Origin of the sequence: Halorubrum wangae (assembly GCF_051194135.1) — an archaeon.
In the GTDB taxonomy this organism is placed as follows: Archaea; Halobacteriota; Halobacteria; order Halobacteriales; family Haloferacaceae; genus Halorubrum.
In genome coordinates, this window is record NZ_JBLZNH010000008.1 from 1 (window position 1) to 46,007 (window position 46,007).

Annotated in this window: 40 protein-coding genes; 17 read left to right on the forward strand and 23 right to left on the reverse strand. The window is 67.6% G+C overall.

Features of this window, described 5'->3' with window-relative positions:
- Positions 1-244 precede the first annotated feature (244 nt).
- Positions 245-1,135: a hypothetical protein gene (locus ACNS84_RS15850; RefSeq protein WP_435075836.1), complete on the forward strand. Its 891-nt coding sequence runs from the start codon at positions 245-247 to the stop codon at positions 1,133-1,135.
- Positions 1,136-1,170: 35 nt separating this feature from the next.
- On the opposite strand, the gene ACNS84_RS15855 is transcribed toward ACNS84_RS15850, so the two are convergent.
- On the reverse strand, positions 1,171-1,458 hold the full coding sequence (locus ACNS84_RS15855; RefSeq protein ID WP_435075837.1) for a DUF8124 family protein: 288 nt from the start codon (positions 1,456-1,458) through the stop codon (positions 1,171-1,173).
- A 108-nt stretch (positions 1,459-1,566) separates the two neighbouring features.
- On the opposite strand from ACNS84_RS15855, the gene ACNS84_RS15860 reads away from it, so the two are divergent.
- A complete protein-coding gene (locus ACNS84_RS15860) occupies positions 1,567-2,454 on the forward strand; it encodes a DMT family transporter (RefSeq protein ID WP_435075838.1) in 888 nt (295 codons plus the stop codon).
- A 216-nt stretch (positions 2,455-2,670) separates the two neighbouring features.
- On the opposite strand, the gene ACNS84_RS15865 is transcribed toward ACNS84_RS15860, so the two are convergent.
- Entirely contained in the window at positions 2,671-3,165 is a 495-nt protein-coding gene (locus ACNS84_RS15865; protein WP_435075839.1) for an SRPBCC family protein, read from the reverse strand.
- Positions 3,166-3,351: 186 nt separating this feature from the next.
- On the opposite strand from ACNS84_RS15865, the gene ACNS84_RS15870 reads away from it, so the two are divergent.
- Together ACNS84_RS15870 and ACNS84_RS15875 are read left to right on the forward strand one after the other, a co-directional pair.
- Entirely contained in the window at positions 3,352-4,278 is a 927-nt protein-coding gene (locus tag ACNS84_RS15870) for a DNA-3-methyladenine glycosylase family protein (RefSeq protein WP_435075840.1), read from the forward strand.
- Between the two features lie 139 nt (positions 4,279-4,417).
- Positions 4,418-4,810: a DUF555 domain-containing protein gene (locus tag ACNS84_RS15875; protein ID WP_435075841.1), complete on the forward strand. Its 393-nt coding sequence runs from the start codon at positions 4,418-4,420 to the stop codon at positions 4,808-4,810.
- Positions 4,811-4,949: 139 nt separating this feature from the next.
- Here ACNS84_RS15875 and ACNS84_RS15880 read toward each other — a convergent pair whose 3' ends face one another.
- The 5 genes from ACNS84_RS15880 to ACNS84_RS15900 all read right to left on the reverse strand — a co-directional run bounded on the left by ACNS84_RS15880 (position 4,950) and on the right by ACNS84_RS15900 (position 9,373).
- On the reverse strand, positions 4,950-5,183 hold the full coding sequence (locus tag ACNS84_RS15880; protein WP_435075842.1) for a UPF0058 family protein: 234 nt from the start codon (positions 5,181-5,183) through the stop codon (positions 4,950-4,952).
- Positions 5,184-5,514: 331 nt separating this feature from the next.
- Complete coding sequence (locus ACNS84_RS15885; protein ID WP_435075843.1) at positions 5,515-5,694, reverse strand: DUF7836 family putative zinc-binding protein; 180 nt, start codon at positions 5,692-5,694, stop codon at positions 5,515-5,517.
- 93 nt (positions 5,695-5,787) lie between these two features.
- Positions 5,788-6,783 carry a transcription initiation factor IIB gene (locus ACNS84_RS15890; RefSeq protein WP_435075844.1) on the reverse strand — a complete coding sequence of 332 codons (996 nt, stop codon included), beginning with the start codon at positions 6,781-6,783 and terminating at the stop codon, positions 5,788-5,790.
- A 275-nt stretch (positions 6,784-7,058) separates the two neighbouring features.
- Positions 7,059-8,015 carry a mechanosensitive ion channel family protein gene (locus ACNS84_RS15895; protein WP_435075845.1) on the reverse strand — a complete coding sequence of 319 codons (957 nt, stop codon included), beginning with the start codon at positions 8,013-8,015 and terminating at the stop codon, positions 7,059-7,061.
- Between the two features lie 89 nt (positions 8,016-8,104).
- Positions 8,105-9,373, reverse strand: a complete 1,269-nt coding sequence (locus ACNS84_RS15900; RefSeq protein WP_435075846.1) for a Zn-dependent hydrolase — start codon at positions 9,371-9,373, stop codon at positions 8,105-8,107.
- A 126-nt stretch (positions 9,374-9,499) separates the two neighbouring features.
- On the opposite strand from ACNS84_RS15900, the gene ACNS84_RS15905 reads away from it, so the two are divergent.
- Positions 9,500-9,709 carry a PLDc N-terminal domain-containing protein gene (locus ACNS84_RS15905; RefSeq protein WP_435075847.1) on the forward strand — a complete coding sequence of 70 codons (210 nt, stop codon included), beginning with the start codon at positions 9,500-9,502 and terminating at the stop codon, positions 9,707-9,709.
- A gap of 8 nt (positions 9,710-9,717) precedes the next feature.
- On the opposite strand, the gene ACNS84_RS15910 is transcribed toward ACNS84_RS15905, so the two are convergent.
- The 4 genes from ACNS84_RS15910 to malA all read right to left on the reverse strand — a co-directional run bounded on the left by ACNS84_RS15910 (position 9,718) and on the right by malA (position 17,075).
- Entirely contained in the window at positions 9,718-10,749 is a 1,032-nt protein-coding gene (locus ACNS84_RS15910; protein ID WP_435075848.1) for a sodium:calcium antiporter, read from the reverse strand.
- A gap of 4 nt (positions 10,750-10,753) precedes the next feature.
- Positions 10,754-12,244, reverse strand: a complete 1,491-nt coding sequence (malQ, locus tag ACNS84_RS15915) for a 4-alpha-glucanotransferase (protein WP_435075849.1) — start codon at positions 12,242-12,244, stop codon at positions 10,754-10,756.
- 77 nt (positions 12,245-12,321) lie between these two features.
- Complete coding sequence (gene gghA / locus ACNS84_RS15920) at positions 12,322-14,970, reverse strand: glucosylglycerol hydrolase (protein WP_435075850.1); 2,649 nt, start codon at positions 14,968-14,970, stop codon at positions 12,322-12,324.
- Positions 14,967-17,075: an alpha-amylase MalA gene (malA, locus tag ACNS84_RS15925; RefSeq protein WP_435075851.1), complete on the reverse strand. Its 2,109-nt coding sequence runs from the start codon at positions 17,073-17,075 to the stop codon at positions 14,967-14,969. The genes gghA and malA overlap by 4 nt, the downstream gene beginning before the upstream one ends.
- Before the next feature lie 111 nt (positions 17,076-17,186).
- Here malA and ACNS84_RS15930 point away from each other — a divergent pair, with 111 nt between their 5' ends.
- Entirely contained in the window at positions 17,187-21,902 is a 4,716-nt protein-coding gene (locus tag ACNS84_RS15930) for a DUF7997 domain-containing protein (protein WP_435075852.1), read from the forward strand.
- A gap of 36 nt (positions 21,903-21,938) precedes the next feature.
- On the opposite strand, the gene ACNS84_RS15935 is transcribed toward ACNS84_RS15930, so the two are convergent.
- Both ACNS84_RS15935 and ACNS84_RS15940 read right to left on the reverse strand, forming a co-directional pair.
- On the reverse strand, positions 21,939-22,406 hold the full coding sequence (locus ACNS84_RS15935) for a DUF8009 family protein (protein ID WP_435075853.1): 468 nt from the start codon (positions 22,404-22,406) through the stop codon (positions 21,939-21,941).
- A complete protein-coding gene (locus ACNS84_RS15940) occupies positions 22,399-24,285 on the reverse strand; it encodes a MutS-related protein (protein WP_435075854.1) in 1,887 nt (628 codons plus the stop codon). The genes ACNS84_RS15935 and ACNS84_RS15940 overlap by 8 nt, the downstream gene beginning before the upstream one ends.
- Positions 24,286-24,389: 104 nt before the next feature.
- Here ACNS84_RS15940 and ACNS84_RS15945 point away from each other — a divergent pair, with 104 nt between their 5' ends.
- A complete protein-coding gene (locus tag ACNS84_RS15945; protein ID WP_435075855.1) occupies positions 24,390-25,064 on the forward strand; it encodes an MBL fold metallo-hydrolase in 675 nt (224 codons plus the stop codon).
- A 25-nt stretch (positions 25,065-25,089) separates the two neighbouring features.
- Here the strand turns inward: ACNS84_RS15945 and ACNS84_RS15950 are convergent, their stop codons facing one another.
- The 4 genes from ACNS84_RS15950 to ACNS84_RS15965 all read right to left on the reverse strand — a co-directional run bounded on the left by ACNS84_RS15950 (position 25,090) and on the right by ACNS84_RS15965 (position 29,743).
- Complete coding sequence (locus tag ACNS84_RS15950) at positions 25,090-26,238, reverse strand: acyl-CoA dehydrogenase family protein (RefSeq protein WP_435075856.1); 1,149 nt, start codon at positions 26,236-26,238, stop codon at positions 25,090-25,092.
- 61 nt (positions 26,239-26,299) lie between these two features.
- Entirely contained in the window at positions 26,300-28,222 is a 1,923-nt protein-coding gene (gene menE, locus ACNS84_RS15955) for an o-succinylbenzoate--CoA ligase (RefSeq protein ID WP_435075857.1), read from the reverse strand.
- Between the two features lie 27 nt (positions 28,223-28,249).
- Positions 28,250-28,684 carry a universal stress protein gene (locus ACNS84_RS15960; RefSeq protein ID WP_435075858.1) on the reverse strand — a complete coding sequence of 145 codons (435 nt, stop codon included), beginning with the start codon at positions 28,682-28,684 and terminating at the stop codon, positions 28,250-28,252.
- Between the two features lie 102 nt (positions 28,685-28,786).
- Positions 28,787-29,743 carry a transcription initiation factor IIB gene (locus tag ACNS84_RS15965; RefSeq protein ID WP_435075859.1) on the reverse strand — a complete coding sequence of 319 codons (957 nt, stop codon included), beginning with the start codon at positions 29,741-29,743 and terminating at the stop codon, positions 28,787-28,789.
- A gap of 378 nt (positions 29,744-30,121) precedes the next feature.
- Between ACNS84_RS15965 and ACNS84_RS15970 the strand changes: the two genes are divergently transcribed.
- On the forward strand, positions 30,122-30,523 hold the full coding sequence (locus tag ACNS84_RS15970) for a DUF7961 family protein (RefSeq protein WP_435075860.1): 402 nt from the start codon (positions 30,122-30,124) through the stop codon (positions 30,521-30,523).
- A 3-nt stretch (positions 30,524-30,526) separates the two neighbouring features.
- Entirely contained in the window at positions 30,527-31,150 is a 624-nt protein-coding gene (locus ACNS84_RS15975; protein ID WP_435075861.1) for an METTL5 family protein, read from the forward strand.
- A gap of 63 nt (positions 31,151-31,213) precedes the next feature.
- Here the strand turns inward: ACNS84_RS15975 and ACNS84_RS15980 are convergent, their stop codons facing one another.
- The 3 genes from ACNS84_RS15980 to ACNS84_RS15990 form a co-directional block, all read right to left on the reverse strand.
- A complete protein-coding gene (locus ACNS84_RS15980; protein WP_435075862.1) occupies positions 31,214-33,043 on the reverse strand; it encodes a rhomboid family protein in 1,830 nt (609 codons plus the stop codon).
- 85 nt (positions 33,044-33,128) lie between these two features.
- The gene (locus ACNS84_RS15985) at positions 33,129-33,407 is read right to left on the reverse strand and encodes a UPF0058 family protein (RefSeq protein WP_435075863.1); all 279 of its coding nucleotides are present in this window, start codon (positions 33,405-33,407) and stop codon (positions 33,129-33,131) included.
- Between the two features lie 112 nt (positions 33,408-33,519).
- A complete protein-coding gene (locus tag ACNS84_RS15990; RefSeq protein WP_094522403.1) occupies positions 33,520-33,735 on the reverse strand; it encodes a DUF7120 family protein in 216 nt (71 codons plus the stop codon).
- 316 nt (positions 33,736-34,051) lie between these two features.
- On the opposite strand from ACNS84_RS15990, the gene ACNS84_RS15995 reads away from it, so the two are divergent.
- Together ACNS84_RS15995 and ACNS84_RS16000 are read left to right on the forward strand one after the other, a co-directional pair.
- Positions 34,052-34,690: a molybdopterin-dependent oxidoreductase gene (locus tag ACNS84_RS15995; RefSeq protein WP_435075864.1), complete on the forward strand. Its 639-nt coding sequence runs from the start codon at positions 34,052-34,054 to the stop codon at positions 34,688-34,690.
- A 170-nt stretch (positions 34,691-34,860) separates the two neighbouring features.
- Positions 34,861-36,222 carry an isochorismate synthase gene (locus ACNS84_RS16000; RefSeq protein ID WP_435075865.1) on the forward strand — a complete coding sequence of 454 codons (1,362 nt, stop codon included), beginning with the start codon at positions 34,861-34,863 and terminating at the stop codon, positions 36,220-36,222.
- Between the two features lie 47 nt (positions 36,223-36,269).
- Here the strand turns inward: ACNS84_RS16000 and ACNS84_RS16005 are convergent, their stop codons facing one another.
- Positions 36,270-37,010: a proteasome assembly chaperone family protein gene (locus tag ACNS84_RS16005; RefSeq protein WP_435075866.1), complete on the reverse strand. Its 741-nt coding sequence runs from the start codon at positions 37,008-37,010 to the stop codon at positions 36,270-36,272.
- 114 nt (positions 37,011-37,124) lie between these two features.
- Between ACNS84_RS16005 and ACNS84_RS16010 the strand changes: the two genes are divergently transcribed.
- Together ACNS84_RS16010 and ACNS84_RS16015 are read left to right on the forward strand one after the other, a co-directional pair.
- Positions 37,125-38,048, forward strand: a complete 924-nt coding sequence (locus ACNS84_RS16010) for an RsmB/NOP family class I SAM-dependent RNA methyltransferase (protein WP_435075867.1) — start codon at positions 37,125-37,127, stop codon at positions 38,046-38,048.
- Positions 38,045-38,578, forward strand: coding sequence for a DUF7122 family protein (locus tag ACNS84_RS16015; RefSeq protein WP_435075868.1), 534 nt, complete (start codon positions 38,045-38,047; stop codon positions 38,576-38,578). The genes ACNS84_RS16010 and ACNS84_RS16015 overlap by 4 nt, the downstream gene beginning before the upstream one ends.
- A gap of 37 nt (positions 38,579-38,615) precedes the next feature.
- Here the strand turns inward: ACNS84_RS16015 and ACNS84_RS16020 are convergent, their stop codons facing one another.
- A complete protein-coding gene (locus ACNS84_RS16020; protein WP_435075869.1) occupies positions 38,616-40,133 on the reverse strand; it encodes a DUF790 family protein in 1,518 nt (505 codons plus the stop codon).
- A gap of 87 nt (positions 40,134-40,220) precedes the next feature.
- Here ACNS84_RS16020 and ACNS84_RS16025 point away from each other — a divergent pair, with 87 nt between their 5' ends.
- The 4 genes from ACNS84_RS16025 (at position 40,221) to ACNS84_RS16040 (ending at position 45,325) form a co-directional block, all read left to right on the forward strand.
- Complete coding sequence (locus ACNS84_RS16025) at positions 40,221-41,942, forward strand: tRNA uridine(34) 5-carboxymethylaminomethyl modification radical SAM/GNAT enzyme Elp3 (RefSeq protein ID WP_435075870.1); 1,722 nt, start codon at positions 40,221-40,223, stop codon at positions 41,940-41,942.
- 84 nt (positions 41,943-42,026) lie between these two features.
- Positions 42,027-44,222 (forward strand): ribosome rescue protein RqcH, encoded by a 2,196-nt coding sequence (gene rqcH, locus ACNS84_RS16030; protein ID WP_435075871.1) that lies wholly within the window; start codon positions 42,027-42,029, stop codon positions 44,220-44,222.
- A 66-nt stretch (positions 44,223-44,288) separates the two neighbouring features.
- Positions 44,289-44,672 carry a DUF5820 family protein gene (locus ACNS84_RS16035; protein ID WP_435075872.1) on the forward strand — a complete coding sequence of 128 codons (384 nt, stop codon included), beginning with the start codon at positions 44,289-44,291 and terminating at the stop codon, positions 44,670-44,672.
- Positions 44,673-44,926: 254 nt separating this feature from the next.
- Complete coding sequence (locus ACNS84_RS16040) at positions 44,927-45,325, forward strand: DUF7383 domain-containing protein (RefSeq protein WP_435075873.1); 399 nt, start codon at positions 44,927-44,929, stop codon at positions 45,323-45,325.
- A 94-nt stretch (positions 45,326-45,419) separates the two neighbouring features.
- On the opposite strand, the gene ACNS84_RS16045 is transcribed toward ACNS84_RS16040, so the two are convergent.
- Complete coding sequence (locus ACNS84_RS16045; protein WP_435075874.1) at positions 45,420-45,782, reverse strand: Ig-like domain-containing protein; 363 nt, start codon at positions 45,780-45,782, stop codon at positions 45,420-45,422.
- Between the last annotated feature and the right edge of the window lie 225 nt (positions 45,783-46,007).

Here is a 46,007-nt window from a genome sequence, read left to right on the forward strand (position 1 = left end):
ACTGGAGTGAGCGATCCTCTGGGAACCGCGGTTCGCCGCCTCGCCATTCATCTGGGGCAATTGCCCCACTTCGTTTATGTTCGTCTAGCGACTGCTTGGTCGTTGGGCGGCACATCACTACACGAGTTACCGCACCGTGAGACGGCGGTACCAGCTACACCGCACGATTGACCGCGTCCAAATTTCAATATTGAGACGCCTACCCATAAGTTTATCAAATTTGTCGGTGAAGCTAATTGTATAGATGGCTGTTCCGACGGAAGGCGATCGTGATGTCTCCGTACGACTGTCCGCAGGCGGACAGCCGTCGGTTCGTGACGGCGTGCCGCCGGAGCAGGTGGTGTCTGTGCTGTTCGAAACCGGAATCGAGGAGTGGCGACGCGGGTGGCGCAGTTCGGCTGGTTCGGAACCGTCCAGGGAAGCGATCGTTTCCGTGAGCGACACCACCCGCGGAGCGGCGGCGACGACGCAGGTCGTTCCTGGGCGACGCCTCGCGTACACGATGCTTGATGCGTCCGCGCCGCTCGACCGCGTGGTCGACGCCGTTTCGGCGCACGTCGACGACGCAGAGGGACGAGTGCCAACGATTGTTGTCGACGACATTGCGCCGATGCTGGCCGAACGGGGGATCACTGCGACCAGATCGCTCGTCGCTGCGCTCCGTGATCTGAGCGGCGGTACCACGCTCGTCGTGGGCTGTTCGTACCTCCCGGAGCTCGCCGCCGATGTCGGAGCCCTGTTTGATCCGACAACCGACGTTGAACGGGTTGATCACCCTCTCGTCGAAGCCGTCATTCGGCTGCGACGAGAGGACCCGACGACGTTTGGGTACGTGCGCCGACACTGGGCGGAGGCGCGTGAGGGGGTAGAACGGTGTACGCGAAACTATCCGCAGTCGCGGCAGATCCACACTGCGCTCCCTGCTCCGGAGACGACACCCCGGACACTCGGTGCGGCACTGTCCGGGCTCGTACGACTCGGCGTACTCGACACGTGGGGTGAGACCGTTGGCCCGACGCGGTACGACCTTACTGCCTACGATCCCGAGCGAATGTGGATGGTTGCCGCGGTTCTCTCAACGTCCGTCACTGAAGCCGATTCAGATGAGGAGTCGACGCCAGACGGTGACGACTGAGGGATCGATCGATTTGGGCCGTCGAAAGACTGCGTCTACTCGGCGGACGCTCCGCTCGGGGCGTCGAGGTCGTGTGACACCACCGTGCCGTCCGGCGTGAGAGTGACCGTCCCGAGCGTGACCGTCTCTCCCGTGTCAAACTGGTCGGCGACGACGCCGAGAACGGTCTGCTGATCGAGTAGGTCCCACACGGTCTCCGCGACCAGCGACTGAAACGCCTCGGGGTCGGTCCACCCGGAGTCGACGTCCGACGGGACGTGGACGACGAACTGGAGTTCGTCTTCGGTGAGGTGGATCCCGACGCCGAACGTGTCTGCGCACATGCGGGACGGTTCGATCCGACGCCGCAAATCACCGTCGGGACGGAGCCGAGCAGGTCTCCCCGTCTCGAAACCGGTAAGCGACGGGCCCCGAAACGAGGCGTCGAAGGCATGTCGACCGAACCACGAGTACCGCCGGCGGCCGCCCTCGCGACCGCGGTCGTCGCCGTGAGCGCCGGTGCGATTCTGGTCAGGCTGAGCGAGGCCCCGAGCTCGGTGGCCGCGTTCTATCGCGTCTTGTTTACGACGCTGCCGCTGCTCCCGGTCGCGCTTTGGCGAAATCGGGAAGAGTTCGGTCAGATACGTCGTCGCGATCTGGCGTTCGCAGCGCTGGCGGGCGTCGCGCTCGCGCTCCACTTCGCCGCGTGGTTCGAAAGTTTAGAGTGGACGAGCGTCGCGGCGAGTGTCACGCTCGTCCAGGCTCAGCCGGTGTTCGTCGCGCTTGGGGCCTGGGTCCTGCTTCGAGAGCGCGTGACTCGGCGAATGGTCGCCGGCATTGCGGTCGCCGTTGGGGGGATGATCGCAATGTCCGTGGGAGACCTCCTGGGCGGCGTCCTCGTCGGCCCGCGACCGCTCTACGGGAACGGACTGGCGCTGTTCGGCGCCGTGACGGCAGCCGGGTACGTGCTCGCGGGGCGGTCGCTCAGGCAACGGATTTCCATCATTCCGTACGCGGTCGTCGTGTACGGAGTTTGTACTGCCACCCTCCTTCTGATCGTCGTCGCGGAAGGCCACTCCCTCTCCGGCTACCCGGCGCGCGAGTGGGCGCTTTTCGCGGGGCTCGCGCTTGGACCCGGGCTGTTCGGACACACCGTGCTAAACTGGGCGCTCGCACACGTGGAGTCGAGCGTGGCGTCCGTGTCGCTGCTTGGAGAACCGGTCGGCGCGACGGCGCTCGCGTTCCTCCTGCTCGCCGAAGTGCCGACTCCCGCCACGCTCGCTGGCGGCGTCGTCGTCCTCGCCGGAATCGCGCTGACCTCGACCGGCACGGCGGGCTGACGATCTCACGCCCGACACTCGGGAGTACACGTTGAAAGGCGTCCGCTGGCACGTCTCCGGATTCTCGACCGTCGAAAGCTCCGATATCGGACTCGCGATCGTCGATCGGATCGCGGACGCTCAGAGGTGAGAGATCGACGTTCGCAACGACGACGGAACGGTGTTCGAGTTCTCGTTCGGATCGGAGATAGCGGTCGCGTCCCCCTGTCGGTCCTCCTACTCGAACCGGGCGACCGTCCGGCGGTGTCGATCGCGGAACATCCCCTCGAACCCGACCTTCGCGAACGGGCCGGCGAGGTCGCCGAGCGGACCCAGCGGGAGCCGGTACGAGACCGTGTCGACGAGAAGCGTTTCGTCACCGTCGGCGTAGAAGGCGTGCGTATGCTCCCAGCGCCGGAACGGCCCGCCGACCATCTCGTCGACGAACTGCGCGCTCCCCGCCACCGGCGCGTCGCCGTCGGGCTCACGCTCCACGATCCGAGAGACCCATCGCTGTCTGGGGCTGACCCCGAACGGTCGCATCGACATACGGATCCGTGACCCCTCGGCGAGCACTGCCGGGTCCGGCTCCCCGTCGGGCCCCTCGACGCCGTCGATGCGAAGGTTCATCCAGTCCGGCGTGAGCGCACGGAGGCCGTCGATCGTGGAGTGAAACTCCCACACTTCATCGATGGGGGCGGGCACGCGGGTTGTCCGGCGGTACGTCGGCATACTGTCGCTACGAGACGACCGGGCAAAAACCCCTCTTCGGCCACCGGCGTTGCCGGCGTTTCGTTCCCGCGACGGCTCCGAAAACCGGCGCTGTCGATGACACGATATCGTTCCCTCGTCGCACGCGGACGCGCCGAACCACCGATACCGAAATCCGGATACGACCACGACGCGATGAGATTAGTAATGGAACGAGGCGCGATCGATGTCGCGGATCTGGACGGCCCGTTCGACCTTCAGGCGACCGTCGAGAGCGGACAGAGCTACCTCTGGAACCGCGACGACGGCGAGACCTACGCGGACCTCCACGCCCACGGCGGCGACGAGTGGTACGAGACGGTCGTCGCCCCCATTCACGGCGTCGTCGACGAGCGCGTGCCGGTCCGAGTCCGGCAGGAAGGCGGCGTTCACGACGGCACCCTCCACTGGGAGTCGACGACCGACGCCGTCCCGCTCCTCGAACACCTGTTCAGACTCGACGACGACCTCGACGCGATTCTCGATTCGACTCCCGATCTTCCGCTGCTCGAACGAGCGTACGACGCGTATGAAGGAATGCGACTCACCCGTGACCCGGTGTTCCCGTGTCTGATCTCGTTCATCTGTTCGGCGCAGATGCGCGTCGCGCGGATCCACGGAATGCAGCGACGCCTCAGGGAAACGTACGGTGACGTCGTCGAACTCGACGGAGCGGAGTACCACGCGTTCCCCACGCCCGAACAGCTCGCCGCCCGGACCGAAGACGAACTCCGCGACCTCTCGTTGGGGTATCGCGCGCCCTACGTCCAACGGACGGCGGAGATGGTCGCGTCGGGCGAGGCCGACCCGTTAGCCGCTGCGGATCTCCCGTACGAGGAGGCCCGCGAGTCGCTGACGCGGTTCGTCGGCGTGGGAGACAAGGTCGCAGACTGCGTGCTGCTGTTCTCGCTGGGCTTCCTCGAGGCCGTGCCGCTCGACACCTGGATCCGGACGACGATAGCGGACTATTACCCCGACTGCGAACGGGGCAACTACACCGAGACGTCCCGAGCGATCCGCGAGCGCTTCGGGGGTGAGTACGCCGGTTACGCTCAGACGTACGTGTTTTACTACCTCCGGGCGGGCGGCGAGTGAGCAGGGGCAGTGCCTGAGCAGGGTCAGCGCGTGAGCCGGGCCGATCCGTTCGTCCCCCGGATCGCGCACGCGGCCATCCGTCGAGACTGCGCTCCTCGGCCGAAGCTTGATACTCGCTCGCGTGGTACGTGTCATCGTGATGGACTGTCGAGTCGCTGTGGAGGCCGCCGTCCCGGTGTACGACGTCGGGACTGAAGACGAAGCCGTCCGGATCGCGATCTCGAAGACGGGCGAGATGCTGAATCCGGACCTCAGCTACGTCGAAATCGACACCGGGAGTCGCACGTCTCCCGCGGGCGAGGAGCTACCGCCGGCCTTCGTGGCCGCCGACGAGGCGCTCGTCGCGCTCGAACTCACCATGGACGTGTTTAACGTCGAGCGCGCCGAACACGCCAGGCGAATCGCTCGAAAGGAGATCGGACAGCGGCTCCGAAACATTCCGTTGAAAGTGCTTGACGTCGAGCAAATCGAGACGGACGACGAACAGGAGGACGCCGACGATTCCGACTCGCAGTCCGACGAGGAGTCGTAGGGCGCCGGCGAGATCCGGCGCGTAGGTGGAGCGAGGAGCGTCGCTGAAGCGGCGCGCTCAGGTCAGTGGGACTGCGACGGTGACTGACACGTGGTCGTGACTGGGAGGCTGAGGAACGGTCGGCAGCGGGAACGAAGATTCAGTCTGCGGTCGGGGCCAGCGGCTCCGAGTCGGACTCATCCATCGGCTCGGTGATTCCTTCAGTCAGCTTAAAAACGGCCGCTTTGTGATCGGTTTTCGACTTGTGAATCGATGTCGGTTTGACGCCCAGTTCTTCGTAGGCTTCGAGGTCGACGTCCTCGTTCCAGAATTCGCACTGTTTTCGTACCTCTGCGAGAAGGCCGTGAAGGTGGATGAGCTCTTGCTTCTTCATGAGTAACAGTCCTTTACTACCGGAGGGTTATATTATTATCTTGAGACACGTTACCACGGGTGATCCGCAAATTCGCCGCTTTCGGGCCATAGACGCGTATATTCGGGTTATCGATCGGGAAGAATTGACTGCCCCGTCGATCGCTTTTGCTGACATAACGCTTCGCGAGGCGGCCGTCCGTCGCGAGATGATTTTGAGGCGAGACGACTTGATCGCGTGAGGTGATCCCACTCGCGGACGTGTGCGGACCCGATTCGAAACGGTTCGATTGCGACGCGTCAAAAAATGGGTTTGCAGGCACGGCGCCCCGTTCGCCAATCGGAACCGCGACTTATTGGAACTGTTTGACCGCTTCGAGGTCGCGTTCGGTCCGCATGAACTCCGTCAACCGTCGGGTCGCGTGACAGTCGGGACAACTGAAGTTCGAGCGAAGGGCTTGGAGGTCCGCGGGGTTGTCCTGCCACTCTTTGCTGCACTCTGGGCAGACGAGTCTGACGAACGCATCAACCATGGGCAGTTGTACAGTCGGCTGGGTTAAAAACATACGTGGCGCCCACGACTGCGAAAATTTCGACGAGAAGACTCCGGATGTGGAGCGCTGCGCTCAGGCCGCCAGCTTCTCGCTCGCCTCTAAGAGCTCTTTGTAGCGGTTCCGGATGGTGACTTCGCTGATGTCAGCCACTTCGGACACTTGGCTCTGCGTCACTTTCTCGTTCGACAGGAGGGCGGCCGCGTACACCGCGGACGCCGCGAGCCCGACCGGGGACTTCCCGCTGGTGATACCGGTCTCCTTCGCGCCGTCGAGGAGCTCACGGGCCACCCGTTGGGTCTCCTCGGAGAGTTCCAGCCGGGAGACGAACCGCGGGACGTAGCTCTCGGGGTCGGCCGGCTGGACGCGCAGCCCGAGTTCGCGGATGACGTAGCGGTACGTCCGGGTGAGTTCCATCTTGTCGACCCGGGAGACGGCAGTGAACTCATCCAGGCTCCGCGGGTTCCCGACCTGCCGGGCGGCCGCGTACAGGGACGCGGTCGCGACGCCCTCGATGGAGCGGCCCGGCAGTAGGTTCTCGCTGAGCGCGCGGCGGTAGATGACCGAGGCGGTCTCGCGGACGTTGTCCGGGAGCCCGAGCGCCGAGGACATCCGGTCGATTTCGCCGAGCGCCTGCTTCAGATTGCGCTCCTTGGAGTCGCGGGTGCGGAACCGCTCGTTCCAGGTGCGGAGTCGCTGCATCTTCTGGCGCTGACTGCTCGACAGCGACTTGCCGTAGGCGTCCTTGTCCTGCCAGCCGATGTTGGTCGAGAGCCCCTTGTCGTGCATCATGTTGGTCGTCGGGGCACCGACGCGCGACTTGCTGTCCCGCTCGCCGGAGTTGAACGCGCGCCACTCCGGCCCGCGGTCGACGGAGTCCTGTTCGACGACGAGTCCGCAGTCGTCACACACCGTCTCGCCGTGTTCCGTGTCGGTGATGAGGCTCCCGCTACACTCGGGGCACGTCGTGGTCCGCTCCGCCGTCGTCGATTCGGTCTCGCCGGATTCGGTCTCCGTCGTTCGTTCTCGCTGTGTTTCCCCGCCGTAATCTCGTGTATGTGTTTCTGTCATGGGTCCCCTTCGATCGAGCTCCCGACAGAAATACTGGTGCCGGGCTCGCCGATTCGTTAACCAATAGTAAGTATCCAGAGTATATAAATGTATCGTGTGGTGAGACACCGTGTAACTCGGTCTATGTCCTCAAAACACCCGATAAACCCCGTTTTCGAAGTGACGGGGAAAACGAACAACCGTCCGAAGCCACCGTGTCGAAATAGTCGTAGTATATAAATCATGGAGGAAAACAGCTCCAGATCAGGCCGGCCTCGACCCCGGGTCTTCCCGCGTTACCGGCTTCGGCTCACCGGGAACGCCACCCGGTCCGGAGCGTCGTTGAATCGCTCGAGGATCCGCTCGTACAGCCGGTTCTTCACGCGCTGTCCCCGTCGGGGGTGCGTGAGATACCGGACGCGGAGCTCCACCCACGACTCGTCCTGCGTCACGTTCACCGTCGGACCATCGTTCACTTCCAGTTCCACCGGCGTCTCGGCGAGCGCGTCCCGGTACGCCGCGATGCCTTCGGCCATCTCGTCGCCGAGGAGGTCGCTCGCCTCCTCGGCCATAACCTCGCGCGCGAAGTCGAGATCAGTCTCGTAGGCGACCTGAATCCCGATCTCGTTCCACACGTACGGCGAGCCGCCTCCGCCGAAGTTGACGACGTTCGAGGAGAGCACGACGCTGTTCGGCACCGTCACCACCCGCCCCGACGGCTGATTCGTCGTGACCAGTTCGCCGTTGATCTCCCACAGCGTCGTCACGAGGAAATCGACTCCGATTACGTCGCCTTTCGCGTCGTCGATTCTGACGCGGTCACCGACGCCGTACGGCTGCTTGACGGTGATGTACACCCACGCGATGAGCGAGAGCAGCGGCTGTTGCAGCGCGAAGGTTATCGCGAAACCGATCACCCCGAGCGAGAACAGGAGCCCCAGCCAGTTCTCGGTCAGCACCGCCAGCGTCGCGACCGTTCCCACGAAGCCGAAGATGAGCCGGAGGAGGTTGCGCGTGTTGTACGCACGCCGCTTGTTCGGCGACTGCATCAGCACCCCGACCGCGAGACGGTACGATCCGTACAACAGCGCCCCTACCGCGACGACGAGCAACACTCGCCCCACGACGAGGGTCGCGGGATAGCCGACAAAGTCGGGCCACGTCGCGAGGACGCCGGTCGACGACACGAGGGTTCCGGCGACGGCGGCGACAACTCCGAGTGCAACGACGCCGGGCGCGAATGAACGTCTCACGCTCCGAACTAATCGGCGACCGGCAAAACCGTTGTGACGTTCGTCGCACGCGACGTTCGAGCGTTCGCTCGGGGTATCCCCGTTAGCCGTTACTCCCCGTCGACCGCGACCCGCACGATGGCGCCGGCCAGCACCTCTGTCGCGGCCGCGCAGTCCTCCCAGTCGGTCCACTCTCGGGGGTTGTGCGAGATTCCGTCCCGCGACGGCGCGAACAACAGCGAGGCGTCGGTGACCCGAGCGACGCGCATCGCGTCGTGTGCCGCGCCGGAGTGGAGATCGATCGCGGTTCGTCCGGCATCGGTCGCTGCGGCGTGGGCGGCCCCTCGAAGCCGCTCGCTCATCGGGGTCGGCGCCACGTCGAAGGGACGCTCCAGTTCGGTGTCGACCCCTCGCTCTCGCTCGAGTCGGGTGAGCGACTCGCGCGCGGCCGCGATGATCGTCTCCATCGACTCGGTCTCGACGTCGCGCACGTCCACGCCCGCCTCGACCCGCCCCGGAACGACGTTCGTCGCGTTCGGCGAGACGGACAGCGAGCCGACGGTCCCGACCGCCGAGGCGCTCGACTCCTCGACGATGGCGTTCGCGGCCGCCTCCACGTCGAGGACGAACTCGCTCGCGGCCGCGAGCGCGTCGGTCCGGTCGCCCATCGCGGTCGCGCCGGCGTGGTTGGCTTCCCCCTCGATCAGCGCCTCGCAGTGGGTGATCCCCGTGATTGTCGTCACCACGCCGGCGTCCGCGCCCGCGTCCTCCAAGACGGTGTCCTGCTCCACGTGGAGCTCGTAAAAGGCCACCCACGTCGACGGATCGATCGCGTCGTCGCCGCGATAGCCGATCCGGTCGAGTGCCTCGCCGAGCGTCTCTCCGGCGTCGTCTTCGAGAGCGAGTGCGTCCTCGACGGTCGTCACGCCCGTCGCGACCGACGAGCCCAGCAGACCGTCACCGAACGCCCCGCCCTCCTCCTCGGTGAAACTGACGACGCCGACCGGGCGCGCCGGCTCCGCGCCGGAATCTTGTATCGCCCGGACCGCCTCCAACGCGGCGTACACACCGAGCGGGCCGTCGAAGATTCCCCCTTCGGGAACGCTGTCGAGGTGGCTCCCGCTCACGACGGGGGCGGCCGCGGGGTCCGCGGAGTCGGGAGTCCACGTTCCGAGGATGTTCCCCACCTCGTCGACGGCGACGTCGAGGTCGGCCGCCTCCAGCCGATCGATCAGGCGGTCGCGGGCGGCCTCGTTCGCCGCGCTCCCGGTCCGGTTTGTCCGCCCGCGCTTCTCCGAATCGTCGTACTCCACTCGACCGAACGCCGCGTTCGCCTCCAGGTCCGCACGGAGGCGCTCGGCGTCGACTGGCAAGTCCATACCTGAGTCAGCGCGCCACCGGACCAAAACGATGCGTGGTCGCGGCCGGCGACGCGAGAGCGGATCCGCATACACCGCCTGACAGAGACCAAAGACACTTAGCACGCCCTCGAGTCAACGATAGCGATGTCCCCGATACTGCTTCAGCCGGGGGTGGCCGGCGCGGTCTCCCTGCTCATCGGTCTGGTAGTGCTGCTCGCACAGATCGGTATCGTCGTCTGGATATACTTCGACGCGCAGAAGCGCAGCGACCACCCCGCGATCCTGTGGGCTCTCGTCGCGTTCCTCGCGCCGTTGCTCGGTCTCGTGCTCTACTTCATCATCGGCCGAAGGTAGAACGGCGCTCAGACGCCCCGTAACAGTTCAGTCACGCCCGCCGTTTCTGCGACCACCCACGCGACGAACAGCGCGTACGCCGCGAGCAAGGTGTACGATTCGCGGCTCGTGAGCGACAGGTCCGTCCGGAGCGCCGCGAACAGCAGCACCGTCGCCGCCGTGAGCACGCCGAACATCGGGACGGCCGTCGAGAAGTTGACCTCGACGCGACCGACGAGGAGCACCCCGAGCGGGATAGCGACGAGGAGGTCAAACGTGTTCGACCCGAGCACGTTCCCGAGGCTCGTCGCGCCACGGCCCGCCTCGGCCGTCCGGAGGCTCACCAGCGTGTCGGGGAGGCTGGTGGCCGCCGCGACAATCGTGACGCCCGCGAGAAACTCCGGGATGCCGAACGTCGTCCCGAGCGACTCGACGGACGCGACGAGGCGCTCGACGGTCACCACGATGACGAGCAGTCCGGCGGCGAGCTTCCCCCACTCCCGGCGGATATCGACGCCGTCCCGGACCGTCTCCATGTCGGCGTCGCCGACGTCTTGGTACTGAATGAACAGATAGAGCCCGTACAGCGCCAGCGGGATGAGCGCCAGCGGTCGGGTCAGTTCGCCCGCGATCGCCTCCGAGGGGACCGGTACGTAGATGACGGCGAGAGAGAACGTCACGACGAGGGCCGCGACGGAGATCATGTAAAACTGCGCCTCCTTGTACACGATAGTCCGGCTGGACTCCAGCGGACCCTCCGCGTTGAGCCCCGACAACGCGGGGATGACGAGGATGTTGAAGATGGCGGAGCCGACGAGCGCGCCGACGCCCATATCGAACACTCCGACGAGGGCGGTGACGAGTACGCTCACCAGTTCCGGGAAGCTCGATCCGACGGCGACGACGACCGAGCCTTGGACCACCGCCGGCAGTCCGTAGTACCCGGAAAGCGTCTCGGCCGCCTCTTCGAGCCACCCGCTGCCGACCCAGATGGCGGCGGTCGCACCGACTATCACCGCGACGTGGACGAGCGGGGATTGCGGGAGGAGGTCGCCGAGCACCGACTTACCTCACGTGTCGCCCAGCGAACTCCCACAGCTCGTCCGCGATGGCGTCGTCGAACTGGTCCCGCGTCACGCGCCATTCCCAGTTGCCCTCGACGGTCCCCGGCTCGTTGAACCGCGCCTCGCTGCCGAGCCCGAGCAGGTCCTGCATCGTCGTCATCGCGAGGATCGCCTCCGAGCGCCACACGTCCTCGATGGCCTCCCACTCGGAGCCGCGGTCGCCGTCGGCACCGACGTTGTATCGGAAGCAGTCGCGCTGGCGCTCGGGGAGGTCCTCGAAGTAGCCCACCCAGGTGTCCGTGTCGTGAGTGGAGGTGTAGCCGACGACACCTTCGGGGTAGTGCATCGGCTGATACTGATTCCCCTCCTGACACCAGTCGGCGTACTGCGGGACGCGCATACCGGGAAAGCCGAACTCGGCCATCAGGTCGTCCATCGCGGGTTCCTCGAAGCCGAGGTCCTCGGCGATAAAGGGCGCCTGTCCGAGTTCGCGCTCCACCGTCTCGAACAGGTCGCGCCCCGGTCCCTCCCGCCACTCGCCGGCGGCCGGATCGTCGCGGTCGGCCGGGATCGCCCAGTACTTCACGAACCCGAGGAAGTGGTCGAGTCGCGCCACGTCGGCGAGGTCGAACAGCCGTCGGAACCGGGCAATCCACCAGTCGTAGTCGCGCTCGGCGAGCCGCTCCCAGTCGTAGACGGGGTTCCCCCAGCGCTGTCCGTCATCGCCCGGGTTCGGCGGCACGCCCGCGACCTCGGTCGGTCGATTTGCCTCGTCGAGCCGGAACGCCTCGGGATTCGCCCACACGTCGGCCGAGTCGAGCGCGACGTAGATCGGCACGTCGCCGACGATTGAGACGTCCTCCTCGGCCGCGACGCTTCGGAGTTCGCGCCACTGCCGGTCGAAGGTCCACTGGACGAACTCCCGGAACCGGATCTCGGTCGCGTGATCCTCGCGCACCTCGGCGAGCGCCTCTGGGTCGCGAGTCCGGAGCGGCTCCGGCCACTCTACCCACGTATCCTCCTGACGGGCCTCCGAGAGCGCCCGGAACACCGCGTAATCGTCGAGCCACGGCTCGCGCTCACGGAACGCGTCGAGTTCGGTCTCCGCCTCGGGGTCGTCCGCGGCGTCGAAGCGATCGAACGCGGCGCGCAACAGCGGAAGCTTGTACTCTCGGACCGCGCGGTAATCGGCCCGGTCATCTGGGAAGTCGGGAACCGGTTCGAGGTCCGTCTCGTCGAGCCAGCCGTCGGCGACCAGTCCGTCGAGGTCGATGAGGAGGGGATTCCCGGCGAACGCCGACGGCGACTGGTACGGCGACTCCCCGGCGCCGTTCACCGTCGGACCGATCGGGCAGATCTGCCAGTGATCGACGTCGGCGTCGCCGAGGAACGAGAGGAACGCCGCGGCGCCGTCCCCGAGATCACCGATCCCGTGTCGTCCCGGCAGCGAGGTCACGTGGCAGAACACGCCGTCGGAGCGATCGAATCGCATGGGTTCCCCTGCGACCCCCACCGACTCAAACGTTGCGTCCGAACAGCGATCTGAAATGTCTCGCCAGCGCGGTCGGATCAGTCCTCGTCGCCTCCCGCCCGCCACGCGACCGCGTCGGCGGTTTCGAGTCTGATCGGCTCCGCGTCGTCCCCCAACGCGGCGTTCAGATCCGGCGCCGCGAGCGCGACGGTCCAGTCGCTCCCCACGGCGCTGTCGTCCCCGTCGTCACTCGTGTCGTCGATGTCGAGGTCCTCCAGAACGCTCGTCGGCGACACCGTTACCGGGGTTCCTTCGACGTTGCAGGCGACGAGTAGCGCCTCCCCGCCTTCCGGAGCGCGTCTGAGCGCCTGGTACACCACGGTGCCCTCGGTGGGGTGGCGGTAGCCGAACGCCTCGCCGCGGCCCGGGTCGACGTCGTCTCGGAGCCACGGCCGCGACTGGCGAAACTCGCGGACGCGGCGGTCGAACGCGGTCCGTTCGTCGCCCTGCTCGCTCTCCCACCGGTCCAACACGAGATAGTCGGCCACGTCCGCGCTCCACGCGAACGAGAACGCTTGGAGGTCGGCCGCGGTGAGTTCGGCGGCGTCGCCTCTCTCAGCGCTCGCGACGTCGGCTCCCGACAACGGTGTCCCCTGCACGGTCAGCAGTTCCGCGACGAGGTCCACGTCGTAATCGGTCGCGTCGATAAGGGCCGCGAGCGTCGTCACGAACTCCTTCAGATCCGCGCGGGCCTCGAAGCCGAGCGCCTTCAGTCGCGGGAAGGCGTCCGCGTCGTCGAACGACCCCTCCGGAACGTGCCAGTCGATCCACGGTGCCTCTTCGGCGACGACCTTCACGTTCCACGTCGGGTCGGTGTCCCGGACGAACCCCCACGGCGCGCGGTAGTTCGCGTGGAGAAAGTCCATCGGAACGCCCGGCATCGCGACGTGGAACCAGAGGAGCGCGGCGGGGCTGTCGTACGCCTCGCGGATCGTCTCCGGCGGCGAGTCTGCGAGATAGGGATTGATCAGCGCGCCGCCCCAGTCGTCGGTCACCTCGACCTGCGAGCCGCGCCGCAACGTGTCGTGGTTGGCGACGCCGGTGATCCACTGACTCCCCATCTCGCCGACCTCCCGCATGCGCCACCACTTCGTCGCCCAGAACGTCAGGAGCGCCGGCTTGTTGTGCGCGAACGTCACGGGCGACCACTGGAACGCGTGCGGGTGTTGGTCGATCAGCGTTCGATACGTCGACGCGAGCTCCCAGTCCTCCCGCGGCCACGGTCGGCCGTCCTCGTAGATCATCCACGGACGGAACTCGGTCCCGGCGACCTCGTGCGTCACCCGGTCCATCTCGGCGAGGAACGCGTCGTCGTGGACTTGCTCGCCCGTCTCCTCGTCGTGGTACGTGAAGTCCTGCGCGCCGTCGATCCTGATGCCGTCCGCGCCGAAGTTCGCCTTCCGACGCTGCAACTCGAGGAGAACCGCCCGAACGACCGGCTGGCGGTAATCGAGATGGAGGCCGTACATCCCGGGCCCCTCGAAGAACGGCTCGGGGAGCAGTTCGGCCGCCGCCTCGTCCGCGTGTCCGAGCGCGAGGTCGAAGACGACGCGGATCGGGTCCGGCATCGCGTGACAGGCGGCGATGAACTCGACGAGTTCGTCCGGGCGTCCCGTCTCCAGTATCGCGGGGTTCGCGGCCGAGAATCCGCTCACGACGACGTCGTACCCCCAGTTCGTCTGGTCGGGGCGCTCGAGGCCGACCGTCACCCGCTCCGCGCCGCGCTCTCGGTCGAACGCCGACGCGGGGTCGGCGGGGCCGTCGCCGTCTCCGTCCTCGTGCGTTCCTCCCGGGCGCCAGTACCACTGCCGCCCGTACGCCTGCGTCAGCGGCTCGACCGGCATGAGCTGGACCGCGTCGTACCCCGCGTAATTGCGCTCGTGAGGCGCGAGCGACTCCTCGGCGCGGAGCTTCTCGCCGACGGACTCGAACCGCTCTGCGAGGGCCGCGAGCGACCCCGCCTCGGTGGAGGTGCCGGGATGTATCTCCAGCATACTCGTCGCGGGGTCGACCCGCGGGAGCCCGTCGTCCTCGGTCGTCGGGAGCGCCTCGTCGTCGGTTCCGAGCGAGTCGAAGTGGTCGCGGTCCGGTCGGGTCGCGTCCAGCCGGGGCCAGTCGTACGCCTCGGCCGGCGCGAACGCGCCGAACGGAACCGAGTACGCGAGGGGGTCCCGGACGGTGTCCCACCCGCCGTCGGGCGTCCGGTACGCGAGCTGGTAGAGCGCGCCGAGCTCCTCGCGAGTCCCCACCGGAATCCCCTCGACGGCGACCCAGTGGAACTCGCCGTCGCGCTTCGTCGGCAGGCGGTCGACGCGAAACGCGGCCTCGCGGAGGTCGTCGCGGCCGAGATCGATTGCCGGCGTCTCGCCGTCCTCTCCGTCCCCGCGCTCGTCGCCCTCGACGGGCGTGAACAGCTCCAGCCGCACGTCGTCGACGGGGACGCCGGCGTCGACGAGGTCGGGCGTCCAGAAGCCGAAGGCGACGCCCTCGGGCGGGTCCGTCGACGGGTCGGCCCCGTCCGGACGGATCGGGTGCGCCCCGAGCCGCTCTGCGACCGATCGGGCCGCCTCGAACCGGTCGGCCGCGGCCTCGCGGTCGTCTCGCGAACGCTCGACGAGCGCGGCGGTTCGCTCCGGGAGGACCACGGGCGGAGCGTCTTCGGGGGCGCCCCCGCTTTCCCCGCTCATTTCGTCGTCTCTCGCACGACAGCGACCGCCTCGACGCGGATCCGCTCGGTGCCGTCGCCGTCGACCACGACGCAGTCCGTCCCGTCGACGAGGTTGCGGTCGGCGTGGTCGGTCTCGACCGCGACGCTCGCCGCCTCGGGCGCGAAGTTGAGGGCGACGATCAGCGACTCGTCGCCGTCGCTCCGGCGGAACGCCACCACGTCGTCGGGGTGGACGTCGCCGCTGGCGACGATCGGTCGCTCGTCGAGGTCGCCGCTGGCGACGTGGTACTCGACGCGGTCCAAGTCACCGTTGGGGCCCAGCGCCGGGTGGTCGGCACGGGTCGCGAGCAGGCGCTTGTAGCGCTCCCGCACTTCATCGCGCGCGTGGTCCCACGCAATCGCGTCACGGCGACCGCGCTGGCCGATCTCCTGGCCGGCGTACACCATCGGAACGCCGGGGAGGGTGAACGTCGCGGCGCCGGCGGCGGCCGCGGCCGCGTCTCCACACTCGACGCGATAGCGCGTCTCGTCGTGGTTCTCGATGTATTGGAGGAACCCCGCGTGATCGGGAAACCCGATCTGCGCGCGCTGGTTGATCGCGTCCAAGAGCGACGTAGCGGGCTCGGCGCCGCGACCAACTTGGCGGAGCTGGAAGTACAGCGTCGCGTCGAAGTGGATGTCGAACATCCCCTCGTGGAAGCCGGGGATGTACGGAATCGTCTCGTCCATCAGCAGGAACTCGGGGTCCTCGTCTTTCACCCGGTCGCGCAACTCGCGCCAGAACGAGTCGGGGACGGCCCACGCCATGTCACAGCGGAACCCGTCGACGAGGGGGGCCCACTCGTCGACTACGTCGAGCAGGAAGCGTCGCACGTCCAGGTTCGCGTGATTCAGATTCGCGATCAGTTCCCAGTCGAAGTACGTCCCCGGCTCGCCCGACTCCTGCCACTCGTAGCGGTCGCGGAACGGGGAGTCCGGATTCTGGTAGGCGTCTCGGAACCACTCGTGATCCCGCGCGGTGTGGTTGGCGACGAAGTCGAACAGCACTCGCATTCCGTGGTCGTGGGCCGTCTCGATGAGCGCCTCGTAGTCGTCGCGGTCGCCGAGGTCCTCGGCCACCTCGAAGAAGTCGACGATGTTGTACCCGTGGGGCTTCCCGTCGTGCTGGAGGACCGGGGTGAGCCACAGCGTGTCGACGCCGAGCGAAGCGATATCGGGAATCCGGTCCGCGATCGCGGAGAACGCTTCGCCGTCGTCGGCGTCAGCGAACGTCCGGACAAACACCTCGTAGACGGTCGCGTCCGTCGTCCACTCTGGCGGCTGGTTGAGGCGAACGGTCTCGAACGTCGGGGCGTCTGCGTCGACCGGGGTCGTTAGCTCCGGATCGGTAGGGTCGGTCCCCGTCGCGCCCGCCAGTTCGGTGCGGTCGGTGCGTTCGACCGCGACAGCGTCGGCGACGCTCACCCGCGGCTCGCGGTCAGGCTCCCGAGCGACCGCGACCCCGTGGACGCGCAGTCGATCGGGCACAGTGTCGGCCGGAATCCGGAGCGTTCGCTCGTCGTCGCTCGTCCGAAGCGCGTCTCGGGGGTTTCGGCGCCCCTCCGCGACCGCCTGCTCAACGTCTCGGTCGTCGACGACGAAGGTGACCGCGAGGTCCGATGCGTCGAGGGCAGAATCAGGATTCGTTGCGGGCGTCGCGCTGACGACGATTTCGGTCGACTCGTCTCCCTCGGATCCCGATTCGACCGTCGCGTCGAGTCGGACTCGCGGACGTCCGACTCCCTCGTGACTTTGCTCGGCGGCGTACTCGATGGCGGCGTGGTCTGTGTCCCGGTCGCGGATCGCCGTGCCGCTCCCCCCGGCGACGTCGACGCCCTCGTAGCTCGCCGGAAACGCGCGAATCGTCAGCAGGTGGTCGCCGTCGGGTGCGGTGAGGCCGATTCGGTATCGGCCGGGAACGTCCGGCGTGAACGTCGTCACGGCTCGTTCGCCGACAGTCGCCTCGCTGTCCGGCGGGGCGTCGGCGACCCGCCACTCGTACTCGGCGGCGGGGTCTGGGTCCCGCGGCGCCAACTGGGTCGACTCCCCGGTCGAGAGGAACCTGGGGGGTCCAGGATGATGCATGAACAAGCCATCAACACCCGGGGTCTTTGTTATTGCTCTTCCTATTCCCAATTGGATCGAGCGGTGGCCGACGTTCGTCAAGGCTTTTACCCCAGGAATCACAGAGCGACTATGCGACTGCGAACCGCTCTCACGGAGCACGAACGTCGACGCGGCGAGCGCTATCCGGCGGAGCGTCCCACGACCGCCGGCGCGTTCACGGGCGACGACGGCCGTCTGGTCCACGTGGGGCCGGACGGCACCGTCCACGACTGTTCGTACTCCCTTTCGGGAGTCGGCGGAGCCGACCGGCTCCGAATGGGGATCACGGCCGGTCGCGGGGTCCGCTGGTTCGACGAACTCACAACAACCCGCCAGCACTACGACGACGACACGCCCCTCGTCGAGACGGAGTACGACGCGGGTCGATACACGATTCACCAGTTCGACCTGGTCGTGAGCGACACGCACCTCACGCACGTCGAACTTCGCGGGGCGCCGCCGGCGGACGCCGAACTCGTGGCTGCCTGCGCGTTCTCACCGGACATGGTCGAGGGACGCGTCGGCAACCTGGTCCACGAGGCAGCCGGCCCGGACGACGGCAGCGTCGTCGAGGTGTACCACCGGAACGAACACGACTTTTTGACGGCTTCGACGGGCCTCTCGGCGGCTCACGGCCAGCGGCTCCGCACGATCACGGAACTGCTCGGAGAGGACGAGGCGGGCTTCCCCCACCGCGGGGAGATTGACCAGCGCGAGGACTCTCGGCTCACGCCCGACGTCGTCGTCCGCGCTCCGTTCGAGCGCGACGGCCGGACCGAACGGGTCACGCTGGCGAGCCGTGCCGTCCTCGATCGGCGCGAAACGCGCGAGACCGGCGACGACGCCATGGATGCGATCTCCGACGGCCCCAACCGACAGCGGCGGATCGAGGAGCTCTCTCGGATCGCGACGGCCTACCCCGACGCGGACGACCTCCGCGAGGCCGCTGCGGGTCGCGGACCGACTGTCCCCGCGGACGTCCCGCGACGGGGCGTAATCACGAGCGACCTCCGCGCGCTCGACCTGTTGACCGCCGAATCTGGCGCCCGGATCGCCGCCCCCGAGTTCGACCCCTTCTACTCGACGTCGGGCGGGTACGGCTACACGTGGTTCCGGGACGAGGCGGAGACCGCGACCGCGTTGTTACATGCGAGTGAGGAACTCGACCTCGAAGCGGACGAGGAACTGCTCGCGACCGCCTCGTTCTTCTGCCGCACGCAGGACGCGGACGGCTCGTGGCCGCACCGCGTCTGGGCCGACTCGGGCAAGGTCGCCCCGGGCTGGGCGAACGCCCGGATCGAAGGCGCAAGCGGGACTGCCGGACCGAACGACCAGCTAGACCAGCCGGCCGCCGTGGTCACCTTCCTCGCCCGGCTCCGCCGAACGACGGACCTCCCCGAGGAGTGGCGAGTGCGGATAGACGCGACGATCGCCGACGCGCTCGTCTTCCTCCGCGAGACGACCGAAGAGGACGGGCTTCCGCGCCGTTGTCAGAACTGCTGGGAGAACGCCCTCGGCCGGTTCACGCACACCGGCGCGGCCTACCTCCGCGCGTTCGCGGCGGTCGCTCGCGCGCCGGTCGACGACGAAACGCGCGTCGCGGCGGCTGCGGCGGCCGACGAGGCCCTCGACGGGCTCGACAACCGCTGGAATCCCGACACCGGACGGTTCCCGCAGCGCGCCAGCGCAGAGAGCAGCGACTCGCGCGCCGACGCCAGCACGTTCGCACTCGCGAGCGCCGTCGTCGAGTACGCCGGGCTGCGCGAGGAGCGCACCAGCGTCGACGGCACGGTCACGGACGGCTCCGGTGCCGCGGTCACCGCGGCGGGCTTCGAGTTGTTCTTCGATCACGTGCGGGAGCACGTCCTGAACTCGGTCGATACCCTCCGCCGCGAGACGGCAGACGTCGAGGGACTCGTCAGATTCACCGGCGACGACTGGCGCACGGCGGAGCAGGGCGCTGCGAAGGTGTGGTCGATCGCGACCCTGTGGGGCGCGACGGCGGCCGCTTCGCTCGCCGGACTCGTGAGCGAGCGCGACGAGGACGCGACGAAACTGTTCGACGCGGCCCGCGAGCTGTACACGCTTTGTGAACCCGACGGCCCCTTCGTCAACGACGCCGGGCTCTTCGCGGAGCAGGTGTTCGACAACGGTGACCTCGACAGCGCGACACCGATCGGCTGGTCACACGCACTCCGTATCGACGCCACCGTGACGCTCGCGAAGCACGGTGCGCTCCCAATCCCGCACGACACGCCGACAGGCCCGGACGAGGCGCCTCACTGGACGACCGGCCGGAAGTTCGGCGTCGGCACCCCGGCCGACCACGGAAGCGACGACCCGGTCCCGGTCTGGTTCACCCTGAGCGAGGGGGCGTTCACCGAGGCCCGGTTCCCCCGGATCGACGTGATGAACATCCGCACGTTCGACTTCCTCATCGCGGACCCGGACGCGGGATACACCGTTCGAACCTTCGACGAGACGAGCCACGTGACGACCACGGAGACCGTCGAGCGCCGGACCGACCCCACCGTCGACGACGCGCTCGCGTACACGCAGACGATCCGAGAAACCGGCGACAGCCACGGGCACGAGTGGACGCTGACGGTCGAGTACGCGGTCGACACCGACGGTGACGCGGTCCTCGCGGACGTCGAGTTCGAGGGCGGCCGCGAGTACGACGTGTACGCCCTTGTCGACACGACGATCACGAACGTCGGGACGAACGACCGCGGCGACCGCATCGGCGACGACGACGGGTACCATCTGATCGCGCGAAACGACGACGCGAGCGAGCGGCACACGGGAAAACTCGTCGACGATGAGGGCGATTCCTTCGAGGTTGCGCTGGCGCTCGCCAGCGACGACCGCTTCGAGTGGGCCAGCGTCCTCGAGGCCGGCGGCGAGGAGTCGACCGCTCTCTTCGGCGACGGCGAACGCGGCGAGGGCTCCACGGAGGCGGCGGGGAACGTCGTGCTCGCCGGCCTCGTCGGGAGCGGGACGAACGTCTCGGACACCGTCGCGCTCGGATTCGCCGAAGAGGCCGACACCGCGGCCGCGCTCGGTGAGGCTCGCGGCGCCATCTCGCGCGGGTTTACGAACGTCGCCGACGCGTACGTCGAGACGTGGCGCGAGTGGCTCGCGGGCCGCGAGTTCCCGGACTCGGTGACCGGCGACGCGGAGTTGGAGACGCAGTACCGGTTCGCGCTGATGACGCTCGCGGCCGTCGAGGACAAGCGCCACGACGGCGCCGGGATCGCCAGCCCGTCGGTGCCGTGGGGCGAGACGGAGTACGCCGCGGAGGACCGCGGCTACGGCTACAACTTCGTGTGGTCGCGCGACCTCTATCAGGTGTTCACCGCGCTGATCGAGGTCGGCGAGGTCGAGCGCGGTGCGGACGCGCTCGCGTACCTCTACAACACCCAGCAGGACGAGGACGGCTTCCTCCCGCAGAACACGTACATCAACGGCCGCACGCGGTGGGGCGGCGAGCAGATGGACAACATCGCGTTCCCGTCGGTGATGGCGTGGCAGCTGTACGAACACGGGGTCTCACCGACGGACGCGAACTACACGTACGACCAGGTTCGGCGCTCGCTCGGCTACATCGCGGTCAACGGTCCCGAGACGGCTCAGGAGCGCTGGGAGGAGGAGGCGGGCTTCTCGCCGTCGAGCATCGCCGCCGAAATCGCCGGACTCGTCTGCGGCGCCGCGCTCGCGCTCTCGGAGGCCGAGCGGATCGAGGACGGCGGCGCGGCCGGCGATGCCGGTCCGAGCGACCCCGACGCACTCCGCGCCGACGCGCTCGCGTGGCTGGGCCTCGCTGACGACTGGGCCGAGCGGGTCGAATCGTGGTGTGCCACGTCCACCGGCACGGAGCGACACGCGGAGACCCCGTACTACCTCCGAGTCACGGCCGCCGGCGACCCCGAGTCCGGGCGGCCCCGAACGATCGCTAACGACGGTCCGACCTACGACGAGCGGGAAATCGTCGACGGCGGGTTCCTCGAACTCGTCCGGCTTGGGGTGAAGCCCGCGGACGATGAGACGATCCAGAACTCGGTTGCCGTCGTCGACGACTCGATCCGTGTCGACACACCGCACGGCCCCGCGTGGTACCGCTACGTGGGCGACGCCTACGGCGAGATAGCCGCCGGCGACCCGGGTGCGCCGTGGGCCGGCACCGGCGACGGCCGGGGACGGCTCTGGCCGATCTTTACCGGTGAGCGGGGCGAGTACGAACTCCGCGCCCGCGCCGACGGCCCCGACTCCTTCGGCGGCACCGACGAGGACGCGCTCGAGCCCGACGCCCTCCTCGAGACGATGGCCGGCTTCGGCAACTCCGGACGGATGCTGCCAGAGCAAGTGTGGGACCGCGAGCACCCGACCGACTACGGGTGGGAGTTCGGCGAGGGAACTGGGGGGGCGACGCCGCTCGCGTGGACGATGGCCGGCTACATCCGCCTCGCGCACGGCGTCGACGCGGGGGAACCGGTTGAGACGCCAACCGTCGTCCGAGAGCGGTACGTCGAGCGCGACCGAACCGCGGCGCCCGACCTCACCGCGAGCGCCGAGTACGCGGCCGAGGATCTGATCGTCTCGGGCGAGACGACCGGCAACGCGGTCGCGGTGTACGCCGCCGACGGCTCCACGCTGGCGACGCCAGACGACGGCGAGTACGAGGTCCGACTCGACGCCGACATCGACGTCGACACGGTGGTCGTCGCGGCGGCGACTATCGACGGCGACGCCGCGTTCGACGAGTTTGTCGGCGCCGGGACGTCGGTCGAGCGGCTCCGCCTGTAACGGGTTCGCGGTCGGGTTTTCTCGGAACGGTCGGCCTTACCCGAGTGCGGTCACACGAACCTCGTGGATCTTCCCGTTCGACGTGCCGTCGTCACCACCGTCAGCGACGTCAAATGCAACAGAGTCGACGATCGACGCTCGGACCTGTTCGCGCCACGCCTCGACGGCCTCGGCATGCCGGTTCCGCCGCGTTTCGACGTCGGCGTCGGGGTGTTCCGCCGCGGTCTCGTCGACCTCTGGGTACGGCGGGACCGACGCGACGAGCGATCGCGGGTCGACGTGAATCGGCGCGCGGGTGTCGTCGCCTTCGGTCCTCTCGCTCTCGGGTCCGTCAGCGTCGCGGACGTGTAACCTGGCGCGCATTCGGCCGGAGAACGGCGGCGTCACCCGGAGCACGACCTCGCGGTTGCTCCGGAGCGTCGCCTCGAGTGCGCTCGCGACATCTCCGCGGTGGACCGCTATCGACCGAATTCGCTCCGGTCCGTTCGCGTCGTCGTCAGTCATCGCCACCCGACCACTCCGCGTCCGAGAGCGTGCGTTGGACCGCCTCTTCCCCGACGGCCCCGGCGAGGTGTTCGAAGCCGGCGCGGACGCCGCGGTCGGTCGCGTTCGCGACGAGTCGCGAGACGATGAACTCGGGCGTCGACTTGCCGACCGTCCCGAAGCGCGGCTGGTAGTCCACGCGTAGTTCGAGGTCGTTCGTGAGCCCTTCGGCGAAGATGCCGTCGATTCGGGCGGCCTCGGGGAGCGGGCTCAGGTCTTCCGCGAGGTGCGTGACGTACACGCCGAGCGCGCCTCGCTCGACGGTGAGCGTCACGAGGCCGTTCAGCAGGTCGGCGGCCCGTCCCGGCTCCGTGATCGCCTCGAACTCGTCGACGAGCATCAGCGTCCGTCCGTCTTCGACCAGCGGTGGAACCACCGACTTCAGCGTCGACTCCAACACGCCGGCGTTGAACGAGGCGTGCCGCCGGTGGAAGACGATGCGGTCGAACGAACCGACTTCGGCCGCCTCGGCTGGTACCGGGAGCCCCATCGACGCGAGCAGCGCCACCGCGCACACCGTCTCTAAGAGCGTCGTCTTCCCGCCCGAGTTCGCGCCGGTGAGCACACTCACCCGATCGCCGGTCGGCGGCGCGTCGGCGCTCGCGACGCCAGCGTCTCCCGCGAGCGAGTGATCACCTATCGCGTACGAGACCGGCTGCACGTCGCCGGGGATGAACGGGTTGCGGGCGTTTCGCACCGCGAGACCGTCGTCGACGAGCGTCGGTCGAACGAGGTCCGCTGCGGCGGCGAAGCGCGCGAGTGACAGGAGGAACGCGGCGTCCGAGACCGCCTCGACCGCGCGCGCCACGCTGCTCTCTGCCGCCGAGTCCGCTTCCGCCCCCTCGTCGCTATCGCCGCCTTCCGCCCCCTCGTCGCTATCGCCGCCTTCCGCCCGCACCCCACCGATCCGCTCGCGAATGTCGGCGGCGACGGTCGCCTCCCGCTCCGCGACTGCCTCCTCGAGTTCCGCCGCGAGGTCACGGAGCGTCGCCGAGACGAAGTCGGCCGCGTCGAGCGCATCGTCGGGCGCGACCGAGCGCACCGTCGCCGGGTCGACGCCGGTCTCGTTGGCGACGTGGTCGATTGTCGCGGCCTCCAGCGCCTCGAAGTCCCGGAGCGAGCCGTCACGGACCGCGTCGAGCACGTCGAACGCCGAATTCGCCAGCCCCTCGGCCGCGTCGCGCTGATCGCGCAGCCGGTCCAGCTCCGCGTCGGCGCCGCGAGCAACCTCGATCGCTCCGCCGTCGCCGTCACTCCCGCCGCCCGTCAGATCGATCGACCCGCGCACGTCGGCCAGGGCGTCGGCGGCGTCTCGAAGCGCCGCCGTTTCCAGTTCGCCGATCGCTTCGAAGGGGTGATCGTCGAGTCCGACCTCTTGGAGGACGACGGCGGTCTCGACGGCCGCGAGGTCCGACCCCTCGGCTTCGTCGTACGCGTCGAACGCTTCGATCAGGCGTTCACGTTCGGCCTCGGCGAGCCCCGTCCACGCGTCCCGCGCGGCGACGACCTTATCGAGACGAGTCTCGATCGCCTTGCGGTCGGTAAGCGGGGTCAACACCCGTATCCGGTCGGCGGCGTGATCCGTCAGGGCGTGGCCGGCGGCCAGCGAGAGTAGGTCGTCGTACACCGATCGGGTGTCGGCAGTCGCGAGGACGTCCATGCCGGCCTCGCCGTTGGCACGGCGGAGGATTCGCGTCGCGCGGCCGCGGTGGAGTCCGGCGTCGACGAGCGCTCTGACGTCGGCCGACTCGATCGCCTCGACCGCCCGCGAGGTCCCCAGCGCCGAGACGAGCTGCTCGCTCGTCTTCGGGCCGATCCCCCAGTAGTCCTCGAGTCGCATACCTCGACGTATCGGCGCGGCGTCTTGGCGTTTTCGTCGGCCGTCCCCGCTACGCGACCGCCGCGGTCGCCAGCGTCAAACCCAGGCAGTCGCTACGGTGGCCCATGGCGACAGAACTCGCGGACGGTGTGTGGCAGTTCGAGCTGCGCGGCGTCAGCGCGTACCTCGTCGACGATGACGTGCCCACGCTCGTCGACGCCGGGACGCCGTGGGACGAGACGGCGATCCGGGAGGGGCTCGCGGACGCCGGCGTCGACGTCGAAGACATCGGCCGCGTGCTGCTGACGCATTACGACCTCGACCACGTCGGGACGCTCGCGGCGCTGACGCCGGAGCTCGACGCGACGGTGTACGCGGGCGCGTTCGACGCGGCGATCCTCCGGGGCGAGCGGTCGCCGCCCTGGCGGAACCACAAGGGTGCGCTCCAGCGACTCACCGGACTGCTCACGACGCTTCCGAACCTCGATATCGAGGCCGTCGACGACGGCGAGCGCCTCGGGTCGTTCACCGCGTTCCACACGCCCGGCCACACGCCGGGACACGTCGCGTACGTGAGCGAGGAACTCGATGTCGCGCTGCTCGGTGACCTCGTCTCGGAGTCCGACGGCACACTCGACCCCTCCGAGTGGCTCATCAGCTACGACACGGACCGCGTGTTGAACAGCATTCGAGAGCTGTCCGCCCGTGCTCCACCCTTCGAGGTGGCCTGCGTCGGCCACGGCGACCCCCTCGCGAGGGGTGGAAGCGAGGCGCTCGCGGCGCTCGCGGCTCGGATCTGAAAATCGGCTAACCGCGCGGGCGGTTTTACCGCGACTGCCGGTAGATCAGGTTCCGCTGGATGTCGTTTGCGCCCTCGTAGATCACCGGAATGCGCACGTCGCGGTAGACGCGCGCGATCCGGCGGTCGGTCAGGTTCGACCGGCCGCCGTGGAGTTTCATCCCCTTCTCGGCGCAGTCGGTGGCGACTTCGGTGGACTTGGTCTTGGCCAGCGCGGCCCAGTACCCTGCGTCGTCGTTGTTCGCGACCTTCTCGCACGCGCGCCAGTTGAGCGCACGCGCCGACTCGAAGCCGATCCGCATGTCGGAGATGGTGTGTTGGACCGCCTGAAACTCGTTGATCGTGCGACCGAAGGCTTTGCGCCCGTGGACGAACTCTTCGGCCTCCTCGATGGCGGCGGCGGCGAGCCCCAACCCGTGGCCCCCGACGATCACGCGACCGTGGTTGAAGAAGTCCGCGAGGACGTAGAAGCCGCCACCCTCGCTGCCGACGACGTTCTCCTCGGGAACGAAGCAGTCCTCGAAGACGATGTGGCCCTGCTTGGAGGCGCGCATTCCCATCTTCTCGGGGATGTGCTCCGCCTCGTACCCATCAGAGTCGGTCTCGACGATGAACAGCGTGTAGTTCGAGTAGCGGTCCTCGCCCTCGCCGGTCTTCGCGTAGACGGTGAGCCAGTCGGCCTCGACCGCGTTGCCGACCCAGTACTTCTCGCCGGTGAGTTCGTACCCGCCCTCGACCTTCTCGGCTTTCGTCGTCATCCCCGCGAGGTCGGAGCCGGTCTCGGGCTCCGAGACGGCGAGTCCCGAAATCTGATCGTTTTCGGCCACCGGACGGAGGTACTCCTCCTTCTGCTCGTCGGTGCCGTACTGCTCGACCATCTCGCAGCCGAAGCTCGCGAGCTGAAGGGTGAGCGCGATGCCGGCGTCCGCACGGTAGAACTCCTCGGCGATAGCCAGAATCTGCGCCAGGTCGAACCCCTTCCCGCCGTACTCCTCGCCGATGTCCTGTGCGATGAGTCCGGCGTCCATGCCGGCCTCCAGCACCTCCCACGGGTAGTCGCCCGACTTGTAGTACGCCTCTGCGTTCGGCTCGATGTGCTCGGCGGCGAACTCACGGGCCTGTGCCTTCACGTCCCGTGCGTGCTCCGGCACGATGCTGTCGTCAAGTAGGTCCATGTTTACACCGTGGTCCGGGCGCTCAAAACATTCGTGGAACAACGAGAAATTCCGGGTGAGTTTATTCCTCGCTTCGCGGCGACTCAGCGTCGGCGATCTCGTCGGGAATCGTATCGGGTAGCTGGGTGGATTCCGCTTCGGAATCGTCGTCACGGTCGTTGTCGGCGTCTTCGTCCTCGTCGTCGGCGTCTTCGTCCTCGTCGTCAGCCTCGGGATCCACCTCCTCGCTCTCATCAGACGGTTCATCGGGTTCCTCATTGGATACGCCGACCGGTTCGCCGTCCGTTTCGTCCGCAGCGTCGTCCCCGTTCGCGACCGCGTCTGCATCGGCGATTTCGACGGGGTCGTCCGTCGCTTCGTCGGTCGATTTACCCGGGTCGTTGCCCGGTGGTTCGCTCAGATGTGCGGGCTCGAAGCCGGCCGTCTCCAGTTCCGATTCCAACTCGCTGGCGAGAGCGCGGCCGTGGTCTCGCAGCGCCTCTCGCACCGCCCCTCGGTCGACGGTGCCCGAGATGGTCCGCGGGAGCGCGTCGACGAACGCGACCGTCTTGGGGATCTTGAACCCCGTAAGTCGTTCTCGGACGAACGCGTCGAGCGCCGCCTCGTCCACCGCTTCGTCTTCGCGGCCGCCGACCTCGATCAGCGCTGCGACCCGCTCTCCCCAATACTCGTCCTCGAGACCGACGACGGAGACGTCCTCGACCGCGTCGAACGCGCGGAACACGTCGGCCACCTCGCCCGGTTCGACGTTCTCGCCGCCGCTGATTATTCGGTCGTCGAGGCGGTTGAGCACGTAGAGGTAGCCCTTTTCGTCGAATTTCCCCACGTCGCCGGTGTGGAGGCCGTGCGGCCCGAACGAGGAGCGGTCTACCTCGGCCGCCGACCCGTCTCCCGCCGCCGGAGGGTTCAGATAGCCGGGCGTCACCGTCGGGCCGTCGACGACGATCTCACCAGTCTCTCCCGCCTCGACCGGCGCGCCGGACTCGTTCACGACGGTGATATCGGTGCCGAACAGTGGACGCCCGACGGTTCCGAGCCGCTTTCTCGTCTGCGTGGGCGTCGCCGTCGCGATCTGTGACGCCGATTCGGTCATTCCGTAGGTAGGGAACACCGGAATCGAGTAGTCTCGACAGCGCTCCAGTAGCTCGTTCGGCGCCGGCGCGCCGCCGAGCAGGACCACGCGAAGCGAGTCCGAGAGCGTGCCGCGCCGGTCGAGCATCCGTTTCAGCATCGTCGGGACGAGCGAGACGCCGGTCACGTCGTAGGTGTCGATGTCGTCGGCGGTGCCGCCGGGATCGAATCCCTCCCGGAGCACGAGCGTCGTCCCGTACAACGCGGAGCGGTAGACGGGTGCGAGCCCGCCCATGTGGTGGAGGGAGAGCGAGACGAGCCAGCGGTCGCCAGGGTCGACGCCGAGACGGAACGCCGAGGCGATCGCCGAACTGTACACGTTGCCCGCAGTGAGCGGGACGGGCTTCGCTTCGCCCGTCGTCCCCGACGTGAAGAGGATACAGAGGTGGTCGTCGAGCGCCCACTCCGGTTCGTCGACGGGGTCCGGTTCGACGCAGTGGACGGCGGTGACGGCCGAGTCGGCTGGGTCGTCGACGGAGAAGACCGGCATATCGTCGATCCCGTCGACGGCCGCCAACGCGTCGTGTTCGGTCGGGTCTGCACAGATGACCGCGGAGAGGTCGGCGACCTCGATCCGCTCCGACAGCTCGCGAGGCGTGAGCTCCTGTCCGAGCGGGACGAAGGTCGCCCCGACCCGCATCGCCGCGTGGATGAGCCCGACGGTGCCGACGTACGGCGGGGTGATCACGCCGAGCCGGTCGCCCGCCTCGATCCCGTGGGCGACGAGTCGTCCCGCCGTCTCCGAGACGAGACGGTCCAAGTCCGTGTACGTCCACGCTTCGCCGTCAGAGGCTCGTAAGAGCGCCATTTCGTCCGGCGAGGAAGCGACCCGGTGAGACAGCCAGTCGCGCACGACGGTCACCCTCGGTGCGTCGGCGGCTCAGTCATCTGTCGGGTGTCGGACGGTGAGGACCGGCACGTCCGAGGTTCGGACGACGCGCTCCGTGACGCTCCCGAGGAGATATCGGTCGAGCCCCTTCCGGCCGTGCGTCCCCATCACGATCATGTCTATGGCGTGGTCGTCGACGTAGTCGCGAATCGAGCGGTACGCGGTCCCCGACGTGACCGTCGTCTCGCAGCCCACGCCCGCCTTCTCGGCCGCGTCGGCAACCCGGCGGGTGGCCGCGTCACCTTCGGATTCGAGGGCGTCGATGACGACGTCAGCGCCGGCTTCAAGCGTCGAGTATGCCGCGCCGTCGACGACGTACAGCGCGTGCAGCGTGGCGTCGTACCGCTGGGCGAGGTCGATAGCGTGCTCGATGGCGGCGTCGGACGCGGGGCTGCCGTCGGTCGGAACGAGAATCTGCGAGTACATGTTACGAGGAGATACGTTGGGGACCGATTAAAAACCCGATCACGGCAGATCGACCACGGATCGATTACGGAACGACGACGCACTAACCGCGGGACGGCGCCGTTACCGGAATCCCATCGCTTCGATCTGCTCTTGGTACCGGTTGCGGATGGTGACCTCGGTCACCTGCGCGACGTCGGCGACCTCACGCTGGGTCTTCTTCTCGTTACAGAGCAGCGACGCCGCGTAGATAGCGGCGGCGGCGAAGCCCGTCGGGGACTTCCCGGAGAGCAGGCCCTGTTCGGCGGAGACGTCGATGATCTCCGTCGCCTTCGACTGCACCTCCTCGCTCAGTTCCAGCGAGGACGCGAATCGCGGGACGAACTGCTTCGGGTCGACCGGCTTCAACTCCAGGCCGAGCTCCTGGGAGATGTACCGATACGTCCGACCGATCTCCTTCTGCGGGACTCGCGAGACGTCGGCGACTTCGTCGAGCGACCGGGGAATGCCCTCCTGCCGGCAGGCGGCGTAGAGCGCGGCGGTGGAGACGCCCTCAATCGATCGGCCGCGGATGAGGTCCTCGTTGAGTGCCCGTCGATAGATGACGGAGGCGACCTCGCGAACGGAGCGAGGAACGCCGAGCGCGCTCGCCATGCGGTCGATCTCGGAGAGCGCGAACTGGAGATTGCGCTCGCCGGCGTCCTTCGTCCGAATGCGCTCTTGCCACTTCCGCAGTCGGTGCATCTGCGACCGCTTCTCGGAGGAGAGCGATCGGCCGTACGCGTCCTTGTCCTTCCAGTCGATGGTCGTCGTCAACCCCTTGTCGTGCATCGTCTCGGTGATGGGGGCGCCGACGCGTGATTTCGACTGCCGCTCGGAGTGGTTGAACGCCCGCCACTCCGGGCCGCGGTCGATGTTCCGCTCGTCCAAGACGAGCCCGCAGTCCTCGCATACGAGCTCTTGATCCGCGTCGGTGACGATGTCCTTCGATTCACACTCCGGGCAGGAGAGGGTCTCCGTCTCGTCCGACTCTCGCTCTGTGTCTCGCTCCTGTTGGCGCTGGCGACTCGGACGTTCCATTATAAGGTTTCTGGTTATTGGCCTATTTAAACCTTTGTCTGGATACAATGAACTCGACCGCCGTCGAGCGGCCGCTTTGATCCGTCTGGACGGCGTTTCAGTGCTCGAAACGCGTGTTTTCGGCATTTTACCCCCGAGAACGCGGGATCGCCGTACCGGGCCAATAGCGATCCCTGAACACGAAACGTGACCGTCAAAGTGGGACACGATCACAGTTCACTGTTCAGAGCCGTTCACGAACGGACATCTCGCGGCCTCGTCGCGCCGGGAACGGATCGGGTCGTCGCTCGCGAGCAGCCGGGTCGAGAGAATCGGAATTTAATTATTACCATCGCGCATTCACAAAAGCTTTTGTATAACTATTACATATTAGGCGGTATGAGCACGACGCAGCCCGACGGGATCGAAGGAACACTCAGCGGGTGTCGCCCGGCAGAGATCGATCCGATCGTCATCGACGCCGCCGACCTCGACAGTACCGCCCCCGCGCACCTCCGTGACCTCAAAACCGAACTCTCGACCCGAGGCTACCAGCCGGCGACGCTGTCGGTCGAGGCCTGCTTCGACTGCGAGGACACGCTCTCGACCCAGCACGAGGCAGACCGCCTCCGCGAGTTCGTCCGCGCCGCGTCGTTCCTCGGCGCCGGCCGAATCGAGGTCCGCCTCGGCGAGGTCTCGGACCCGGACGCGGCCGAACCGGCACTGTCGGCGCTCGCCGAGCGCGCCCGCCGCGAGGGCGTCGAACTCGTCCGGACCGGCGGCGATCAGGCCTCGGTCTGACAGATGGCCTCGAAGCGCTCGCTCGCGACAAAACTCGGCGTGGTTGCCGGGTTCGACAATCCTCGTCTCGCGCTCGAACAGTACCCGACACCGCCGGACCTCGCGGCCCACGTCGTCCACCTCGCCGACCTCCACGACGACATCGACGGCCGCACCGTTCTCGACCTCGGCACGGGGACCGGGATGCTCGCGCTCGCCGCCGCGCTCCGCGGCCCCGCCCGCGTGTTCGGCGTCGAACTCGACCGTGCCGCGCTGACCACCGCAACCGCGAACGAGCGACGAGTCGCCGCGAGCGCTCCCATTCACTGGATCCAAGCCGACGCGACGCGGCTCCCGCTCGACGTCCCCGACCCCGTCACGGTCGTCATGAATCCCCCGTTCGGTGCGCGTGACGGGAACCGAAACGCCGACCGCGGATTCCTGGAGACGGCGAGCCGAGTCGCGACCGTCTCGTACTCGGTCCACAACGCGGGTAGCCGGGAGTTCGTCGAGGCGTTCGCCGCCGACAACGGCGGCGAAGTGACGCACGCGTTCGCGGCCGACTTCTCGATCGACGCGGCGTTCGACCATCACACCGACGAGTCGCGAGAGATTGACGCCGAGGTGTATCGGATCGAGTGGACGTAACCCGGACGCTCGCTCCGCTACTCCTTGGTTCAGTGCGTCGCTACCGCCCTTCGTAATCCCGCGTCACTGCCGCCCCTCGTACCGCTCGCGCGTTGCGATCCGTACGCGGGTCTCCCCGCGCTCCGCGAACACGGCGTCCGCCTCGCGCACGAACGCGATTCCGCCGGCCGTCACCGTCTCGTTCGCCGCCGGAATCGCCGCCCTATCGGTCTCCCCGTCGTGCATGACGCGAAGTTCGAACCCGCTCTCCACGGCCGCGACCGTGACGTTGCGCCCGTCGATTCGCGGCTCCGCCTGTGACGGCTCGCTCGTGAACAGCGTGGATCGCGTCTCGTTCCGAATCGCGTCGACCCGATAGGTCGGGCCACCGTTCGCCGCCACCCACCCGACCCGCTGGACCCAGACGGTCTCGCGCCACCCGGTCCCGCCGACGTCGACCGCGCGATACTCCCAGAACGCGAGGTTCCCGCGCGAGACCGCGGTGGTCCAGATCTCACGGTCCGCGTTCTTCACGATCACCCCCGAGGTGTTGACGGTCGTCGACCGGCCGAACGCCTCGACGTCGACGACGCTCACCACCTGGTTCTCGACGTCCTCCGCGTAGGTCACCTGATAGCCATCGATTTCGATCGGGTCGCCCGGGAGGTCGCCGTCGTCAACCGCGACGAGGTTCGGCACCACGCCGGGGCCGGCGACGGCCGCGAGCGCCGACGCCAGGAGCAGGAACCCGACCGCCGCCGGTGTGACGGACCGAATCGCCTCTCGGATGGTCCGGGGGTCCGGCACGGCCACGTCGGGTCGAATCGGCTCGTCTCGCCCCGCGACCGCGAGGGCGACGATCGCGGCGAGGACGGCGAGCAGGCCGAATCCGACCGCTCGGTACAGCTCGTATCGCTCGTTCCCGAGGTACCAGTACACCGCCCAGAGCCGGCGTGACGCTCCGAACAGCAAGACCCCGCCGAACACGGCGAGCGCGGCCGTCCGTGACTCGCCGCCCGCGAGGTCGGTGTCGCGCCGGCGTCGAGCGAGCCACGCCGCGGCGAGGATGCCGGCGATGAGTCCGAGCGCGTGGCCCTGAATCGCGATGTTCGCCCACCACGGGGGACCGTACGAACCGCTCGCCTCGGCGGTGACGACCGGATTCTGGAGCGTCTCGTACGTGACGTTCACCAGTGTCGCGCCCGTGAGCGCCGCGATCGTTCCGACCGGGTAGAAAACGAGGGCGAATCCCCACAGCGCGAAAACGACGCCCGAGAACCCGATAACCGGGCCGAGCGCGAACAACGCGGTGACGACGCCGAAGAGGACCATCGCCCCCGGGACGAGTACGAACGCACGGACGTAGGGGTTCTGGGCGACCGAGCGACCGTCAGTGAGCGACGGGGGCGTCGGTCGTGGAACGCCGCGTGCGACGGCCGCAAGTCCCTCGGACCGGACCCGACGCAACGAGGCGAGCGACGGTAACGCCGCCCGGATCGTCCCCGTCTCGTCGTCGACGTCTCGGCCGCCCGGAAAGTGTCCGTAAGCGTATTCGGCGATACCCCCCGCGACGAGCGTCGAGAGGAGGTTCCCCGTGATGTGGCCTCGGTTGGCGTGCGCGAAACTCGACCAGAGCAGTCCCTCCGGGTAGAGATACGACCACGAGCGGAACGGGATCACGACGGGGCGGTCGGGGTTCTCCAGCCCGCTCTGGACGAAGAGGTAGACGCCGACGATACCGGCGATGGCGACGAGCGTTCCCCACGGGACGCCGAGCAGGAAGCGCGAACGGAGCGCGCGGGTCCACGCCCCGCGCGGCTGATCGGTCTTATAAACGATTCCGAGCGCCACGGCGACGAGCGCGCCGCCGACCGCGAGGTGCGCGGCGTCGGACGTAAGCGCCTCCGCGAGCATGTGGCGAAAGGAGCGGTCGGTCGCTTATCAATCCGCGGGTCAGCCGTTCAGCGAGGTCACGGACGCGACGGCGGACGCATCGACCTCAGATCTTGTTTTCTGCGTCGTCAGCAAGCTCTTCCATGCGCTTGCCGACGCGGCCGGCGGGGGAGAACTCGTCTTCGCTCATCGCGTTCGCCAGCGCGTTGCCAAGCACGAACACGGCATGTTTGTGTTCGCTCTTGGATTTGTGGACGTGAGACGGATCGACTTCCAGTTCGTCGTACGGGTCGAAAAGCGAGCCGTCGACGGTCTCGTTCGCGCGGAAGTGCTCCATGATCGTCACCATCTGTTCGTGGAGTTCGAGGAGCTCGTCTTTGTGCATACCCAGAGTACGAACCGTAGACCCTTTAAGCGTTGTTGAGGGGTATACGCACGGCTCACACGCCGTTGATACCGCAGAACGCGAGGGCGTGGACCGCTGATGGACCGCTGGCTCAGAACACGTACTCGTCTTCGTGGCCCATCATGCCCTCGTCCTCGAATCCGCCGGAGTCGTCCTCGTCTCTCGGTCCGCTCGTCTTGTACGCCTTGATCCCCGTCGACAGGAGTTCTTCCACCGCTTCCTCGCGGTTGAGGAACTCGCCCTGCTCGACCATCTGGGCGATTTGCATCTCCAGATGCTCCGGCACGGTTATCTCTACTCGTGGCATTTCCTGCACGGGAGTAATGGGAATGGGTATATAAATGTGGCGTCGACGGTACGGAAATGAGAAATCTCGAACGGGGTGTTCTGAAAGTATCGTTCGTACTCGCAAAATTCATTCTTTATCATATATAACTCGTGACTGATCTGCGACACGTGGGCGGTCGCCGCGTCGACGAGAACCGATTGAGATGGCTCCGGATGGCGTTCGGCGCGACGGGGCGATCTGTCGGTTCGGCGCGACGCGACCGACGCCGACGATACCGACCGATCGGACCTCCCGGAACGACACGCATACGTGGGCGCGAGCCCTGGTCCGGGGTATGACCGGAACCGGCGCCTCGGACGCCGCGGTTGCCACCGACGGCGACGTCGAGGACCTCACGGGGCTCTACCGCGAGTACGGCGACGAACGACTCCCACCGGGACAGCGGGAGACCGACCGCTTCCCGGTCCTCTCGAAGAGCGGCACGCCCTCGTGGGACCCCGAGACGTTCGCGTTCGAGGTGTGGGGCGCCGTCGACGATCCACTCGCCTACTCGCTGTCGGAGTTTCGCGACCTGCCGGCCGTCACCCAGCGACAGGACTTCCACTGCGTCACCGGCTGGAGCAAGTTCGACTGCTCGTTCACGGGCGTCGAGTTCTCCGAAATCGTCGACCGCGCGGGAGTTCACGCGGACGCCGAGCACGTCCTCTTCCACGCGCTCGACGGGTACACGACGAACCTTTCGCTCGCGGAGTGCACCCACGACGGCGTCCTGTTCGCGTACGGCTACGACGGAGACGACCTCCCGGCTGACCACGGCGGGCCGATCAGGGTGGTCACGCCGCACAAGTACGCGTACAAGGGCGCCAAATGGGTGTCCGGGGTCGAGTTCCTCACGGAGAAAGAACTCGGCTATTGGGAGAAGCGCGGGTACAGCGACACGGCCAACCCGTGGAACGAGGAACGGTACAGCTAACGGGAGACGCAGCCCCGCTGCGTGGTCTGACGAGCGACGCCGGATCTCTTCGCAGCGCCTCGCACGGTTCGCACGCCGCAAACGCCTGCAACAAACGCCTGCAATTCCGACGCCCGGGTCGACCCCCGCGATAGTCAGGATAAAGGTTCCGCGGTACCGAACACGGGTCAATGAAACGGGCGCGCTCGACGTCGGCTCCCCCGCTCGTCAGCCGGACCACCGAGGTCGACGCGCCCCCGTTCGCGGCCGCGTTCGACGCGCTCGCGGCCCCCCGAACAACGTGGAGCGCGCCGGACGACGCCCTCGTCCTCGGGAGCGGGGCGGCCGCGACGCTCACCGCGAGCGGGCCAGACCGCTTCGCCGATATCCGCAGCGCCGCCGCCGACCTGTTCGACTCCGGCGACGTTCACGCCGGGACCGAAGCGGCTCGCCCCAGGATCTTCGGCGGGTTCGCCTTCCACGCCGGCGCGTGCGACGGCGACCCGTGGGGGCCGTTTCCCGAGGCACGGTTCGTGCTCCCGCGCGTCCAGCTCACGTTCGCCGACAACGGGACCTGGCTCACGGTGAACGCCGCCGGCCCGGACGCGGCCGTCGACGCCGTCGAGGACCGGCTCGCGGACGAAATCGGCCGCCTCGACGCGGTCGACGCGGACGCGGCCGACCCGCCCCGGCCGGGGATCGCACAGACCCGGCGCACCACGAGTCGCGAGGCGTGGCGCGAGAGCGTCGAGGCCGCCGTCGCACGGATCCGCGGTGCAGACCTCCAGAAGGTGGTCCTGGCGCAGGCGCTGGAGGCGGACCTGTCGAACGACTTCCCCAGAGCGGCGACGCTCAAGCGACTCGCCGAGAAGTACCCCGACTGCCACCGGTACTTCTTCGAGCCCGACGCCGGCGGGAGCGCGTTCTTCGGTGCCACCCCCGAACGGCTGGTCTCGCTGCGCGGCCGAACCGTCGAGACCGACGCGCTCGCCGGGACGACCGGCCGCGGGGAGACGCCGGAGGAAGACGAGTGGCTGGCGCGGGAACTGCTCGACGACGCCAAGAATGTCCACGAGCACGAGCTCGTCGCCAACACCGTCCGAGAGCAGTTGGAACCGTTCGCCGCCTCGATCGCCGCCGACGAGCGGCGCGTCCGCCGACTCGCGACGGTCCAGCACCTGCACACCCCGATCACGGCGGAGCTGCGCGATGACCGACACGTCCTCGACCTCGTCGAGGCGTTGCATCCGACGCCGGCGGTCGGGGGGCTCCCGCCGGACCGCGCCTTGGAGACGATCCACGAGACAGAGCCGTTCGATCGTGGCTGGTACGCCGCTCCGGTGGGCTGGATCGACGCCGCCGGCAACGGCGCCTTCGCGGTCGCAATCCGCTCTGCGGTCGCGACCCCTCGGCGAGCGACCCTCTTCGCCGGGGTCGGGCTCGTCGCCGATTCGGACCCCGACCGTGAGTGGGACGAGATTCAGCTCAAGTACCGGCCGATCCTCGACGAGTTGGAGGCGGAAGACGACGCGACCGTCTCGAGCGACGACTGAGACGGGACGCTCGCTGGCCGCCTCCCGAGTCCAGAACCCCCGGTCGTCTACTGAAACATCTTCAACGGCTCGGCCTGCGAACTCTCCTCGGTCGCCTGCTGCATCCGCTCTGCGAACGCCTGTTTCGCCTCGCGGATCTCGGACGCCTGGTCGACGAGGCTGTCGGTTGGCGTCTCCGTTCCCGCGATCGGGTCGATCCCGTTCCGGATGAGGATCCGCGAGGCCTCGGGGTCGGGGAACTGCGGGTCCGACTCGACCACGAGGCCCACGGCGTCGCGGTCGCGCTCCAGCGACTCCGCGAGCATCGCACCGGTCGGACCGGAGACGAGGCCGGCCTCCGGCGGGTCCTCGATGTCGGCGCGGTCGAGCGCGTCGCCGCCGTCGCCGGTCGCAACGCCGTAGATCGCCGGCGGTGCCTCTCCTTTCTCGCGACCGAGTCCGGAGAGGAAGATCGGGAACGTCTCGGTCTCCGCGAACCAGCCCTCCAGACAGCCGGCAACCTCGGTCGCGGCGCCCGGGTTCACTGGCACGTCGCTGCTGAGCGCGACGAGGTCCTTCTCCGCGTCTGCGTACAGTCGAACGGGCGTCGTCAGCGCTCGGTTCTCCTCGCGGTAGACGGCCACGCGCGGTAGCCCGTCGCAGTGGACGTTCGCGTAGTGGTCCATCTCGTGGGCCTCGACCATGTGATCGGTCGCGATCTTCCCGACGAGACCGACGCCGGGGAACCCCTCCACCAGCGTCGGCTTGTTCAGCGATATCTCGTCGTCGAGCACGGAGATGTGTGCCATGCTATCGTCTACTTCGGGAGGCGACCTAAATGTACGGCGCGAGGACACACCCTCGCCGATCTCTCACCCACGCGTCCCGAAACCGACTAACGGGCCGGCGCGAAAGAGAGGTCTATGAACCCGTTAGCGCGGTACGAACCGCTCGTCGACGACGCAGCGGCGTTCCGCGCGGCCTGCGACCGCCCGCTGCCGTCGGTCGTCCGCGTGAACGAGATGGCGGCCTCCCCGGCCCGCGTGCGCGACGCTTTCGACGACGAGGGCGTCGCCTACGAGCCCGTGGCGTGGCACGACGGCCTGTTTCGACTCCCTGACGGCAACCCCGGCGGAAACTGGCCGTACATTCACGGCTGGACCCACGGACAAGAGGAGGTGTCGGTGCTCCCGGGGCTCGCGCTTGACCCCCAACCCGGCGAGCGCGTGTGGGACGCCTGTGCGGCCCCCGGCAGCAAGACGACGCAGATCGCGGACGCGATGAACGACGAGGGGACCGTCGTCGCGAACGACAACAACCTCGGTCGGCTCTCCGCGCTCCGACACAACGCCGAACGGCTCGGGATCACGAACACGATCGTCACGAACCAGGACGCCCGCAACTTCTCGACGAAGCCGCTCGCGTTCGACGAGTTCGACCGCGCCCTCGTCGACGCCCCTTGCTCCTGTGAGGGCACCTGTCGGAAGAACCCGGACGTGGTCGACCAGTGGACGCTGGACCACGTCCACGCCGTCGCCGGGATACAGAAGGGCGTCCTTGCGCGTGCCGTGCAGGCGACGCGCCCCGGCGGGACCGTCGTCTACTCCACCTGCACGTTCGCGCCCGAGGAGAACGAGGCGGTGCTCGACCACGTGATCGCGAACGAGGCGTGCGAAATCGTGGAGTTCGACCTCCCGATCGACACGGTTCCGGGCGTGACCGAGTGGGAGGACGAGACGTACGACGAGTCGGTGACACGCGCGCACCGCGTGTATCCCCATCACAACGACACGGGCGGCTTCTTCTGCGCGAAACTTCGCGTCGGCGGAGCGGAGGTGAACGCATGACCGACGACGGCGCGTCCACCAACGACGGGCACCGCTTCGCCCGGCTCCCGGAGACCCCCGCGGACCGCGAGGTCGACGGGCGCGCGAGCCGGCGGGAGGTGCTCGACTGGTGGACGGAGCGGTTCGGAGTCGAGCGGAGCGTCTTCGAGGGATACAGCTTCTGGGAGAAGGGCGCCGGGAAGGTCTGGATATTCAACGGCGAGGCGACCGACCCCTGCAAGGTGGAGGCGATCGGGATGACCTTCCTGCGGACGCGACAGGAGCACTGGAAGCCGACGAGCCGAGCGGCCACTCGGTTCGGCCATCACGCGACGACGAACGTGATCGAACTCGATCCCGAGCAGGCCGTTCGGTTCGCAGCCGGCGAGGACCAGGACCTACCCGAGTGGGACGGCGACTGGGGGTACCTGATCGCGACCCACGCAATCGCCGGCGAGCAGGCGCCCATCGGCGTCGGGCTCTACCTCTACGACGAGTTGCGGTCGGTGGTTCCGAAGGGGAGCCGGGCCGACCTCCCGGTCGTGAAGTAGGCATCGCGGCGTCGGGTGCCCCCACCGACTCGCTCCGTCACTCCTCCTTCTCTCGTATCGTGCCGCCGCCGAGCCCCTCCCATTCGACGCGGTAGCCGAGCCGCGAGAGCACGGCGCTCGCGTCAGTTATCCCGTACTCTCCGAGGACGCGTTCGGCGGCCGACAGCGCCATACCGGCCTCGATCGCTTCCTCGGCCGTCGAGAGGACACCGGGGCGAACGAGCGTCCGACCGACCAGTTCGTGGTCAGGGAACGTCTTGTCCTCGACGGACTCGACGCTCACGCCGTGCTCGTCGGCCAGGTCGGCCAGCGAGAGCACATCGTCGTCGGGCGCGAAAGCGTCCGGCAGCGACGCGGCCGTGTCGGCGACGAACTCGGCTTCGTACTCGCGGAGCACGTCGACGACCGCCTTCACGCGGACGGTCCCGGTGTAGGGGACCGCCCGATGGTCTCGCGCGGCGATCTCCTCGCCGACGCCGAGGCTCTCGTCGACCGCGACCAACAGGTCGACGTCCTCCACGTCCGCGAGCTGGCCGAGCTTCTTCTCGACGTACTCGGGCGTCCAGAACCCCATGACCTCGAAGAACAGCCGAAACTCGGCGTGGTCGTAGTCGAATGCGAAGTCGGGGATCATCACCCGCGTGCTAGTTTCGAGCGGTTCCGGCTCCCGAACGAGCGTCCAGTCGAGGTCGAGACCGCGGAACCGGCCCGCGAAGTCGGCTTCGACCCCGCTGTCGAACTCCGGCTCCGCGACCGGCTCCACGCCCGGGACCGTCACGTCGCCGTCGGAGAGGTGCATGGTACGCTCGCGGCCGCGGTCGTCGATCGTCGCCTCCAGCGACCACTCCGCCGACTCCGCGACCGTCCGGAGCAGGCGCGCGAAGGCGGTCCCGTAGCGTCGGGTGCGCGAGAACGGCGCGTCCGGCCCGGTGACGACCAGTTCGCGGCCCTCGGGCGTCTTCACCACCTCGTACATCAGCCGGAGCCGCTTCACCGCCGAGACGAGCCGCTTCGGGTCGTTCGATCGGATCCGGACCTCGACGGCGTCGAAGAGGGCGGTCTGTGCGAGCGACAGGTCGTACTGCGCCAACAGCGAGTCCGGATCCCACCGCACGTCGGCGTCGACGAGGATCTCATTGACGTCGCGGTCGGCGTACAGCGACGCCTCCACGTCCGTCGGCTCGATCCCCAGCGCGTCGGCGGCGCGGTCGACAGCGGTCTCCCGCTCCGCGTCGCTCGCGACGCCCACCGCCTCCGCGGCCTCGAACGCGGCCCGGCGCACGCGGCGCGGCGGGACGCGTGCTCGCGTCTCGAACGTGCACTCGCGCTCGACGAGCGCCGCCAACCCGCGAACGAGCTTGAAGTCGCCGCCGGACTCGGCGGCCTCTGCCTCCAGGGCCGCCAGCGCGTCGTCGAGGTCGCCGCGGCGCTCCCCGACGTGGGACTCGAACGTCCCGAGGACCTTCGCCGCGAGCGGGCGGTGCGCGCGGGTCGTGAACTGCGGGCGGTAGCCGCCACCGGCCCGCGAAACGCGCAGGAGGTCCTTGCGTAACACGGCGACGGCTACGCGAGCGCCGCCCTAAAACCGGCCGGTTCCCGCGGTGCGACACGCTTAACTCCGAAACCCGACGAACGGAGGATAATGAGTACCGACGCGGCGAGCGACGGGGACACCGGCGGCGAGGGCGGCGACGAGCCCGAGTCGTTCGTCCGCACCTGCGAACACCTCGTCGACCGGATCCTCGCGGGCGAGATCGAGCGCGACGACCTCGAGTCGGCCAAGCTCGACGCCTGCTCTACGTTCTCCTCGCCGAAGGTCCCGAAGAACACCGAGATTTTGGACCACGCGCCGTCGGAGGCCCGCGACGACGTGATAGAGGTCGTCCGCCGGAAACCGGTTCGGACCGCGTCCGGCGTCTCTCCGGTCGCGATCATGACCTCGCCGAAGCTCTGCCCGCACGGGAAGTGCCTCTACTGTCCCGGCGGGCCGGCCTCCGAGTTCTCCTCGGCGCAGTCGTACACGGGTCACGAGCCCGCCGCCGCACGCGGCGACCAGAACGACTACGACCCCTACGGGCAGGTCACGCTCCGGCTCGAACAGCTCCGGAAGATAGGGCACCCGGTCGACAAGGTGGAGCTCATCCTGATGGGCGGGACGATGACGGCGCGCTCGCACGACTACCAAGAGTGGTTCGTGAAGCGGGCCCTCCAGGCGATGAACGACTACGACCTCGACAAAGAGCCCGAGCCCGCCGAGGGGGTGTCGTTCGCACCTGACCCCGAGACGACAGAGTTCGAGTACCTCGAAGACGTGATCGCCGAGAACGAGACGAATCCGATCCGCAACATCGGAACGACGTTCGAGACGAAGCCCGACTGGTGTGACCCCGAGCAGATCGACCGGATGCTCGACCTGGGCGGCACCAAAGTCGAGGTCGGCGTCCAGACCACATACGAGCGCATCAACCGCGAGATGCACCGCGGACACGGTAACGAGGCCTCGCGCAACGCAAACCGCCAGCTGCGGGACGCCGGGTTCAAGGTGGGGTTCCACATGATGCCGGGTCAGCCGGGGATGACGCGCGAGATGTGTGTCGAGGACTTCCGACAGCTGTTCGAGAACCCGGACTGGCGCCCCGACTACCTAAAAATCTACCCGACGCTCGTCGTCGAGGGAACCCGGATATACGACCGGTGGCGCCGCGACGACTTCGAGCCGCTCTCGAACGAGGAGGCCGCGGATGTCGTCGCCGAGGCGATGGACCAGATCCCGAAGTACACGCGGCTCCAGCGCGTCCAGCGCGACATCCCAGCCGACTTCATCGAGGGCGGCGTCTGGAAGTCGAACCTCCGGCAGCTCGCCGACCAGCGGGCCGAGGAGAAGGGAATCACCCAGCGCGACATCCGTGCGCGAGAAGTGGGCCACAACGACGCCGACCCGGACCCCGACGACGTCGAACTCGATGTGATGACCTACGAGGCCGGCGGCGGGACGGAACATTTCATCTCGTTCGAGGACCCCGTCCGCGACCTGCTGGTCGGATTCTGCAGACTGCGGTTCCCCTCTTTCGCCCCCGGACAGCCCGGCGCGCCCGGCACCGAGGACGACGCGATCCGGCGCGAACTGGCCGACGCCGCGCTGGTCCGCGAGCTCCACGTGTACGGCAGCGAGGTCGCCATCGGCGGCGACGGCGACTGGCAGCACCAGGGGTACGGCACGAAGCTCCTCGAGCGCGCGGAGACGCTCGCCCGAGACGCCGGCTACCGCAAGCTGGCCGTCATCTCCGGCATCGGCGCTCGGGAGTACTACCGGAACAAGCTCGGGTACCATCAGGACGGTCCGTACGTGTCGAAGCGGCTGTAGCCGGTCGCACGCGCCACCGTCCGCTGTTCGACGGCTCGTACCCACAACGACACCCCTTTTCCCGAGCGGCCGTCTCTGTGGCGTATGGACCAGAAGCGGGAGCTGTCGAGCATCGACCTCGCGGCGCTCGTCACCGAGCTTAATCGGTACCGGGGCGCGAAGGTCGACAAGGCGTACCGCTACGACGACGATCTGATCCGGCTGAAGCTCCGCGACTTCGACCGCGGCCGCGTCGAACTCATGATCGAGGTGGGCGACGTGAAACGCGCCCACGTCGCCGACGCAGAACACGTCGCGGACGCGCCCGGACGTCCGCCGAACTTCGCGAAGATGCTGCGCAACCGGCTCTCCGGCGCCGACTTCGTAGGCGTCGAGCAGTACGAGTTCGATCGCATCCTCACCTTCGAGTTCGAGCGCGAGGACGAGAACACGACGCTCGTCGCCGAGCTCTTCGGGCAGGGGAACGTCGCCGCGCTCGACGAGACCGGCGAGGTCGTCGGGTCGCTGTCTACGGTCCGGCTCAAATCCCGGACCGTCGCTCCCGGCTCGCAGTACGAGTACCCGGCGTCGCGACTCAACCCTCTCGACGTGAGCCTCGGCGGCTTCAAGCGACACATGCGCGACTCCGACAGCGACGTGGTGCGGACCCTCGCCACGCAGCTCAACCTCGGCGGGCTGTACGCCGAGGAAGTGTGTACCCGCGCCGGCGTTCCGAAGGAGACGCCCATCGACGAGGCGACCGACGATCAGCTGCGTGCGCTCCACGAGGAACTCGAACGGATCGGCGAGCGGCTCCGCTCCGGCGACATCGACCCGCGGATCTACGAGGAATCACTGTCCGACGACGGGTCGAGCGACGGCGACGACGGCCGTGAGCCCCGCGTCGTCGACGTCACGCCCTTCCCGCTCTCCGAGCACGAGGGCCTGCCGAGCGTCGGCTTCGACTCCTTCAACGCCGCCGTCGACGAGTACTTCTATCGGCTCGGACGCGACGACAGCGAGGACGGCGAAGCGCCCGCGGACGCGAGCGACTCCCGGCCGGAATTCGAGGAAGAGATCGCCAGACAGGAGCGGATCATCGAACAGCAGCAGGGCGCAATCGAAGGGTTCGACGAACAGGCCGCGGCCGAGCGCGAGCGCGCCGAACTGCTGTACGCGAACTACGACCTCGTCAACGAGGTGCTCTCGACGGTCCAAGACGCGCGCGAGGCGGAGGTTCCGTGGGACGAAATCGCCGAGACGCTCGATGCGGGGGCGGAGCGAGGCATCCCGGCCGCGGAGGCGGTCGTCGGCGTCGACGGCGGCGAGGGGACGGTGACTATCGCGCTCGACGACGGGGACGGCGGGTCCGTTCGCGTCGAACTCGACGCGAGCACCGGCGTCGAGGTCAACGCCGACAGGCTCTACCAGGAGGCAAAGCGCATCGAGGAGAAGAAGGCGGGCGCGATGGAGGCCATCGAGTCGACCCGCCGAGAGCTGGACGCGGTCAAAGAGCGCAAGGCGGAGTGGAAGGCGACGCAGGCGGCCGACGACGGCGACGGCGGAAGCGACGAGGAGGGCGACGAGGAGGGCGACGACGAGGAGTACGAGACCGATTGGCTCTCGCGCTCGTCGATCCCGATCCGGAGCCCTGAAGACTGGTACCAGCGGTTCCGGTGGTTCCACACGTCGATGGGCTACCTCGTCATCGGCGGGCGCAACGCCGATCAGAACGAGGAGCTCGTCAAGAAGTACATGGGCAAACACGACCGGTTCTTCCACACGCAGGCGCACGGCGGGCCGGTAACGCTCCTGAAGGCCGCCGGCCCCTCCGAATCCGCGGACCCGGTCGACTTCTCCGAGCAGACGCTGCGGGAGGCCGCGCAGTTCGCGGTCTCGTACTCCTCGGACTGGAAGGACGGCCGTGGCGCCGGCGACGCGTACATGGTCGCGCCCGACCAGGTCTCGAAGACTCCGGAAAGCGGGGAGTACATCGAGAAGGGGAGCTTCGTTATCCGCGGCGACCGCACGTACTTCGAGGACGTGCCGTGTCGAGTCGCCGTCGGTGTCCAGTGCGAACCGGTCACCCGAGCCATCGGTGGCCCGCCGTCGGCGATCGTCGACCGCGCGGCGACGAGCGTCACGCTGGAGCCGGGGATGTACGCGCAGAACGACGCCGCGATGATGGTGTACCGCGAGCTAAAGGGGCGGTTCGCCGACCAGTCGTTCGTCCGGAAAGTGGCGAGCGCGGACCAGCTACAGGAGTTCCTTCCCCCGGGCGGCTCCGATATCGTCGACTGAGAGTACGAGACGACGCTCCCCGATCGGGAGCGCGACCCTTTCAAGCGTCCGCGCCCGACTCCGCACATGAGCTTCGAGGCGCTACCGGACGGCTGGCGGGTGTGGAACGAGGAGCCGAGCGGACGAGCGATCCTCGTCTATCGTCCCGACGTGTTCGACGGCGACGACCTGCCCGCCGCGTGTCTGCCGACCATCTACCTCACGAACGGCGCGCGAAACGCCCGTCCGGGCTCCGGCCAATACGCGACCGAGGAGTGGCACGTCGTTCTCTTCTTGGAACCCGAGGTCGAGGCGCTCTCGGAGACCCGCGACGACCGCGAGGCGGGCGCGGCCGCGGCGGTCGCGGCCGCGGAACGGTTTGCCGACGGAGAGATCGACTACCGAGCCGCCTATCAGGTGCCGCGCGAGGAGTACTTCGAGCGCTTAGACGAGTACATCGACGCGAAGTGAACGGGGCGCACCGACCCGCGGCGTCACCTATTCTGATCCGGCTCTGTTGATACACTTAGAAATTGACAGAATCTGCGTGCGAGATACAGAGGGCTGTATTCAGCAGCGACTCAGCGTCCGTTTCCATGCCTCTGGGCAAAGGAACCGCTCACACGAATTGGATTGGACGGTTAATGCGTGTCAGAGAACCGTTCTTGTAGCCTACTACCTAATTAGACGGTACGTACAAGGTTCCTGCCCGTGAAATTCAGTACATGCCACCGCATACCGACTACGCGCTCGTCACCGTCCTCGAACACCTGGGCGAAGACCCGGACGCACTGAAAATAGAGTGGGCTGAGTTCGTTGGCGATTCCTCGACCCTTCACACGTTCGAGGTCACGACCACGAATCCACTCGACGCGTACTTTGAGATTCAGCTCTACGACGTGGGGACGTTCGGACACGAAGTCCTTGTCAACGGCGAGCCGCTGACGGGGTTTGACCTCCCGCCCTCGGACGGCTGGCAACTGTGGATGGATACCGTCACGGGCGCGATGCTACAACAGGGCGAGAACACCGTTCAAATCGTTCGGGATGGAGAGAGCGACGACGAGTTCGCCATAGGGAACGTGATCGTCCAGTGGCGCTCGGAGAGTTCGCGTGAGAGGTGACTAACCGAGAACTCCCTGGTTCCTCTCAGAAGTGGTGTGCTAGATAGAGAGGGTGTATGCAGCATCACGGATTGACTCGTTCAGCGTCTCTGTCTCACGCCGCTCGCCCCCTGTTCAACTCGACCGAGCCATCCTCGCCGATGAAGACATCGAGCTGATTGAACCAGTCTTCGGAGCGAAACTCGTTAGCGAGTACGACGTCGCCGTCAACCTGAACGGTGACTCGGTACTGGCCACTCTTCCAAGCCATCTGCCCGAGTTGTGCGACCTCCTCGCTCGCCACTTCGACCGTATTCGCAACGGTCAGTTTCTCGTTGCGAACGGCCCAGACCGTCACCGCGTGAGACGCGCCATCTTGATTGACAGCGAGCATCGTTATCGTTTCATCCTGTCTTCCGGTACAGCCAGCAACGGAGAGCATCCCCGCTAACACTGCGAGGTACTGGCGACGTTCCATAAGTTATCATATGTGGTATCTCGCTCATATAAGTGGGTATAGGTCAAGCGGCTCTTTGGCTACTGGATTCACCACACCTACGCTCCGCCTCTCCGATAGCAAGATATGCGCCCTGGGCCTTGTTTAGACGTGTGAAATTACAGGAGTCAGAGTCTCACTGCCCGTTCAAGGTTCCGGACAGCTGCCTTTAGGACAATCTCTCGAAACTGTCCAAACCACGTTCTA

Bases quoted from the DNA above. Each gene is read 5' to 3' on its own strand.
- ACNS84_RS15850 (WP_435075836.1), top strand. From the start codon at position 245: ATGGCTGTTCCGACGGAAGGCGATCGTGATGTCTCCGTACGACTGTCC.
- ACNS84_RS15855 (WP_435075837.1), bottom strand. From the start codon at position 1,458: ATGTGCGCAGACACGTTCGGCGTCGGGATCCACCTCACCGAAGACGAA.
- ACNS84_RS15860 (WP_435075838.1), top strand. From the start codon at position 1,567: ATGTCGACCGAACCACGAGTACCGCCGGCGGCCGCCCTCGCGACCGCG.
- ACNS84_RS15865 (WP_435075839.1), bottom strand. From the start codon at position 3,165: ATGCCGACGTACCGCCGGACAACCCGCGTGCCCGCCCCCATCGATGAA.
- ACNS84_RS15870 (WP_435075840.1), top strand. From the start codon at position 3,352: ATGGAACGAGGCGCGATCGATGTCGCGGATCTGGACGGCCCGTTCGAC.
- ACNS84_RS15875 (WP_435075841.1), top strand. From the start codon at position 4,418: ATGGACTGTCGAGTCGCTGTGGAGGCCGCCGTCCCGGTGTACGACGTC.
- ACNS84_RS15880 (WP_435075842.1), bottom strand. From the start codon at position 5,183: ATGAAGAAGCAAGAGCTCATCCACCTTCACGGCCTTCTCGCAGAGGTA.
- ACNS84_RS15885 (WP_435075843.1), bottom strand. From the start codon at position 5,694: ATGGTTGATGCGTTCGTCAGACTCGTCTGCCCAGAGTGCAGCAAAGAG.
- ACNS84_RS15890 (WP_435075844.1), bottom strand. From the start codon at position 6,783: ATGACAGAAACACATACACGAGATTACGGCGGGGAAACACAGCGAGAA.
- ACNS84_RS15900 (WP_435075846.1), bottom strand. From the start codon at position 9,373: ATGGACTTGCCAGTCGACGCCGAGCGCCTCCGTGCGGACCTGGAGGCG.
- ACNS84_RS15905 (WP_435075847.1), top strand. From the start codon at position 9,500: ATGTCCCCGATACTGCTTCAGCCGGGGGTGGCCGGCGCGGTCTCCCTG.
- malQ (WP_435075849.1), bottom strand. From the start codon at position 12,244: ATGCGATTCGATCGCTCCGACGGCGTGTTCTGCCACGTGACCTCGCTG.
- gghA (WP_435075850.1), bottom strand. From the start codon at position 14,970: ATGAGCGGGGAAAGCGGGGGCGCCCCCGAAGACGCTCCGCCCGTGGTC.
- malA (WP_435075851.1), bottom strand. From the start codon at position 17,075: ATGCATCATCCTGGACCCCCCAGGTTCCTCTCGACCGGGGAGTCGACC.
- ACNS84_RS15930 (WP_435075852.1), top strand. From the start codon at position 17,187: ATGCGACTGCGAACCGCTCTCACGGAGCACGAACGTCGACGCGGCGAG.
- ACNS84_RS15935 (WP_435075853.1), bottom strand. From the start codon at position 22,406: ATGACTGACGACGACGCGAACGGACCGGAGCGAATTCGGTCGATAGCG.
- ACNS84_RS15940 (WP_435075854.1), bottom strand. From the start codon at position 24,285: ATGCGACTCGAGGACTACTGGGGGATCGGCCCGAAGACGAGCGAGCAG.
- ACNS84_RS15945 (WP_435075855.1), top strand. From the start codon at position 24,390: ATGGCGACAGAACTCGCGGACGGTGTGTGGCAGTTCGAGCTGCGCGGC.
- ACNS84_RS15950 (WP_435075856.1), bottom strand. From the start codon at position 26,238: ATGGACCTACTTGACGACAGCATCGTGCCGGAGCACGCACGGGACGTG.
- ACNS84_RS15960 (WP_435075858.1), bottom strand. From the start codon at position 28,684: ATGTACTCGCAGATTCTCGTTCCGACCGACGGCAGCCCCGCGTCCGAC.
- ACNS84_RS15965 (WP_435075859.1), bottom strand. From the start codon at position 29,743: ATGGAACGTCCGAGTCGCCAGCGCCAACAGGAGCGAGACACAGAGCGA.
- ACNS84_RS15970 (WP_435075860.1), top strand. From the start codon at position 30,122: ATGAGCACGACGCAGCCCGACGGGATCGAAGGAACACTCAGCGGGTGT.
- ACNS84_RS15975 (WP_435075861.1), top strand. From the start codon at position 30,527: ATGGCCTCGAAGCGCTCGCTCGCGACAAAACTCGGCGTGGTTGCCGGG.
- ACNS84_RS15980 (WP_435075862.1), bottom strand. From the start codon at position 33,043: ATGCTCGCGGAGGCGCTTACGTCCGACGCCGCGCACCTCGCGGTCGGC.
- ACNS84_RS15985 (WP_435075863.1), bottom strand. From the start codon at position 33,407: ATGCACAAAGACGAGCTCCTCGAACTCCACGAACAGATGGTGACGATC.
- ACNS84_RS15990 (WP_094522403.1), bottom strand. From the start codon at position 33,735: ATGCCACGAGTAGAGATAACCGTGCCGGAGCATCTGGAGATGCAAATC.
- ACNS84_RS15995 (WP_435075864.1), top strand. From the start codon at position 34,052: ATGACCGGAACCGGCGCCTCGGACGCCGCGGTTGCCACCGACGGCGAC.
- ACNS84_RS16000 (WP_435075865.1), top strand. From the start codon at position 34,861: ATGAAACGGGCGCGCTCGACGTCGGCTCCCCCGCTCGTCAGCCGGACC.
- ACNS84_RS16005 (WP_435075866.1), bottom strand. From the start codon at position 37,010: ATGGCACACATCTCCGTGCTCGACGACGAGATATCGCTGAACAAGCCG.
- ACNS84_RS16010 (WP_435075867.1), top strand. From the start codon at position 37,125: ATGAACCCGTTAGCGCGGTACGAACCGCTCGTCGACGACGCAGCGGCG.
- ACNS84_RS16015 (WP_435075868.1), top strand. From the start codon at position 38,045: ATGACCGACGACGGCGCGTCCACCAACGACGGGCACCGCTTCGCCCGG.
- ACNS84_RS16025 (WP_435075870.1), top strand. From the start codon at position 40,221: ATGAGTACCGACGCGGCGAGCGACGGGGACACCGGCGGCGAGGGCGGC.
- rqcH (WP_435075871.1), top strand. From the start codon at position 42,027: ATGGACCAGAAGCGGGAGCTGTCGAGCATCGACCTCGCGGCGCTCGTC.
- ACNS84_RS16035 (WP_435075872.1), top strand. From the start codon at position 44,289: ATGAGCTTCGAGGCGCTACCGGACGGCTGGCGGGTGTGGAACGAGGAG.
- ACNS84_RS16040 (WP_435075873.1), top strand. From the start codon at position 44,927: ATGCCACCGCATACCGACTACGCGCTCGTCACCGTCCTCGAACACCTG.
- ACNS84_RS16045 (WP_435075874.1), bottom strand. From the start codon at position 45,782: ATGGAACGTCGCCAGTACCTCGCAGTGTTAGCGGGGATGCTCTCCGTT.